At 38.5% G+C, this 44559-nt stretch carries 31 protein-coding genes and 1 tRNA gene (1 of these 32 only partly in view); 26 read left to right on the top strand and 6 right to left on the bottom strand.

Annotation, left to right across the window (positions count from 1 at the left end; all coding sequences use genetic code 11):
• The first annotated feature begins 544 nt into the window (after nt 1-544).
• The 18 genes from IM793_RS13090 to IM793_RS13005 all read left to right on the top strand — a co-directional run bounded on the left by IM793_RS13090 (nt 545) and on the right by IM793_RS13005 (nt 32531).
• The gene (locus tag IM793_RS13090) at nt 545-1951 is read left to right on the top strand and encodes an aminopeptidase P family protein (protein ID WP_227256246.1); all 1407 of its coding nucleotides are present in this window, start codon (nt 545-547) and stop codon (nt 1949-1951) included.
• Between the two features lie 301 nt (nt 1952-2252).
• Nucleotides 2253-3923: a M1 family metallopeptidase gene (locus tag IM793_RS13085; protein WP_193422019.1), complete on the top strand. Its 1671-nt coding sequence runs from the start codon at nt 2253-2255 to the stop codon at nt 3921-3923.
• Nucleotides 3924-4177: 254 nt separating this feature from the next.
• On the top strand, nt 4178-5176 hold the full coding sequence (locus IM793_RS13080; protein WP_227256245.1) for a dihydrodipicolinate synthase family protein: 999 nt from the start codon (nt 4178-4180) through the stop codon (nt 5174-5176).
• A 14-nt stretch (nt 5177-5190) separates the two neighbouring features.
• The gene (locus IM793_RS13075) at nt 5191-6777 is read left to right on the top strand and encodes an aldehyde dehydrogenase (NADP(+)) (RefSeq protein ID WP_193422017.1); all 1587 of its coding nucleotides are present in this window, start codon (nt 5191-5193) and stop codon (nt 6775-6777) included.
• Nucleotides 6770-7771: a 4-hydroxyproline epimerase gene (locus IM793_RS13070; protein ID WP_193422015.1), complete on the top strand. Its 1002-nt coding sequence runs from the start codon at nt 6770-6772 to the stop codon at nt 7769-7771. The genes IM793_RS13075 and IM793_RS13070 overlap by 8 nt, the downstream gene beginning before the upstream one ends.
• A gap of 40 nt (nt 7772-7811) precedes the next feature.
• Complete coding sequence (locus IM793_RS13065) at nt 7812-9053, top strand: FAD-binding oxidoreductase (RefSeq protein ID WP_193422013.1); 1242 nt, start codon at nt 7812-7814, stop codon at nt 9051-9053.
• 576 nt (nt 9054-9629) lie between these two features.
• Nucleotides 9630-10532: an AraC family transcriptional regulator gene (locus IM793_RS13060; protein WP_193422010.1), complete on the top strand. Its 903-nt coding sequence runs from the start codon at nt 9630-9632 to the stop codon at nt 10530-10532.
• 86 nt (nt 10533-10618) lie between these two features.
• Complete coding sequence (locus IM793_RS13055; protein ID WP_193422008.1) at nt 10619-12397, top strand: DUF885 family protein; 1779 nt, start codon at nt 10619-10621, stop codon at nt 12395-12397.
• Between the two features lie 40 nt (nt 12398-12437).
• Nucleotides 12438-13886: an APC family permease gene (locus tag IM793_RS13050; RefSeq protein ID WP_193422006.1), complete on the top strand. Its 1449-nt coding sequence runs from the start codon at nt 12438-12440 to the stop codon at nt 13884-13886.
• A 69-nt stretch (nt 13887-13955) separates the two neighbouring features.
• Nucleotides 13956-16250, top strand: coding sequence for a S9 family peptidase (locus IM793_RS13045; RefSeq protein ID WP_193422004.1), 2295 nt, complete (start codon nt 13956-13958; stop codon nt 16248-16250).
• A gap of 407 nt (nt 16251-16657) precedes the next feature.
• Complete coding sequence (locus IM793_RS13040) at nt 16658-17053, top strand: DUF6265 family protein (RefSeq protein WP_193422002.1); 396 nt, start codon at nt 16658-16660, stop codon at nt 17051-17053.
• Nucleotides 17054-17085: 32 nt separating this feature from the next.
• On the top strand, nt 17086-17871 hold the full coding sequence (locus tag IM793_RS13035) for an NIPSNAP family protein (RefSeq protein WP_193422000.1): 786 nt from the start codon (nt 17086-17088) through the stop codon (nt 17869-17871).
• An 825-nt stretch (nt 17872-18696) separates the two neighbouring features.
• Complete coding sequence (locus IM793_RS13030; RefSeq protein WP_193421998.1) at nt 18697-22821, top strand: two-component regulator propeller domain-containing protein; 4125 nt, start codon at nt 18697-18699, stop codon at nt 22819-22821.
• 230 nt (nt 22822-23051) lie between these two features.
• Nucleotides 23052-26231, top strand: coding sequence for a TonB-dependent receptor (locus IM793_RS13025; protein ID WP_193421996.1), 3180 nt, complete (start codon nt 23052-23054; stop codon nt 26229-26231).
• A gap of 5 nt (nt 26232-26236) precedes the next feature.
• Nucleotides 26237-27940, top strand: coding sequence for a RagB/SusD family nutrient uptake outer membrane protein (locus IM793_RS13020; protein WP_193421994.1), 1704 nt, complete (start codon nt 26237-26239; stop codon nt 27938-27940).
• Between the two features lie 21 nt (nt 27941-27961).
• Nucleotides 27962-29485, top strand: coding sequence for a glycoside hydrolase (locus IM793_RS13015; protein WP_193421992.1), 1524 nt, complete (start codon nt 27962-27964; stop codon nt 29483-29485).
• Between the two features lie 118 nt (nt 29486-29603).
• The gene (locus tag IM793_RS13010; protein WP_227256244.1) at nt 29604-31439 is read left to right on the top strand and encodes a beta-galactosidase family protein; all 1836 of its coding nucleotides are present in this window, start codon (nt 29604-29606) and stop codon (nt 31437-31439) included.
• Nucleotides 31440-31499: 60 nt separating this feature from the next.
• The gene (locus IM793_RS13005; protein WP_227256243.1) at nt 31500-32531 is read left to right on the top strand and encodes a cellulase family glycosylhydrolase; all 1032 of its coding nucleotides are present in this window, start codon (nt 31500-31502) and stop codon (nt 32529-32531) included.
• 122 nt (nt 32532-32653) lie between these two features.
• Here the strand turns inward: IM793_RS13005 and IM793_RS13000 are convergent, their stop codons facing one another.
• Nucleotides 32654-33280 carry a Crp/Fnr family transcriptional regulator gene (locus tag IM793_RS13000; RefSeq protein WP_193421990.1) on the bottom strand — a complete coding sequence of 209 codons (627 nt, stop codon included), beginning with the start codon at nt 33278-33280 and terminating at the stop codon, nt 32654-32656.
• Between the two features lie 414 nt (nt 33281-33694).
• Between IM793_RS13000 and IM793_RS12995 the strand changes: the two genes are divergently transcribed.
• Nucleotides 33695-33767, top strand: a tRNA-Lys gene (locus tag IM793_RS12995).
• A gap of 443 nt (nt 33768-34210) precedes the next feature.
• On the opposite strand, the gene IM793_RS12990 is transcribed toward IM793_RS12995, so the two are convergent.
• Both IM793_RS12990 and IM793_RS12985 read right to left on the bottom strand, forming a co-directional pair.
• On the bottom strand, nt 34211-34510 hold the full coding sequence (locus IM793_RS12990) for a PIN domain-containing protein (protein ID WP_227256242.1): 300 nt from the start codon (nt 34508-34510) through the stop codon (nt 34211-34213).
• On the bottom strand, nt 34497-34727 hold the full coding sequence (locus IM793_RS12985) for a hypothetical protein (protein ID WP_193421988.1): 231 nt from the start codon (nt 34725-34727) through the stop codon (nt 34497-34499). Before IM793_RS12985 ends, IM793_RS12990 begins: the two co-directional genes overlap by 14 nt.
• A 478-nt stretch (nt 34728-35205) precedes the next feature.
• On the opposite strand from IM793_RS12985, the gene IM793_RS12980 reads away from it, so the two are divergent.
• The gene (locus IM793_RS12980) at nt 35206-35382 is read left to right on the top strand and encodes a hypothetical protein (RefSeq protein ID WP_193421987.1); all 177 of its coding nucleotides are present in this window, start codon (nt 35206-35208) and stop codon (nt 35380-35382) included.
• 98 nt (nt 35383-35480) lie between these two features.
• On the opposite strand, the gene IM793_RS12975 is transcribed toward IM793_RS12980, so the two are convergent.
• The 3 genes from IM793_RS12975 to IM793_RS12965 form a co-directional block, all read right to left on the bottom strand.
• Nucleotides 35481-35891, bottom strand: a complete 411-nt coding sequence (locus IM793_RS12975) for an ester cyclase (protein WP_193421985.1) — start codon at nt 35889-35891, stop codon at nt 35481-35483.
• Nucleotides 35892-36009: 118 nt separating this feature from the next.
• Entirely contained in the window at nt 36010-36525 is a 516-nt protein-coding gene (locus IM793_RS12970; RefSeq protein WP_227256241.1) for a Crp/Fnr family transcriptional regulator, read from the bottom strand.
• 603 nt (nt 36526-37128) lie between these two features.
• Nucleotides 37129-37515: a helix-turn-helix domain-containing protein gene (locus IM793_RS12965; protein WP_193421980.1), complete on the bottom strand. Its 387-nt coding sequence runs from the start codon at nt 37513-37515 to the stop codon at nt 37129-37131.
• 101 nt (nt 37516-37616) lie between these two features.
• On the opposite strand from IM793_RS12965, the gene IM793_RS12960 reads away from it, so the two are divergent.
• The 6 genes from IM793_RS12960 to IM793_RS12935 all read left to right on the top strand — a co-directional run.
• Complete coding sequence (locus IM793_RS12960) at nt 37617-38330, top strand: SDR family oxidoreductase (RefSeq protein ID WP_193421978.1); 714 nt, start codon at nt 37617-37619, stop codon at nt 38328-38330.
• A 1412-nt stretch (nt 38331-39742) separates the two neighbouring features.
• Nucleotides 39743-39850: a hypothetical protein gene (locus IM793_RS24980; RefSeq protein ID WP_370629785.1), complete on the top strand. Its 108-nt coding sequence runs from the start codon at nt 39743-39745 to the stop codon at nt 39848-39850.
• Between the two features lie 348 nt (nt 39851-40198).
• Nucleotides 40199-41365, top strand: coding sequence for a retropepsin-like aspartic protease (locus IM793_RS12950; RefSeq protein WP_193421976.1), 1167 nt, complete (start codon nt 40199-40201; stop codon nt 41363-41365).
• A 1278-nt stretch (nt 41366-42643) separates the two neighbouring features.
• Nucleotides 42644-42940 (top strand): hypothetical protein, encoded by a 297-nt coding sequence (locus IM793_RS12945; RefSeq protein WP_193421974.1) that lies wholly within the window; start codon nt 42644-42646, stop codon nt 42938-42940.
• Nucleotides 42941-43271: 331 nt separating this feature from the next.
• Nucleotides 43272-44540: a TlpA disulfide reductase family protein gene (locus IM793_RS12940; protein ID WP_193421972.1), complete on the top strand. Its 1269-nt coding sequence runs from the start codon at nt 43272-43274 to the stop codon at nt 44538-44540.
• A protein-coding gene (locus IM793_RS12935; protein ID WP_193421970.1) for a SusC/RagA family TonB-linked outer membrane protein crosses the window boundary here: on the top strand, nt 44537-44559 show its 5' end (the start). 3160 nt of this gene lie beyond the right edge of the window; the window shows 23 of its 3183 coding nt (coding positions 1-23); the start codon lies at nt 44537-44539; the stop codon falls past the right edge of the window. The genes IM793_RS12940 and IM793_RS12935 overlap by 4 nt, the downstream gene beginning before the upstream one ends.

Genomic DNA, 44559 nt, shown 5'->3' with positions numbered 1-44559 from the left:
AACAGCGGCACTTCGTTTTGTGTTCAATATTTCTTAAAGCTTTAAATTAGCGTCTATGAACACAAAACCACTGCGTTTTAGGTTTGACAGTGCTATTTGTTCTTTCCTACAACTGTTTTTTTGATTTCGCTGGCCCTTGGGATTGACGACGTTCTTCGGTTAAAACAAGGTATTATTTGAGGAAGCTAGCAAAACGCCTAAAAAATTAACCTCAAAAAGATGTGTCACACAAAAGGCGCAGGCCCGGGATCTTAAAGCTTAAGCATTAAGATTCCCATAGAATCTGGGTTGTGAATAACGGAACGCTTTATAAATACTCCATGCCCTCTATATCTCCATAGCTAAAAATTGTAAATGATATCTATAAACTTTCTTTAATCATCCATAAATCTGTAGATTTTACCCTTATTTTTCGCTAACCTGAAATTTATTGTGATTTTTGTGCCATAACCATAGCTTATAATTTGCAGATATAAACCATATTTTATCCATTCATTTTAATTCTGATGTAATGAATATGGCTTTTTGGATATTTGCTTAACACATGAAAAATATGTTTGAAAAGAAAGTTTACCTCCAAAGAAGAGCAGCACTAAAATCAAAGATAAATTCGGGAATATTACTCTTTTTGGGTAATGAAGAAAGCCCGATGAATTACAAAGACAATACCTATCATTTTAGGCAGGATAGTACCTTTTTATATTATTTTGGGATCAGTGAGCCGTGTTTAGGCGCTATTATCGACCTGGATGAAGATCAGGTAATTCTTTTTGGCGATGAAATGGGCATTGATGATATTGTGTGGATGGGCAGGCAAAAAACACTCGAAGAAAAGAGTCTGGACGCTGGCCTAAACAAAGTTCTACCTTTTGCGCAACTAAATACTTATCTTAAACAATACCAGGATAAAAATCGTGAGGTTCATTTTTTACCTCCTTACCGTGCTGAGAATAAGATTAAATTGGCCAACTGGCTTAACCTGCCAATCGATCAGCTTAAAGAAAAAGCTTCGCTAAACTTTGTTAAAGCTGTTGTTGCACAACGGTCAGTTAAATCTGTCGAAGAGATTGAAGAGTTGGATCGTGCTGCAGCAATATCTGCCGATATTCATTTAATGGTGATGCAGCAGGCAAAACCTGGTATGTACGAACGCGAACTTGCAGCTAAAATTCAAGGTGCTGCATTGGCTTCCGGTGGTAACCTGGCCTATCCGGTTATTTTAACGGTTCGCGGCGAAATTCTACATAACCATTACCATGGGAATCAGCTCCAGGAAGGACAATTGGTTTTAAACGATTCTGGGGTAGAAACTGCTTTAGGCTACGCCGGCGATCTTACACGTACTTTTCCTGTAGGTAAAAAGTTTAGTGCAGAGCAAAAAGATGTTTATGATATCGTATTAAATGCTTATACGCATGGCAAAAATATGCTGGCGCCGGGAGTAAGATACTTAGATGTACATTTGGCTTCGTGTAAAATGCTGGCACAGGGTTTAAAAGATATTGGCCTGATGAAAGGTAATGTAGACGATGCCGTACAGGCTGGTGCGCATGCCATGTTCTTTCAATGTGGAACAGGGCATATGATGGGCTTAGATGTACACGATATGGAAGATTTAGGCGAGCAATATGTAGGTTATACAGATGAGCTGACTAAAAACACCACCCAGTTCGGATTGAAATCGTTAAGGTTGGGCAAAGCGCTTGAAGCGGGTTATGTATTAACGGTAGAACCAGGTGTTTACATCATCCCGGAACTAATAGACCGTTGGAAAGCCACTAATCAGTTTGCCGAATTTATTAACTACGATAAATTGGAGCAGTTCAGAAATTTTAGCGGAATCAGGGTAGAAGACGATTTTCTGGTTACCGAAAACGGCAGCCGGATGTTAGGGAAGCATTTAGCTTTAACTACAGATGAAATTGAATCCATTAGGAGCGAAGCTTATTAGTAACGTTGGTTATTTGGAATAACTGCTGTTTTTTGTTTTGGAGCGCAGGTTCATTCGATCTTTTTAAAGAATGTTCCTGCCATCCGCTTTATTCCGATGAAGGATTGGAATGCCCGCTGCTGTCAGGGCTAGAGACCTCGGCAGAAGCACAGAACCAGGGTTAAATAAACCTGATAGAACGGATGCTCCCGATTCTTCATCGGAGCAGGAGGGATAGCAGGACTACCATAACCGATGAAAAACTGAAACTGCTTTTCAAATTAATAATACGCTATTGCAACATGATAACCAGCAAAAAGATATGAAAAAAATAACCTCCTTAACCCTAATCTTCTTAACATTTAGTACCCTGCTTTTTGCACAAAACCCCAAAAAGGTTTACACTTTAGCCGATACCTTAAGGGGAAGCTTAAATGCCGAACGGACCTGGTGGGATGTACAGCGTTACGAACTTTCGGTTAAGCCCGATTACAATGATAAGAGCATAACGGGCTCAAATAAAATTGTTTACAAAGTGGTGCAGCATAATAATGGTAATACCCGTATGCAGATCGATTTGCAGGAGCCATTAATCATTGATAGTGTTTTATATAATGGCGGTTCAAAGGTAAAATTCGAACATGTCGGCAGTGTCTGGTATGTACATGTGCCTGCGCAAAAGTTATCGGCGCTGAATAATGTCCATATATTTTACCATGGAAAAGTACACCAGGCCAAAAGAGCACCCTGGGATGGTGGTTTTATTTTTACTACCGATTCGCTTTCGCGTCCGTGGATGACAGTGGCCTGCCAGGGCTTGGGTGCTTCGGTTTGGTATCCAAATAAGGATCATCAAAGCGACGAGCCTAATCTGGGTGCATCTTTAACCATGACTGTTCCGGATACATTGGTAGCAGTAGGTAACGGGCGCCTGGTATTTAAAAAGGATAACCGTGATGGTACCACGACCTATCAGTACAATGTTAAAAATCCGATCAGTAATTATTGCATTATCCCTTACATAGGTAAGTATGTTAATTTTAAGGAGAAATACGCAGGCGAAAAAGGTGCCCTTGATGTGAATTATTGGGTGCTTGATTACAATTACCCAAAGGCTAAAACCTACATGCCCGATCAGGTGCATAAAATGATGAAAAGTATGGAGCATTGGTTTGGCCCATATCCTTTTTATGAAGATGGTTATCAGTTAATCGATGCTTCGCATACGGGTATGGAGCATCAATCGGCAGTTTCTTATGGCAATGGGTACAAGTTTGGCTACAGAGGCAGAGATATGTCTGGCAATGGCTGGGGTTTGAAGTGGGATTTTATCATTATTCACGAAAGCGGACACGAATGGTTCGGCAACAATATTACCACCAACGATCTGGCCGATATGTGGGTGCACGAAGGCTTTACTAACTACAGCGAAACCCTTTTTGTCGATTATATTTTTGGTAATCAGGCTGGAAATGAATACAATTTTGGCATTAGAAAAGGCATCAAAAATGATAGCCCGATTATCCCCCCTTATGGTGTAAATGCACAAGGCAGTGGCGATATGTATCCAAAAGGAGGTAACATGCTGCATTCCATCAGGCATAGTTTAAATAACGACGAACTTTTTAGAGCCATATTGCGTGGGCTTAACCAAACCTTTTACCACCAAACGGTAACCTCTGCGCAAATCGAAAATTATGTTTCTAAAAAAGCAGGTTATAATTTTTCAAAGGTTTTTGATCAATATTTACGTACGGTACAGGTTCCAGCTTTTGAATACTATCTTAAAGATGGTAAAGCCTTTTACCGGTATAGCGATTGTGTTAAGGGCTTCAATTTGCCTTTAAGTCTTAAAAAAGAAGGAATTAAAGCGCTTAAAATTATTCCTTCACAAAACTGGCAGCAGGTTACGTTAGCCAAAGGGCAGGATGCACTTTTTACAAAACCGGCTATTGAATTTATGTACTACCTTCAGGTCAAAAATACAAAATAAATCATTTTGAAATAAAAAGAAAAGGAGGACGTTCTCTATCTGACTGATTTTAAAGGTATTCTTGTTTGGGATGTTGGGTTTTTTATGGTATCTAATTTCTTTTACAAATGCTAAAGGGTTTTTCTAATCAAATCTGTCTGATTGAAGTGGCGTATTTATGACCAATATCGGTTAAAATCCAACAATATTGCAGTTTGGTAATTCCCTAACTTTGAATATCGTTTATATGATTCTATCTTCGATAATCTGATTAAATGATGCTTGCCAATTACATCCGGTTTTGGATTAATGGCCGGATTAATTTTTTAAAATATTTATTAAAACATAACATTACAATGGGTATCAAATGGACTGGGGTTTTCCCTGCTGTAACTACTAAATTTACAGCAAATGATGAGTTAGATTTTCCGGCTTTCGATTTAAATATCGAAGCGCAATTAGAAGCAGGTGCTGAAGGGATAATTTTAGGTGGATCGCTTGGTGAAGCCAGTGTATTAACCGATGAGGAAAAGTTTGGTCTTTTATCGCATACTTTAACCGTGGTAAACGGTCGTGTACCGGTTTTATTGAACATTGCTGAGTCAACTACAAAGAAAGCAATCGAAGTGGCTAAAAAAGCCGAATCACTTGGTGCGCAAGGTTTAATGTTGTTGCCGCCAATGCGCTACAATGCTGCTCCAGACGAAACTTTGGCCTTTTTCGGTGCCATTGCTGAAAGCACCAGCTTACCGATCATGATTTATAACAATCCTGTTGATTATAAAATCGAGGTAACTTTAGATATGTTCGAGGTTTTGACCAAATATGATAACATACAGGCGATCAAAGAATCGACAAGAGATGTATCAAATGTAACGCGGTTAATCAACCGTTTTGGCGACCGCTTCAAAATCTTTACCGGAGTAGATCCATTAGCGATGGAAAGCATTGTGATGGGTGCACACGGATGGGTTGCGGGTTTGGTTGATGCTTTCCCAAGAGAAACCGTTGCTATTTTCAGATTGATTAAAGAAAATCGCATTGCTGAAGCACTAACGATCTATCGTTGGTTTTTACCAGTGCTTGAGTTGGATATTCATGCGAAATTGGTGCAATATATTAAACTTGCAGAGGTTGCAACAGGATTAGGAACCGAAGCCGTTCGTGCACCTCGCTTACCATTAAGTGGCGCAGAAAGAGAAAAAGTATTGAAAATTATTAATGATTCATTAGCTGTTCGTCCGGAATTACCTGTAGGTAGCTGGGGGAAATAGTTTAAAAACCAAATATGAACGGGAAAAATATTGTAGCCAGCACTTATAGTGAAATTAATGAAAAAAGCCTTAAAGCTGTTAATCCCGCAACGGGATTAACGCTTGATGGCGAATTTTTTAAAGCGAACGAAAACCTGGTTGATGATGCCTTAACATCAGCAACATCAGCTTTCCAAAGCTATAGAAATCTAAACAAAGATCTCAAAGCCGCTTTTTTAAATGCCATTGCAGATGAAATCGCCAACCTTGGCGAGGAACTGGTAAACAGGGCTTCGGCAGAAAGTGGTTTACCTTTAGGTCGTTTACAGGGCGAATTGGGCAGAACTACGGGCCAATTAAGGCTATTTGCCAATTTGGTTGCAGAAGGCTCTTGGGTTGACGCCATTATTGACACCGCATTACCTGAAAGACAACCTTTACCGCGACCTGATATCAGGAGAATGCTGATCCCAATCGGGCCGGTAGTAGTTTTCGGTGCAAGTAATTTTCCACTTGCTTTTTCAGTTGCAGGTGGCGATACCGCATCAGCATTAGCTTCTGGTTGCCCGGTAGTTGTTAAAGCACATCCCGCACATTACGGAACCAGTGCTTTGGTAGGTGGTGCCATTATTAAAGCTGCAGAAAAAACAGGAATGCCTAAAGGTGTTTTCTCTTTGTTGTATGATGATGGTTATACCATTGGCGCTGGCCTGGTTCAGCATCCGTTAACTAAAGCAGTAACTTTTACCGGTTCGTTTAAAGGCGGGATGGCCTTAATTAATCTTGCTCAACAGCGTGAACAACCTATTCCGGTTTTTGCCGAAATGGGAAGTATTAACCCGGTAATCTTTCTTCCGCTAGCCATAGAAAATCAGGCAGAAGAACTGGCTAAAAAATATGCCGCGTCTATTACCTTGGGCGCCGGTCAGTTTTGTACTAACCCAGGTTTATTGTTAGCGGTACAATCACCTGGACTCGAAAATTTTAAAGCCGTTTTAAAAGAAGCTATTTCAACTATTCCTTCGGCAACAATGCTTACTGAAGGTATTGCCAATAATTATGGTAAACTTTCTGTCGAGGTAGTTAACGAAAGCGGTGTTGCTCTTTTATCGGCTTCAACCGTAAAAAATACTGAGCTTCAAAATCAATCAGAGGCAAAAATTGCTCAGGTAAGTGCTGCCGATTTTATTAAAAATCCAAAACTCCGTGAAGAAATTTTCGGTCCGTACTCGCTATTGGTTGTCGCTCAGGATCGTGCAGAACTGGAGCATGCTATTGAAGTTTTGGAAGGACAGCTTACTGTAACCTTAATGGCCGAAAAACAGGAACTTCAGCATTACCAGACTTTGGTAAACAAGTTGACTGATAAAACCGGAAGGATTATACTTAATGGTGTGCCTACAGGCGTAGAAGTTTGTGCAGCCATGCAACATGGTGGACCATTTCCGGCTACTAACGATAGCCGTTTTACTTCTGTTGGTTCTACTGCAATCAATCGTTTTGTAAGGCCATTGGCTTACCAAGATTGGGAACAGGAATTATTGCCAGATGAATTGAAAGATGGTAATCCATTGGATATTTTCAGAACGGTAAATCAAAAATTAACGAAATCTCATGAGTAAAACTTTTTTTTGTGTAGATGCACATACTTGCGGAAATCCGGTTAGATTAGTTGCAGGTGGAGGACCTCAGCTTATTGGCTCAAACATGAGCGAAAAGCGTCAGCATTTTCTGAGAGAATTTGATTGGATCAGAAAAGGTTTAATGTTCGAACCTCGTGGACATGATATGATGTCGGGTAGTATTCTTTATCCGCCTCACGACCCTGCTAATGATGTAGCTGTACTTTTTATAGAGACCAGTGGCTGCCTCCCAATGTGTGGCCACGGTACCATTGGCACCATTACCATTGCTATTGAAGAAGGACTCATCCAACCGAAAATACCAGGGGTGATCAGAATGGAAGCGCCAGCCGGTTTGGTATTGATTGAATACAAACAGGAAGGAAAAAAAGTGAAGTCTGTTAAACTGAAAAATGTGGCATCTTACCTCGCTGCTGAAAATCTTCAGGTAGAGTGCCCTGATTTAGGCACACTTACTTTTGATGTAGCTTATGGTGGAAATTTTTACGCAATCGTTGATCCACAGGAGAATTTCCCTGGATTGGAAAACTATACCGCTTCGCAATTGATTAACTGGAGCCAGACCATAAGAACACGCATTAATGAACTTTACAGCTTTGTTCATCCACAAGACCCTACGATAAATGGCTGTAGCCATATCTTGTGGACAGGAAAAACAATAGATCCTACCTCAACTGCCAGGAATGCAGTTTTTTATGGTGATAAAGCCATCGATCGTTCCCCATGCGGTACGGGTACTTCAGCCCGTTTGGCACAGTGGTTTGCTAAAGGAAAACTGAAACAGGGAGAGGATTTTATCCATGAAAGTTTTATAGGCAGCAAGTTTATTGGAAGAGTAGAAGAAGTTGTAGACCTGAATGGAATCAAAGCCATTATACCAAGTGTAGAAGGCTGGGCAAAGGTTTACGGTTACAATACAATAAAAATCGATGCCGAAGATGATCCGTATGCATACGGATTTCAGGTGATTTAATGAGTTTTTAAAAAGAATATCAGCAGAATAAATTAAAAGCATGTCGAAAGTATTAATTATAGGTGGTGGAATAGTAGGTTTAACTTCAGCATATTACTTGCAGAAAAGAGGCTACGAAGTAATAATTTTGGATAAAGGAGATATTACCGACAATTGCTCATTTGGTAATGCGGGGATGATTGTTCCAAGCCATTTTGTTCCTTTGGCTGCACCGGGAATGATCAAGCAGGGAATCCGTTGGATGTTCGATAGCAAAAGCCCCTTTTATGTTCGCCCATCTTTAAATATGAACCTCGTTAATTGGGGCTTGAAATTTATGAAACATGCTACGGCAAAACATGTAAGCCAGGCGGCAGTGCCATTACGCGATTTATCGTTACTGAGCAAAAAACTATATGAAGGCCTGGCAAAAGAGTCTGATTTCGATTTCGAATTAACCAACAATGGGATTCTGGCATTTTATAAAACAGAAAAAGCAGGAGAAGAAGAAGCACATTTAGCTGCAAAGGCAATTGAACTGGGCCTGGACATGGCGGTACTGACTGCCGACGAATGCCGTGCGTTACAGCCAGATTTAAAGTTAGATGTTTTAGGAGCGGTACATTATCGTTGCGATGCACACCTTTATCCAACAAAGTTGATGAATGCTTTGCTTAAGTATTTATTAAACAATGGGGTTAATATAGTGCGTAATAAAGAAGTTGATAAAATTGAGACGGCAGGTAATCGCATTACAAAGGTTTTTACAGGTGGTACCGCCTGGGAAGCCGATCAGTATGTTCTGGCAACTGGTTCGTGGTCGCCTGCTGTGGCTAAAATGGCCGATATTAAAATCTCTTTAATGCCAGGTAAAGGTTATTCTTTTATGGAGCCTGAACCTCAGCAGCGTTTAACTATTCCGGCATTGTTATGTGAAGCAAGGGTAGCCATAACACCAATGAACGGCCAGATCAGATATGGTGGTACGATGGAGCTGGATAAGATCAATACCCGGATCAATATGCAAAGAGTTAAAGGGATAGTAGAATCGGTTCCGGCATATTTCCCCGATTTAAAACCTGCGGTTCCTGCAGAAAAAGATATCTGGTATGGTTTCCGTCCGTCATCGCCTGATGGTTTGCCATACATTGGCAGAAGCGAAAAAAGAGAAAATCTGATTATCGCTACCGGCCATGGTATGATGGGTTTAAGTTTAGGACCGGCAACAGGTTTGTTGGTTAGCCAGATTGCTTCAGGCATGGCCACTGATCTGAAAATGGAACCATACAGAGTAGTGCGATAGTATAACAAGGATTCAGGTTTTTCCAGGGATGTGTCGTCATCGCGAAGCCGATTCTCTTTGGCTGGGGCAATCTTATCTAAAAGAGGAAAGATTGCTTCTTCGTAAAACGTGCCATTTGACAGGCTCCAATAGAAAAATCGTCATCTCGACCGGAGCAACGCGGAGTGGAGAGATCTTTGAACGATGTTATTGAAAAGATTTTGCTTCGCAGAGCCTTCGGGTTCTCCACTGCGGTCGAAATGACGATACTTCGAGGGCCGTTCACCTTCTTTATTCATCTATCTGTTAGTCGGGATTTGTAATATCCAATATTCAAAATAAAGAACAGTTTTCTCAAAAAAATGCCGAAATAGATTGCTAAACTAAAAACAGCAAACTTTAATCGTTTTAAATATTGCATTACAGTAGGTTAACTAAATATGTAGTGATTTTTGAACTACCGAATTCACCATCAAATCCGTCATATATTATCAAATTATAGCAGGATTTTAACCTTATTTGAGTTTTATTGGTTTATTTGAGTTAATATTTATACATTCAGTTCATAATCAACAACCAAACCTAACTAACTGAATCATGAAAGTATTACCATTTACCATGCTTGTTCCTGATGACAAGAGTGTGATATCGGAACATATTGAATTGCCTTTTTTTTACCAATATTTACACCGCCACGATGAATGGCAGATCACGTATATCGAAAAAGGAGAGGGAACGTTAATTGCGGGCAATGATATGCATGCCTTCCGATCGGGCGATATTTTTGTAATTGGGGCAAAACTTCCACACTTATTTAAAAGTAACCCCGAATATTTCGCTGGTGATTGCAATAAAACAATCAAAGCATGTTCCATTTACTTTAATCCGAACGGTATCCTGGCGGCTTTGTTTAATCTTCCCGAAATGAAGATGGCAAGCGGTTTTTTAGCTAAAAATAAACATGGTTTCAAAGTTCCTGCTAATGCTACCAAAAACATGATCACCAAAATGTTGAATGTTCATGAGGCATCAGGGGTTGATGTATTGTTTAACTTTCTGAAATTGGTTAACAGTTTTCAGGATTTAAATGAAGATGTGGAATCCTTATGCTCAGATATGTATTCTTCTAACGTAACTGAAAATGAAGGTATGCGTTTGAGTAAGATCATTAACTTCATTACTGAAAATTACAATAATCAAATTTCATTAGAAGATGTTGCCAATGCTGCGTTTATGACACCACAGGCATTTTGCAGGTATTTTAAGAAACATACCGGGCATACTTTCGTTTCATTTTTAAATGAGGTGAGAATTAACGATGCCTGTAAAAGTCTTATATCAGGAGAAAAAGCCGATTGTATCTCAGGTGTGGCTTATAAGGCTGGCTTTAATAGTATTACCAATTTTAACAGGGTATTTAAAAGTATTATTGGTCAATCGCCGAGAGCATATATCGATACCTATAACAATGTAAGCAGGGTGAGCTATATAGGCGCTTAAGCAAAAAAAACATTCTTTATTATTAAATAAGCTAACCGTTTTTTCAAATGGAGGCAAATGCTATTTGCCTGTTTTAACCAAACCAAATGCAAAACAAATTAAACTTTTTTGCCATTTTTTTAATGGTTAGTCTGTTATCAGGCACTTTTGTACTGGCTCAAACATCAAATGAAAGCTTGTACGAACAAACCAGCGAAATGGGTACGCTGATTGTATGTTACCAAAGAGACGTTGATGCCATTAATGATTTCTACTATCCTTATTCCGCAGGTGGCACTTATTCTTATCCGATGACGACTTTTAAAAGTCCGGAGCAAAGAAAGCGTCTGCAGGATATCAATAACGATTACTTAAGCAAGTTAAAATCTGCCAAATTTGAAGCCTTTAGTACTTACGGTAAAGTAGATTATATCCTTCTTAAAAAACAGATCGAATCTTCTGTCTGGCTCTTAGCTAAAGAGGAAACAGACTATAAAGCCCTGTCGAAGTATTTTACTTTTGCCGATGCGATTTATGCACTCGAAAAATTAAGAAGAAGGGGCACTTATAAAGAAGGCGCTTTGCTGGCTGCAGAGATAGATGAAATTTCGAAGCAGGTTGATGCCCTGAGTCTAAATTTTAAGAAAGGAATATCAACACCTGATCAGCTTAAAATGGCGACGGCGATAACCTCTAGTTTAAAACACCGCTTAAAGGGCTTTTACCAATTCTACATGGATTATGAGCCGGGTTTTACCTGGTGGGTACCTAAACCTTACGAAAAGTTAGACCTGGCCTTAACCAATTACGCTAAACTTTTTAACGATAGTGGTGATGCTACTCTTTCTGTAAAATCGAATAAAGCAGAAATTAAAGGAAATCCTATTGGAAGGGAAGAACTCATCAGGCAGCTAAATGCAGAGCTTATTCCTTATACACCAGAAGAACTGATCAAGCTTGCTGAAAAAGAATTTAAGTTTTGCGATGAAGAGCTTTTGAAAGCATCAGCGGCTATGGGTTTCGGGAATGACTGGAAAAAAGCGCAGGAGAAAATCAAAAACAGCTATGTGCCTTTAGGTAAACAGCCAGAATTGATTGTAAAACTACAGGATGATGCCTTAAGTTTTATAAAGGCTAACGATCTGATCACTATTCCGGCATTGGCAGAAGAAACCTGGGGTATGGTCATGATGTCGGCCGAACGCCAGTTAGTGAATCCATTTTTTACCGGTGGGCGCGAAATCAGTATTTCTTATCCAACAAATTCGATGGAGGAAGACGATAAGTTAATGAGTATGCGTGGGAATAACACTTATTTTTCGAGAGGAACGGTTCAGCACGAACTCTTACCAGGCCATCATTACCAGTATTTTATGAATAACCGCTATAAAAGCTATCGCGATCCTTTTAAAACACCTTTCAGCGTAGAAGGCTGGCCCTTATATTGGGAGCTTTTGCTTTACGATAAAGGTTTTGCCAAAACTCCTGAAGAAAAAATGGGAATGCTTTTCTGGCGGATGCACCGTTGCGCCAGGATTCTTTTTTCACTGAACTTTCACCTCGGTAAATGGACACCTCAGCAGTGTGTCGATTTCTTAGTAGACCGTGTAGGGCACGAACGTGCCAATGCAGAAGGCGAAGTACGCAGATCTTTCAAAGGCGATTATAGTCCTTTATACCAGGTAGCTTACCTTACCGGTGGTCTCCAGCTTTTTGCACTGAAAAAAGAATTGGTCGATAGTGGCAAAATGAGCTTTAAGGATTTTCATGATGCGGTGATTAAAGAAAACTTAATTCCTGTAGAATTGATCAGGGCTACTTTAACCAATCAGCCCTTAACACGCGATTTCAAAACCTCGTGGCATTTTTACGATCAGCTTAAATAAATAAACTCAACCAACCTTAGAACCACCAAGCAAAGAACACATGATTGAAAAAGAAACCACACAATTTAAACCCTCACTTAAACTGATGGACGCAACCATGCTTGTAGCCGGCAGTATGATTGGCTCGGGTATTTTTATTGTAAGTGCAGATATCACCCGAAATGTAGGCAGCTCTGGCTGGCTGTTAGTGGTTTGGCTAATTACAGGCTTCATGACGCTTACTGCTGCATTAAGTTATGGCGAATTAAGTGCCATGTTTCCAAAAGCAGGCGGACAGTATATTTATTTAAAGGAAGCATACAATCCACTCATCAGTTTTTTATATGGCTGGAGTTTTTTTACGGTCATCCAAACCGCTACTATTGCCGCAGTAGGCGTGGCATTTGCCAAGTTTACCGCTTATCTCGTACCTGCATTAAGTGAAGATTTAGTTGCTATCGATTTAGGCTTCTTTACCATCTCACCGGCACAACTGCTGGCTATTGGCGTAATTATGTTACTCACTTATATCAACAGTAGGGGGGTAAATGGCGGTAAAGTAATCCAGACAACCTTTACAGTGGCCAAATTATTAAGCTTGTTTGGCCTGATTGCTTTTGGACTTTTCTTTTTAGATAAGGGAATCTGGAAAACCAATTGGGAAAATATGTGGGTTTTGGGCCCCTTATCTGCCGATGGAAATATTGGTTCTTATACCACTTTGGCTGCTTTCGGAGCCATTGCTGCTGCGATGGTAGGTTCGATATTCAGTAGCGATTCCTGGCACAATGTCACCTTTATTGCCGGCGAAATTAAAAATCCTGCACGCAATATTGGTTTGAGTTTAGCCCTTGGAACGATTATGGTAACGGTGCTCTACATCCTTACCAATGTGATGTATACCGGTGTACTTTCACTACACGATATTGCCTACGCTGATAAAGACCGGGTGGCGGTTTCTGCTGCCAACCATATTTTCGGTACAGCAGGTACCATCATTATTGCACTAATGATTATGGTTTCAACCTTCGGTTGCAATAACGGTTTAATTATGGCGGGCGCCAGGGTATACTACTCAATGGCCGAAGACGGGCTTTTCTTTAAAAAAGTGGGTACACTCAACAAAAATGCAGTTCCCGGATTTGGACTCTGGATTCAGTGTATTTTTGCTTGTTTATGGTGCATTAGCGGAAAATATGGCGATCTGTTGGATATGATTTCATTCGTGGTGGTGATGTTTTACATGCTCACCATTTTCGGAATTTTTATTCTTCGTAAAAAACGACCTGATGCCGAAAGACCTTACAAAGCCTTTGGTTACCCTGTTCTGCCAATTATCTATATGGTTATGGGACTGGCCTTTTGCATATTGCTGATTATTTTTAAGCCCAAATTTACCTGGCCCGGATTAATCATCACATTAATCGGTATCCCGGTTTATTACCTCATTAAAGGAAATATAGTTCGCCAGGATTTGAAATCAAAAGATCCGGTTGATGTGAATGGTTAAAATATTAATGTTATTCATCAAAATCTAAAGAAAACCTGCAATACTATATTTACCCACAAAAAATCTGTAATGAGCATTTACGCAACCGCTAAAAAATCAATAGTTTTCATCTTATTAAGTTTTGTTTCCGCTCAATTGCTGGCACAGCAAGCCAGGTTGCAGCCATATGCCCCAAATGCTGCTGAAGTGGTGGATGCTTATCAATTATCCTTGAAAATGGATACCACTTTACGTAATATTCCAACCAACAATGATATTATTCCTTATTGGAAAAAGGATGGAACCGCATTTTGGTATAAAAAGAATCTTCCTGATAGAACATGGGAGTATTATTATATAGATGCTGCAACAGGTAAACGCCAGGCCGCATTTGATCATCATAAACTTGCGCAGAATTTAGAAAAGGTTACCGGTAAAAAACAGAACCCACTAAAAATTCAACTTGCTGAGTTATATTTCGCCGATCAGGGTAATACGGCAAAACTAAAAATACAGGATAAATGGTATGAATTAAACTTAGGCGATTACAGTTTAGCTGACATTAAAGACACCACAATTTATCGTTACAATGCCAAAAGACCTCTGCAACAAAGGAGATCGCGCTGGCAGGGAAACCGCCAATCCAAAAAATCGCCGGATGGCAAAAGTGAAATCCTGATCCGCGGCGGCAACCTTTTTGTAATTGATTTAGCAACAAAGGCAGAAACCCAGCTGAGTACCGATGGTAATGCTGATAAACCTTACGGCGAATTTGCATGGTCGCCCGATGGAAAAAACATTGTTGCTTACAAAATCGATCCCAAAGAAATTAAAAAAGTATATTATGTATTAAGTTCTGTTCCAGGTACCACACGCGGCGAATTAAAATCGAGAGAATATGCACAACCCGGTGATGACTTTACGGCTTATCAGCCCTATGTTTTTAATGTAGCGAAAAAAACTGCCATTAAAGTAGATGCTGATCCGATCGATTTCTTTGGCGCACCGGAACTGCATTGGCGCGGCAATAACAGCAGGTATTATACTTATGAGAAAGTAGACAGGGGGCATCAGCGTTTCAGGGTAATTGAAGTGGATGTTTTAACAGGGAAAACCAAAAATATCATCGACGAGAAAACCAAAACCTTCATTTATGAAAATCGCATTTATACCAGATACTTACCTAAAACAAACGAAATATTGTGGACGAGTGAGCAGGATGGCTGGCAACACCTTTATCTGGTAAATACCTTAACCGGAAAGCAGCAGTTAATTACAAAAGGAAATTATGTAGTTCGGGATATTGATAGTGTAGATATCGTAAAACGCCAGGTGTGGTTCCGGGCAAATGGAATGCATGCTGACGAAGATCCTTATTTTATCCATTACTATCGGATCGGGTTTGACGGAAAAGGCCTGGTAAACCTCACACCAGAAAAAGGTAATCATAACCTCAGCTTTTCTCCTGATCGTAAATATTATATCGATACCTACTCGCAAGTAAATGTACCATCGGTTAGCGAATTAAGGTTAACGGCAAGCACTAAAAAATTAAACGAAATAGAACATGGAAAAACAGATGCCTATTTGGCTACAGGGGTTAAATTGCCTGAAGTATTTGTAGCCAAAGGAAGAGATGGCAAAACTGATATTTGGGGCATTGTTTGCCTCCCTTCAAAAATGGATCCGAATAAAACTTATCCTGTAATCGAAAATATTTATGCAGGTCCTCATGATAGCTTCGTGCCTAAAAGTTTCTTGCCAGCCAGTGAAATGCAGAGCATCTCCGAATTGGGTTTTATTGTGGTACAGATTGATGGAATGGGTACGGCCAACCGTTCTAAAGCTTTTCATGATGTATGTTGGAAAAACATAGCCGATTCCGGATTTCCTGACAGGATATTGTGGATGAAAGCCATGGCGGTTAAATATCCAAATGCTGATATTTCACGGGTAGGGATTTATGGCACTTCTGCGGGTGGACAAAGCTCAACAGGCGCACTGTTATCTCACCCTGAGTTTTATAAGGCTGCAGTTTCTGCCTGTGGTTGTCATGACAACCGCATCGACAAACAATGGTGGAACGAACAATGGATGGGCTATCCGGTAGGACCACATTATGGAGAACAATCTAACATTACAAATGCAGGTAAATTACAGGGTAATCTATTTTTAATTGTTGGCGAAGCAGATGAAAATGTACCGCCAGAATCGACCTATCGACTTGCCGATGCATTGATCAAAGCAAATAAAAATTTCGATATTTTAAGCATTCCGGGCATGGGGCACAGTGATGGAGGCGTTTACGGACGCAGACGTAAACGCGATTTTTTTGTGAAACATTTACTAAATGCCGAACCTCCAAACCCGAATATTTCAAAGTAAGATACTTCATTGGTCATTGGTAGAGTTTAGAATTTTTCAAATACCTCGGAGGGTTGATGAAAAATACACAAGGAGCGTCATTTCGACCGCAGTAGAGAAATCTTTGAACTATGGAAAAGATTTCTCCATTTCGTTGCGATAAATCCGATAGCTCGGGTCGAAATGACGGCGATTTTTTAATTCTATCTGGTAACTGCAAACTGTTTATCGCAAACGGAACTGGTAATTGCCAACTGTCAACTGAAAATTGGTAGCTGATTCATTCATTCTATAAGTGGATATAATTAGTTATTTTAGCTGTAATAAATTACGCTATGAAAAATAACTTTTTGATTTTGGCTTTCTTATTCTTTTCTATTTCAGCTTTTGCACAAATAAAAAAGGCTTAGGTAAAAGATTTGGCATTTATGTCTGGAACCTGGGTTCAGAAAAGTGAATGGGGCGATTTGGAAGAATTTTGGAGCCAGCCAAACGGCGAAAGCATGATGAGCAGCTTTAGGTGTGTTAAAGATGGGAAAGCTTTATTTTACGAATTCGTTGTGATTGAACTTGAAGAGGGGTTGCCTGTGATGAAGATGCGGCATTTTAACCGCGGAAGCATTGCCTGGGAAGAAAAAGAAAAACCACTGCTTTTTCCGCTGGTAACCTTAAAGGGAAAACTTGCTGTTTTTGAAATGAAAGATAAATCGGTGAGGTTAAGCTATCAATTGATTACTGAAGATAAATTAAGCGTTGTGCTGGAGGAAAAGGATAAAAATGGTCAGCCTAAAAAAGATATTTTCAGTTTTACACGAAAACTTTAAGTATTTTTCCATCAAAATAATCACCTCCTAATATGTTGCCAAAAATTAAAATATTCTGTCTGTTTTTACTTTTGTTATTATCCAGCACATTTGCCGCTAATGCGTCGATAGATTTCTATCAGATCAAAATTTACCACTTAAAAACCGATGCTCAGGAAAAAACGGTAGACGATTATTTGCAAAAAGCATATTTGCCTGCCTTACACCGCTGTGGAATAGCAAAAGTTGGTGTGTTTAAACCAATTGTAAGTGACCAGGCTGTAGGTACGGAAAAACTGGTTTATGTATTTATTCCTTTAAAATCATTTAATGGAATTTTAGAACTGGATAAAAAGCTGGCAAAAGACAAACAGTATGCCGCTGATGGTAAAGCTTATCTGGATGCATTCTACACGGAGGCGCCTTTAGAGCGCTTAGAATCAATTGTATTAAAAGCCTTTGAAGACGCACCTCATTTTATGCTGCCAAATCTAAAATCGCCGATGAAAGAACGGGTGTACGAATTAAGAAGCTATGAGGCACCTACTGAGAAGTATTTTCAGAATAAAGTTCAAATGTTTAATAAAGGTGACGAAATCGGTTTATTCAAAAGATTAAATTTTAATGCTGTATTTTATGGAGAAGTAATCGCCGGGAGTCGTATGCCTAACCTGATGTATTTAACCACTTTCGAAAATAAGGCAGATAGAGATGCGCACTGGAAAGCATTTTCAGCGGATGAATATTGGAAGAAACTATCAGCAATACCAGAGTATCAACACAATGTTTCTAAAAACGATACTAAATTTGTTTACCCAACAGACTATTCAGATTTTTAGGATAAAAAGACTAAAGCGGAAAGCAAAAAGGGAAACTAAATTCCGTGAAAATCTGTGCTTCCGTGGCAAAAAAACTAACCAGATAGATCCTGAAACAAGTTCAGGAGGACGATCGCAGGATCTGAGTGATGAAAATCTTAATGTCCTTAACTGCTTAATGGTAGTGAAGGTGAAAGCTTAAAGACTAAAGCTGAAAGCAAAAAGATAAACTAAATTCCGTGTAATTCTGTGCTTCCGTGGCAAAAGAACTAAACAGAAAGATTCTGAAACAAGTTACCATTGACAGACTCCACTAGAATGGTCGTCATCTCGACCGGAGCAACGCGAAGTGGAGAGATCTTTGTAATAAGTTATTGAAAATTTAAAAGATTTTGCTTCGCAGAGCCTTCGGGTTCTCCACTGCGGTCGAAATGACGATATTTTCGAGAGCACTCAACTTCTTTATCCATCTGTCCATTCATATTGATTTTTATAAAATAAATTACCCTTCAGGATGACGATCGCAAGATCTGAGCGATGAAATCTTAATGTTCTTAATTGCTTAATGGTAGTAAAGCTGAAAGCAAAAAGATAAACTGAATTCCGTGGCGAAAAAACTAACCAGAAAGATCCCGGAACAAATTTAAGATAACGATCGCAGGATCTGAGTGATGAAAATCTTAATTTCCTTAACTGTTTAAATGGTAAAAAATGCAAAAGCTGAAAGACTTTTCAGATAAATAGAACTACAGATTGACAGGTTTTTGTGTAACAATAATTTAGCAAATTGTATCTTTACATCCGCTAAAAGATTTTTTTCAGCTATTCTGTCGGTTTGCCCTTCTAATGATGAGATTTATTAAAGCATTTGGTTTTATTATACAATCCTGGCTGTTTTTCAACAGTGTTCATGCTCAGGTAGTAGATCAAACTGCTATTCCGGAACATTATGTGCTTAAAACATATGGCATTAACGATGGTCTACCTTCTAAAAATACCACCGTTGCTTTAAAAGATAAAAGAGGTTTTGTATGGATAGGTACAGAAAATGGTCTGTGTAAGTTTGATGGTTATTCTTTTAAAGTTTATGTAAATATTGCTGGTGATAGCACCTCTTTAACCAACAATTATATCAATGCTATAGTAGAAGACAGCAATGGTTTTTTTTGGGTGGGTACCATGAATGGTTTAAACAGGTTTGACCCGGTTACCGAAAAATTTGAACGTTTTTATTATAAAGAAAACGATAGAACTTCGCTAAGCAATAATAAAGTCTGGTCTTTACTGATCGATAAAAAGAATAAATTGTGGATTGGTACCGATGATGGATTTAACCTTTATAACAAGAAATCAAAAACTTTTAAGGTTTATCAACCCGATGCAAAAAATCAGTATGCTATAAAAGGAAAATCGGTTAATGCTATTGCAGAAGATGCAGCTGGCAATTTATGGTTGGGCAACTGGAGCGCCGGACTGAATAAATTCGATCAAAAAACAAAGCGGTTTACCAATTACATGCAAAAGGAAATCGCGAACCAAAAAAATCCAAACGACATCTGGACCCTCTGCCTTGATCATGATGGCATGATATGGATTGGATGCTATTGGAAAGGCGACCTGTTCCGCTTTGATCCGAAAAATGAAAAGTTTACCACTTATCTAGGTATGGGAAAAGGTAATTCTTCCATATTTAATGTTTTAAATTTAGGTGCCGAAAAATTACTGGTAGGCGGCAGCGCCGGAATATTCTGGGTAAATACAAAACTAAATAAATGGGAAAAAATAGATAAGCTCGAATTTTTTGCCAACGGTGGTTTATATCGTGATAAAAGCGGAATGATATGGCTCTGTGGTAAAAACGGACTCACTAAAATTGATTTTAACCAATATAAATTTAATTTTATTTCACTTCCTTTAAACCAGGCAGAAATTAAATCAATAGTTAGTGAAGGCGGTAATTTTTGGCTGGGTACCAACAAGGGCCTTTATAAATACAATCCAAATAACCGCGTTATTACCAGGCTTTCGCACAGCGATGACTTAAACAGTTTATCCAGTAATGATATTATTAACCTATCTGTTGATTTAAAAGGTCAGTTATGGGTAATGAGTGAGAATGGATTTGACCGGTATAGCGAAAAGGAGAGTAAGTTTATACATCATCACCATCGTTCTGCACTTGGAAGTTTTTTTAACGAAGATGTTTTTAGAGATCTGATAGAGGTAAATGATGGCGAATATTATTTAGCTACAGATGCAGGTTTAAAAATCTATAACGATAAAATTAGAGCTTATACGCATTACTATAACGATCCTAAAAATTTGGGCTCTCTGAGTAATAACCATTTATACTGCCTTCTAAAAGATGCGCAGGGAAATATCTGGATAGGGACATACGGGAGTGGCCTCAGCCGTTTTAACCCTAAAACAAAAAAGTTCAGCAATTACATGATCAATAATTCAAAAACGGGCGGCATTAGCAATAACATTGTAAATAGCCTGTATCTGGATTCGCACAAAAATGTTTGGATCTGCACCCGCGATGGATTGAATAAATATGTTGCTAAAACAAATACTTTCGAGATCTATTCAAAACAAAACGGTTTTGCAAGCAATGTTTTTACCGATCTGGTAGAAGATAATAATGGCAAGCTTTGGGTTACTACCGAGCAGGGCATCTCACTTTTCGATCCCGTAAATAAAACGGTTAAAAATTACGATGAGAAGGATGGCGTGTATGCCAATGCGGCCATCTGTAAAAATGCAAAAGGGGAAATTTACCTGGCAGGCAGTAAAGGCATCGTTTATTTTAATCCACAACTACTTAAATACAATAAAGAAGCTCCTGCAGTTTACTTTTCTGATTTTTCGGTTTTTAATAAACTGATTCTCCCGGGCGAAGATTCTCCTTTAAAATTGCCTGTTTATATGACGAAAAGTATCACATTGCCTTATGATCAAAGTGTACTCTCTTTTGGTTTTGTGGCTTTGAACTATACGCTTTCAGAAAAAAACCAGTATGCTTACTTTCTCGAAGGTTTTGATAAAAAGTGGAATTATAGCGGTAGCGAACATAAAGTTACCTATACCAATTTAAACCCAGGCAAATACACCTTAAGGGTAAGGGCATCAAACAATGATGGCATTTGGAATATGAAAGGAAATTCGCTCCAGATTATTATTACGCCACCCTGGTACCGTACCTGGTGGGCCTTTGGCTTTTATGGTTTGGCTTTCTTTGGCCTTGTGTATGCCTATCTTAAATATCGTGAGCACCAATCTAACTTAAAATTTCAGATTAAACTGGCCCATGTAGAAAGTGAAAAAGAAAAGGAGTTGAGTGAAAAGAAACTATCCTTTTTTACCAATGTATCGCACGAGTTCCGCACGCCGCTTACGTTAATTATCAACCCGGTTAAAGAGCTTTTGTATAAGAATGACAATAATGTTGATACCACTGATTTAAATATTGTGTACAGGAATGCCAAGCGGCTTTTAAGTTTGGTAGATCAGCTGTTATTGTTTAGAAAAGCAGATACCTATGGCGGAAAATTAAAAGTAGCTCCGGTAAACCTGGTGAGTTTGTGTAAAGAAGTATTTCTGTGTTTTGTGCATCAGGCACGGTCTAAAAATATTGTATTTGAGTTTATATGCGCCGATGAATTGATCCCTTTTTATGCTGAAAGGGAGAAAATAGAGATTGTGTTTTTTAATCTCCTTGCAAATGCCATAAAATTTACGCCCGAAGGCGGTACGGTTAAAATGATTGTAAAAAGTAATCAGGACAATATACAGGTGGCTGTAGAAGATACAGGCTGTGGTATTACCAGCTTTGCAGGAGAAAAACTCTACGAAAAATTTTATCAGGATCCGGGAAATAAATCATCTAAAGGTGGTTTTGGCATTGGTTTATACCTTGCAAAAAATTTTATTGAAATGCATGGTGGAAGGATAAGTTATACCAGCGTTGAAAATAAAGGCACAGCATTTGATATTGCTTTATTAAGAGGGACAAGCCACTTTAAAGATGCGGTAATTTTGCATGAGGAACTGGTAGATACCGATTCATCATTATTTAAAGAGTTAATAGAGGATGAAATAAGCGCTAACAAAGTTGTAGAAGCTGCTGAAGAACCAATAGCAGACAAACAGCTGGCCATCGAGTTAAAAAGCATGCTTATTATTGATGATAATATTGAAATAAGAGAATACCTTAAACAGGTTTTTAGAATGGATTATCACCTTTACGAAGCCAGTAACGGAGAAAAAGGTTATGAGATGACGAAAGAGCTATTACCCGATATTGTAATCTGTGATGTAATGATGGATGGCATAACGGGTATAGAACTATGCAGTAAAATAAAAGAAGATGTTTCCATCTCTCATATTCCGATTATTTTACTTACTGCCATTTCTGCTCCGGAGGTTAAGCTTAAAGGAATAGAAGGTGGCGCCGACGATTATATCAGTAAACCTTTTGATAAGGACTTTTTAAAAGCAAGGGTAGCCAGTATATTAAAAAGTAAAAATGCCCTGCAAAAGTATTTTTATAATGAAATTACACTCAACTCGAACAATACCAAGATCTCTGCAGAATACAAAGAATTTTTAGATAACTGTATCCGTATTGTAGAAGAACAGCTTACCGATCCTGATTTTAATATCGATACCCTGTCCACCTTTCTGGGCATGTCGAGATCTAATTTATACCGTAAAATAAAATCCATTTCGGGTCAGTCGGCAAATGGATTTATCCGTTTCATCAGGTTAAGAAAAGCGGCCGAAATTTTTATCAATACAGATAAAACCATTCAGGAAACTTCTTACATGGTAGGTATAAACGACCCAAAATATTTTAGAGAGCAGTTTTACAAACTCTTTAATATGAATCCATCACAGTATATTAAAAAATTCAGGAAGCCGTTTTCCAATCATATCCAATTAAATTCAACAGGCAAAAAAGGTAAATGATAATCATGTTTATCAGCCTGTTTTTTTTCAATATGCCTTAAAACCTCATTTAGGTCATTTTTCGGTCTGTTTACCCCTCTAATTTGGATTGTTTGCACCCTGTAGGAGTTGTTTGTTGGCGCTAATTTAGCCCTCGATAAAGCAGTGTTATAATCGCGATTCCGATAGAGGGTTCTGTTGGGTAGGTTATAAAATTGATCTGCTAACCAAATATTAATTTGCAAACAAATATGAGAAGAAAAGTTCTGAAAGGATTTTTGCCAAAATTCTTTACAATTAAAACACTGGCATTTCTATTGATCGTATCCATCAGTTTACCTGCAATGGCATCTCTAGTTTCTGTTAAAACAGGAATAAAGAACAAGCTTAGAGAAATTGTGGTAACGGGTACAGTAACAAACGAAACCGGAGCTACATTCCCCGGAGTAGCGGTTAAGATTAAAGGAACCGAAAAAGCGGTTCAGACCGATGCAAAAGGTAAATTTAGTATCAGTGTTGCAGCCTCTACAGACGTACTTGTTTTTTCTTATGTAGGCTACACCAGCCAGGAGCAAACAGTTGGCGATAGAACAACCATTAATGTTCAGCTTGGTTCCGACACCAAAACACTAAACGAGTTGGTAGTGGTTGGTTACGGAACACAGAAAAAAGCAACGCTTACGGGGTCAATATCGCAGGTAAAAGGAAGTGAATTAATGAAAAGCCCACAACCAAACCTGTCAAACTCTTTGGCGGGCCGGTTTTCGGGGGTAATTGTAAATAATCGTAGTGGCGAACCTGGGGTTGATGGTTCTAATATTACGGTAAGGGGACTTGCTACTACCGGGAGCAATAATGTATTAATTGTTGTAGACGGAATTCCAGGGCAAATTGGTGGACTTGAGCGTTTAGATCCCAACGATATTGAAAGTGTATCGGTATTAAAAGATGCTTCTGCCGCTATTTATGGTAACAGAGCAGCCAATGGTGTAATTTTAGTAACTACGAAAAAAGGGAAAACCGGTAAACCAACCGTAAATTATAGTTTTAACCAGGGATTTAGCTCGCCAACAAGGTTACCTAAAATGGCAGATGCCGCAACCTATGCACAGATTATGAACGAAATTAATTTCGATTCGAACCCTGCCGGTGGCCTTAACCAATCTTATACTGCAGATCAGATTGAAAAGTTCCGCAATGGTTCCGATCCGCTTTTGTATCCAAATACCGATTGGATTAATGAAACATTGAAAAATACTGCACTCCAAAGTCAGCATAGCCTTTCGGTTAATGGTGGTAGTGAAGATGTAAAATACTATGTTTCATTGGGTACAATTTCTCAGGATGGTTTATACAAAAATGGCGCAACGAAATACAATCAGTATAATTTCCGTACCAATATAGATGCCAATGTTTCTAAATACCTTAAAGTTGGCTTATCGGTATCTGGCAGACAAGAAAATCGTTTGTTCCCTCAGGTAGGAGCTGGTGATATTTTTAGGTCTATTTACAGGGCAAAACCAATCGTATCTGCCTATTATCCAAATGGCTTGCCAACAACGGGTATAGAAAATTCAAATCCTGCTGTGCAGGTTACCGATATCGGTGGAACAAATAAAAACCCTACACAGGTTTTAAATGGTATTTTAAGAGCTACTTTTATTATTCCTGGCGTAGAAGGTCTTTCTGTTGATGGTTTCTTTTCTGCTGATAAATCTAATGTATTTACCAAAAGTTTCAATAAGCCATATTTACTGTATCAATATGATCCTACCTCTCAAACCTATAACAGCGTAATTACTGGCGGTAATAATCAAAAAGCTACATTACTTGAAAAGCAACAAAACGAATCGTTGCTTACTTCGAATATTAAACTAAACTACGCACGTCGTTTTAACCTGCATGATATCAATGCTTTTGTAGGTTACGAACAGAGCGAAAACCATTTGGAATATTTCGATGCACAACGCTTTAACTTCCTTTCTACTTCGTTACCTGAACTTTCTCAAGGTGGTACAGCAGCTACCGATTTTCTGAACTCGGGTTATAGCTCTAACTACAACCGCCGGAGTATAATAAGCCGTTTAGCTTATACTTATGATGATAAGTATCTTTTTGAAGGCCAGTTGCGTGTTGATGGATCATCTATTTTTCCTCAAGGCAAACAGTATGGTGTTTTTCCGTCCGCTTCTGCAGGTTGGGTAGTTTCAAAAGAAAAGTGGTTTAACGATAACGTTAAATTTGTTGATAACTTAAAAATTCGTGCATCATATGGTGCGTTGGGTAATGATAATGTAAATGGTTTCCAGTATTTCGATAACTATGTGCTGGTAGGTAACGGGTTTGTGGCCAGAGATCCAAGCAATACCTTAACCATACAACCTGGTGTAAACCTGGTTAAATTGGCAAATCCGAACATTACCTGGGAGGTGGCGAAAAAACTGGATGTGGGAATTAACGCTACAGTATTTAAAAACTTTAGCATTGAGGCCATTTATTTCCAGCAAAAAAGATCTGATATCTTAACCACCCGTAATGCTTCAGTGCCTGGTTCTTCAGGTATTGTAAATCCATTTGATGATAAGAGTGTGAACTATACACCGTTAGTGCCTTCAGAAAATATTGGAAAGGTGAACAGTAATGGTTTCGAAGCAACGGTTGGGTATAACCATAATGGCGAGAATCTGAAATGGAATATTTCTGGAAATATAACCTATGCAAAAAGCAAAGTAATTTTTATTGATGAAGCCAGTGGTACGCCAGATTATCAACGCAAAACGGGCAGACCATTAAATGTTGACTTGCTTTACAATAGTATTGGCATATTTAGAACGCAACAAGAGTTAGATGCTTACCCTCATGTAAGTGGTGCTAAAATTGGCGATCTTAAGTATCTCGATTATAACAATGATGGTCAGATTACTGCCGATGATCAAACAAGATCTCAATATAGCAATACCCCTCAAATTACTTATGGTTTAAATTTCGGAGCTTCGTACAAGAATTTCGATTTATCATTTGTCTTATCAGGTCAAGGGCAAGTTACTCAATACGTTTTACCGGAAGCAGGAAGCGTAGGTAACTTTTACAGTAGCTGGGCCGATAACAGGTTTAGCGCCTCAAACCCTAATGGAACTTATCCAAGAGTTACTGACCGTTCTTCGAATGCGATCAGTGGCGGACAGTTTAATAATACTTTTTGGTTAAATGATGCTTCTTTTATAAGACTTAAAAACGTAGAACTTGCCTATAATTTAAAAGCTTCATTTTTACAGAAAATAAATGTCTCGGGCTTAAGGTTTTATGCCAGTGCATTTAACCTGTTAACCATTTCAAAAGTTAAAGATTACGATCCAGAAGGAAACAGTGGTAGTGGCCAGTTTTATCCACAGCAACGCATTATTAATCTGGGTGCTAATATTAAATTCTAAACATCATGAATACTAAGTCAATACATAAAATATTATTAGGCCTATCATTAATCTCCTTAAGTGTGGTGGGTTGTAAAAAAGATTTTTTAAACGTAGAACCAACAGATCGGATTTCTACCACTACTATAGAAAGCGATACGTCTGTTCTGGAGGCTTATGTAACCAACAGGTACATCGGTACCCGATTACAGGATAAAGAAGCAGATGGTTCTGCACCAGGTTTTGGGAGGGGGTTTGAATATAGTATGTGGAGCTCGTACACAGACGAATCTGTTTACAATAACGATGATTTTACCTGGTTAATTCAAAGAGGTCAGCTGGCACCAGAAAATTTAGGCAGTGCAGGTGTATATTGGGGCAGGAGTTATAAAAGTATCAGAGAATGTAATTATGCACTTGGTGTGCTTGCTAAAATTGCAATGAGCACAACACATAAAAAACAATTGATCGCAGAGCTTAAATTTGTAAAGGCTTTCCGTTATCAGGATTTAATTCGAAATTATGGTGGTGTAGTTTTAATGGGTGATAAAGTAACCAACCTGACCGATAATTTGCAAGATCCGGCTTTGTTTCAGCGCGCAACAATAAAAGAGAGCATTGATTATACGGTGAATCAACTCGATGAAGCGGCTGCAGATCTGCCACAGGATAATAGCGGTAGCTGGTTGCCGGGTAGAGCTACTAAAGGTGCTGCATTAGCCCTTAAATCACGTTTGCTTTTATATGCAGCAAGTCCATTGTACAACGCGGGTACATGGGAGGCAGCAGCGGCAGCAGCGCAGGCTGTTATTGCTTTGAATAAATACAAAATTTATGATGGAGGTTATGAAAACCTGTTCCTGAATGATTTGAATAATGACGAAATCATCTTTGCGAGATTATTTACCAAAAATGCCAACCATACACACCTGGAGATTGCCAACGGACCAAATGGCTATGGCGGCTGGGGAGGAAATCTGCCGATGCAGAACCTGGTAGATGATTATGAAATGACCAACGGTAAAGCCATTAGCGATCCTACATCTGGTTACGATAGCAACCAGCCATACAAAGACCGTGATCCGCGTTTTGCAGCCACTATTTTATACAATGGTGCAGCATATCGTGAGCGTAATATAGAAACCTTTATTCCGGGAGGAAAAGACAGTAAAGATGGAATTGATAACTGGAATACCACTAAGACGGGTTATTATCTTAAAAAATTCATGAACAAGGCATATCCTTTACAAAACCCCTGGGGAAACGCAGGTTTTCAGCCATGGATCTATTTTAGATATGCAGAAATTTTGCTTAACTATGCTGAAGCAGCTAACGAAGCTTACGGACCTGACGCTGTTCCTGCCGGATCAACAATGTCGGCAAGACAAGCGATAAATATGGTACGTGCAAGATCTGGTGTAAATATGCCAGCATTAGCCGTTGGACTTACACAATCACAAATGCGAGATGCGGTACGTTACGAACGTAGGGTAGAACTCGCCTTTGAAGAACACCGTTATTATGATGTAAGAAGATGGAAAATTGCCGATGTAACCGAAAACAAACCTGCTGGTGGAATGATTATTACCAAAACCGGTAATACATTTACTTATACACCTAAAGTTGCTTTAGATGGGCGTAAGTTTGAAACCAAACACTACTGGTTACCTATACCTAGAGCCGAGATTTTAGCTTCAGGCGGTAAATTGCAGCAAAACCCTGGTTATTAATAAATAGAAATTAAGTTTTGCATGATTAAGCCGTATCAACATCTTAACCGTTTTTTTATCTGTCTGGCCTTATTTTTCTGTGGCAGAACAACGCTTGCACAAGAAACCGTTCTAAAAATAGAAATTGATCCTGCCAACACCTTTCAGACTATAGAAGGCTTTGGTGCTTCTGATGCCTGGAGTTGTCAGTTTGCCGGATTATGGCCTACAGAGAAAAGGGATAAAATGGCTGATTTGCTTTTTAGCACTCAAACCACAAAAGAGAGGCAACCACTTGGTATTGGGCTTAACATGTGGCGTTTCAGTATTGGTGGTGGTAGTGCCGCCCAAGGTAAAGAAAGCGATATTGGCGACGAATGGCGTCGTCAATATGCTTTTTTGCAGCCAGATGGCACTTATAATTGGAACGCGATGCCAGGACAAGTCTGGTTCTTAAAGGCAGCCAAAACACGGGGAGTGAAACAGTTTATCGGATTTGTAAACAGTCCGCATGTATTGTTTACCAAAAATGGGAAAGCCTATTCTACAGATGGCCATTGCAATCTGAATTTTGACAAACTTCCGGAATTTGCCGCTGATCTTGTTGCTACCATCAAAGGAATAAAAAAAACAATTGGAATAGAACTAAATTACCTGAGTCCTGCAAATGAGCCGCAATGGAAATGGAATGAACACAACCAAGAGGGCTGTCCTTATAACAATAACGAACTTGCTCAACTTTACAGGGGTGTTAACGAAGCCTTTGTTAAAAATCAGGTCAAAACCAAAATACAGATAGGAGAGGCTGGCCAGCTCGATTATTTATACAATAACGGAAACAGTGTAAAAGGAAACCAGGTATATCAGTTCTTTAATCCTTCATCACCCAATTATGTCGGCAACCTATCGGGCATAGATCGTTCTATTTCTGGACACAGCTATTTTACAACAAGTCCGGAGCAGAAATTTATTGAAGTACGCAAAAAGACGGGTGATGCCGTAGCCAGCATTAAAGGTTTAAGGTATTGGATGTCTGAATATTGTATTTTAGGCGATAGTTTAATGAAAGGGGAAAAACGCGACCTTGGTATGGCGCCTGCATTATTTATCGCCCGTTTGATCCATCACGACCTGGTTTTGTCTAACGCTACCTCATGGCAGTGGTGGCTGGGCATATCAGCCAGCGATTATAAGGATGGTTTGGTTTATATCGACAAAAATAAAACAGACGGGCAGGTTTATGATAGTAAAATGTTGTGGGCCCTGGGTAATTATAGTCGTTTCGTTGGCCAGGGTAGTAAGCGCCTTCAAGTTAAAACACTCGGGGCAAACTTACCTCAGGTTGATGTATCATCTTATCTGCAAAATAAAAAACTCGTAACAGTAGTGGTTAACCCTACAGAAAACGATCTTGATCTGGATATTGAGGTAAAGGGTAATAAACAAAATTCTGTACAGACCTATGTTACCTCAGCCGAATATAACTTGTCACCTTATAAACAATATCAGAATACCAAACATGTTCGCATTCCGGCTAAATCTATTACTACTGTAATCAGTAATTAAGCCTGATTGAAATGATAACGCACCTCAATTTTAATCCTATTTGGTTGAGCTGAAAAGCAATTATAAATCGATATAGGAAAACTATGTTTTTGATTTTTTAAATAATAATACATCTTAAATGAAACCTACCCTAAAACACGTAATGATTAAAGTAATTTTAATTACTTGTTTTGCCAGCTTTAGTGCATTTGCACAGGTTAAGCATACCTTTAAACTTGCAGACTCTGTTTTTCTGCTCGATAATAAACCTTTTCAGATCATTTCTGGAGAAATGCATTATCCCCGTATACCTAGAGAAGCCTGGCGCGACAGAATGAAAATGGCTAAAGCCATGGGCTTAAATACGATTGGTACCTATGTATTTTGGAATGTACACGAGCCTCAGAAAGATCAGTTTGATTTTTCTGGTAATAATGATATTGCCGAATTTGTGCGCATTGCAAAAGAAGAAGGCTTATGGGTATTGCTTCGCCCTAGTCCGTATGTATGTGCCGAATGGGAATTTGGCGGTTATCCATTTTGGTTACAGAACATTAAGGGTTTACAGGTAAGGAGTAAAGAAGCACAATATTTAAAAGAATATAAAGAATATCTTACAGAGATTGGTAAACGTTTGGCGCCGTTGCAAATTAACCATGGTGGCAACATCTTAATGGTACAGGTTGAAAACGAATATGGTTCTTATGGGAATGACAAAGAATACCTGAAAATTAATGCCCAACTGTTTAAGGATGCCGGTTTTGATGGCGTACTTTCAACCTGCGATCCCGTTCCGGCACTAGAAGGAGGGCATTTGGCGGGCTTGCTTCCAGGCGTAAATGGTATTGATAATCCAGCTCAGATCAAAACGTTAATCAAGAAATATAACAATGGTTCCGGACCATACTTTGTGCCAGAATGGTATCCGGCCTGGTTCGATTGGTGGGGTACAAAACACCATGAGGTAAATCCAAAAACTTACGCCAATAAGCTAGATACTGTACTTAAAGGTGGAATTTCTATTAATATGTACATGTTTCATGGCGGTACAACCAGAGGGTTTATGAATGGGGCAAACTTTAATGATTCTACAGCTTTCGAACCACAGATTAGTAGTTATGATTATGATGCACCTTTAGATGAAGCGGGTAATGCAACAGCAAAATTCATGCTTTTTCGCGAAGCAATTAAAAAGAATCTGCCTGCAAACCAAACACTTCCAGATGTACCCGGTACTAAGCCAGCAGCGGCATTGCCTGTAATTACATTTACCAAATCAACGGATGTTTTTAGCCTGATTGGAAAACCAAAGTTAAGTGAACAACCACTAACCTTCGAAGCCCTTAACCAGCCCTATGGTTTTGTATTGTACAGCAGCACAATAAAAGGCGGACGTAAAGGTGTAATCAAAATCAACGAGCTGCGCGATTATGGATTGGTATATATCAATAAAAAACTTGTAGGTGTTTTAGACAGAAGGCTTTATCAGGATAGTTTAGTGATTAATCTTCCTGCCGGCAATGTACAATTGGATATTTTGGTAGAAAACATGGGGAGGATTAATTTTGGCCCTTACTTACTTAAAAATAATAAAGGGATTACCAAAAACGTAACTTTTAATGGTAAAGAAATTAAATTGTGGAAAATGTATCCATTGCCATTTGATAAAATAGATACCAAAAAAATACAGCCCAAAGTAAGTAGCAAATCTGCAGCAGTACTTAAATCAGCTACCTTTAACTTAACAAAGGTTGCCGATACTTATTTAGATATGCGCAAATGGGGAAAAGGACTGGTTTGGGTTAACGGACATAACTTAGGTAAATATTGGGGTATTGGACCACAACAAACCATTTATTTGCCAGCAGAATGGCTTAAAAAAGGAAAGAATGAAATTGTAGTTTTTGAACTGCTTAAACCCGGGCAGAAGACATTAACCAGTTTAGATAAAGCCATTTTAAATGAGTTAAAATAATAGCATTTCGATTTTCATCTGAATTAACGCCTCACTAACCAAATATTAATTACAAAACCTATGAAAATTAAAACGCCAATTGTAACGATGGCCGTTGTGTTAAGCGCATGCTTAATGGGCTGTAAAAAACAAGAGTTAGTTACAGAGACTCCAAAGGCTGAAAAAGCGAGTGTAGAATCGGTAGGTGCTGCAGGTATTGCAGGGGTAAACTGGGCTGATGGCCGTGATAATTTTGTTGATGGCTGGGTTATCCCGTCAGGATTAACCGCCGGTGATAATTATACCACCGTATCGGCAAAGGCAAATGCCATTTTAACGGGTTTTCAAACAAACATGCCTGGCGTAAATACAGTTAGATTACCCATTAATCCTCCTAGTGTAGCAGAAGCATGGTGGGGTGCTTATACTGGTGCAATAGATCGCGCATTGAGCAAAAATATGAAAGTAATTCTTGCTTGTTGGGAAAGCGCGTCTTCCCACAATGGTACCATTGATAATACCACTCAGTTTTGGGCCATGTGGCAAACCGTGGTAGACAAATATGGTAGCAATGCCAATGTATATTTCGAACCTATGAATGAGCCATATAGTTATTCGCTTGCTCAGTTAACAGCTATTTATGCCGAATGGTTATCCCGTTATCCTAACGTAAGCAAGGGGAGGATTCTATTAGGCGGTACAGGCTATTCGGAAAATATAACAGGTGTTGGTGCCGATAGCCGTTTTTCGGGTTGTTTGCTGTCCTTGCATAACTATGCTTTTTGGGCTACCCGATCTCAATCTGCATGGGAAAGCGATTGGAGAAACCGTTTTGGCAATTACGCAAGTCGTACCGTTGTTACGGAGTACGGCGCGGCTATGACCACAGGCAAAAATTACACAGGTTCTGTCGGAAGTGACAATGAGATTGCCTACATAGTCGGTTCTACCAATGTATTTAGAAATGATAAAGTTGCCAGCGTATACTGGCCGGGGCTTAGAGACAACGACAGTTACAGTATCCAGAACCGCGGCGGAAGTGGCACTAATATTACTTTAACCACAACAAATGCATCAGGATTGAGCCGTATCAGGTATGGATGGGGTTTATAATATGATTTTAATTGGGAAAAAAGCCCTCTGCTAATTATATGCACTATCATTTTGGTCAGAAATATTGCACAAACGTTTGATTCATGTCTGGAATGTGCTTTATAAGCAACCTGGCGTAACTATTATTTTTCAGTAGGTGCTTTTTTCCTGATTCTGCTTAATGTTTCGAGTCTCATGCCTGTAAATGATGCTACATACTTTAATGGTACCCGGTTAATCAGGTTTGGATAAGAAATCAAGAACCTTTGGTAGCGTTTTAACGCGGTAGGAAGCCTGCAGATATAGGCTCTTTCAGATGCTCCCTGAAAATAAATTTCGGTCATCTTTCTACCTACATAGTTTGCTATAGGAAAATTTTCGTAAAGCAGTTTCGTCATTTCATGCGGAATGGCAATCGCAAATACCGGATCTATTGTTTCAATATACTCGTCAGAGCTTTCATTTTCCCATAAATTCCTGATGGTTCCTGCCAATTCATTTTCTGCAGCAATCCAGGTGGTAATCTTTTTATTCCCCATTTTAAGGTAGCCATGTACTGCTCCTTCTAAAATAAGGAAAATGTAGCGGTTGTATTTTAATGGCGAGGCAATATGTTTGTTTTTAGCAAAACGTACAGGGAATGTATCGCGGTTAATGATGTCTTCCATTTCTGGAGTAAGTGCATGGAAAGACCTGAAGACTGTAATAATTGGAGAGAAACCACCAAGCGCAGCCCATTTATCTTCACCATAAATATTTTCAATATTCATTGAGAAAAACGAGTGTGTATTAAAAAAAGTGAAAATAATTATAAAGATAAAAAAATCATTATTCTTCTTACAACCGAAGGGAATATTAATGCTGGAAGGTACAGAATTCATAAAATAATGGTGAATTAAAGTGTTGATTATTAATTTTATGGTTGTTTTAAGGTAAAAGGATGCAACCGATCTAAAATATTTTAGGTTCAGGTAGACGTATTCCTTTTATTGGTTTATAAATTGTAATTAGTAAGCTAGAAAAAATAGAAAAATGATTTTTTTTATTCGTATTTAACCTGATGATTCTTAAATATTTAACTTCATTTTATTCAGTTAATGTTAACTTTCTATTAAATATTTTGGGTTTACCTTTTGCAAGAATGGATTTAATTCCTAACTTCGCATCCTCGAAAGGGAGAAAATGATTCCGTAGCTCAGCTGGTAGAGCATTACACTTTTAATGTAGTGGTCCTGGGTTCGAATCCCAGCGGGATCACACCAAAGACTATCAAAATGTATAAAACCCTGCAATCGCACGATTAGCAGGGTTTTTGCTTTTAGGGAATTGTTAAAATACGCATGAAATCGCAAAAATTGGTGAGTGATTCGGTGAGTAAGGCAACGGTTAAAATTGACGCACCGAATTGTCTATAATCAATTAATGTACAAATTGTTATGAACCGAATATCTTGTGTGTTTTTAAGAAGCAAAGCTATGTTTGTTTTAACTAAAACCGAGAGATGATGAAGACCAATTTTAGCCTGCTTTTCTACCCTAAAAAGAAAAAGAGCTATGCAAGTAGAAATGTGGATCAAGTAAATAAGTTGAGGGGAGTTAAATAATATTTTACCAGTTCTTTAAATTCAGGTTGTCTATTTCCTTAAAGTGCTTGTCTTTGGTGTGTAACTTTAGGTCAAATTGCTTTGATACTGCGGCTATTCATATGTCATTCTCCGGTATTGGCTTACCTTTTTGCAACAAGACAGTTTTGATTAAGGCATAGTGATTTGCTGTTTCATCATCAGCAATAAGAACATTACACCTTTCTAGAAAAGAGTTGATTTGTTTAATGTGCTTTTTTGGGTTAGCTGATCTGTAAGCACCCAGATATAGTTCTCCTAGTACAGCAAAAGGAATGTTTATTTCCTCCTCTAAGGTTTCAAGAAACTCTGTAATTGTTGGATTGCCTTTAAATAACTCAATAACGATATTGGTGTCTAATAGGTTACTTCCAGTCATCTGGGTGGATTGTTTCACAAGATTCTGCAATTATACGTTCCATTTCTTCCGCCTCGTCTTTCGACCAGATTCCAGAAAAATCTTTTAAGCTTGGCGTTTTCTTAACTGTTCTATTATTGGTATTCTTTAATAGCTTCTCCAAAGCAGATAAAGTAGCATCACTCTTTACTTTGAGCATTTCTTCTATCAAATGTAATTTACGTGTTTCTATGTGCATGGATATGATATTGAGTGTTAACACAAAAATAAAGAATTATTTCTACAATAACCATAATCTTAAATCCTATGAATATGAGCAAATGACTTCGAGTTTTATTTTTTTCGTGATCTTTATTTCTCAATAAACTTATATCCCATCCTTAATCGATCAACAAAATCTTTAAAATCACCGTCATAGTGTTTCTTCAGTACCAATAGTTGAAAATGGCTCTTTTGAAAGAAACTAAGAAGTTCGCTATCGATAACCGAATTTAACAGCGCATATCTTCTCGGATTGTAAAACAGCATCGCAAAAAAAGCCGTGTTATAATGATATTGTAGCTTATGGATTTTTCCGCTAAGCCGCAACCGAAGTTCTAGCTTGTAGTAATCGCCCCTATCTTTCCATAGAAAACAAATTTCCGGCGTTTCACGGCTAAAGCTACATGGACTTGCGAATGTTTTAGGTGTAACTGCTGAGGCAATAAAAAACTTTAATGAAGAATCTATTGAGTATAATCTCAAATACTTTTACAAGTAACGACAATTCGACAATCAATGCCATTAATATCCAATGCTCGTTTAATCCATTAGATAAAGTGGTAGAACTTTATGAGTGCTTACTTGCCAGTGAGCGTGAAAAGGTGGAATTATTGAAAAAAGGAAATCAGTAGGCTTTCTATCAAGTTTTTAAAATACAAAGGGAGACGGTTCTTAGTGAACCGTCTCCCTTTATTTAAAATCATCTCGCTAGACTTTTGCAACGAAAGTTTTATTGTGGTATAGCTCCGATTTGAGTCATTAAAGCTAGCAAATCAGGTTGTCCTATTTCTTCTATGATCTGATTGTCAGACAAACGATAAATATTCATTGCGCTAACTGCGATAGGTTTTCCGGTTGCGGGTACGCCAAAGAAAGTTCCTTTATGAGTTCCCTTCATTGTAAATCTAACGGCTACTTTGTCATTCTCAGTGATCATATCTTCAATATTCCATTGAATATCAGGAAAGCCGCTGCGCATCATTCTTATAATCGTTAGATAACCTTTAGGCCCTTGCAACGGATCAGCCTGAAAAGGCACATAGAATTTCGCAGCAGGACTTATTAGTTGTTGAGCCAAATTTTCATCAGCAGTATTAATGAATTGTAAAAATTGATTGAAGAATTCTTTTGTTGCTCCCATTTTATATTTTTTGACTTGTAAAACTGAGTTATTATACAATGCAAAGATGGTTTACAAATCTCTTTCCAGCCAATAAACAAGCTTAAGAAAAAGTCTTAATGTAGTTTAAGGGTAACTTTTATTTTAATGATATATCTTTTCTGATTTTGCTCAGAAATTCAGGTGTGATGCCTAAATAGGAAGCTATCTGAGTATTGGGTAATCTTGAAGATAGCTCGGTATATTGTTCAAGAAAATCCAAATATCGTTGCTCTGCATTTGAACTGAAATTTTGTAACAAGCGGGTCTGAAGTTCAATAAATTTTTCCTCCACGATCACCCGAAAGTTTCTGTTAAACTTTGGTGAATTCACAAAAAGATAAAGCAAGTCCTGCTTCTCAATTTGCAAAATGGTAGAAGGTTCAATTGCCTCGATGAATAGTTTGCTTGGTTTTTCAGAATAGAAACTCCCCAGATCAGCAACCCAATCATTTTCTGCTGCAAACCTTAGATTATGTTCCGTCCCTTTTTCATCAATGCCATACATTTTAAAACAGCCTTTCTCAACAAATGTATAATGTTTGCAAACAAAGCCTTCCTGTAAGATCATCTGCCTCCGTTTTATTTTCCTTGGTGTTACTCTTTCGGAAAGCAAAATTATTTCATCGGAATTTAGACGAAGGTACTTTTTAAAATATTCAATTATAGGTTGTATCGTCAAGTTTTTGATATTAAGCCTGTTTAGTTTTTACAGAAAAGAGTTCCTAAATAAATCAGCAATTTAGAGCTGCAAAAATAGAACTAAATTCTTTAAATCATTAACAATGATAAATTGGATAAATGGATTTTAATTAATTTAAGCAAAGTTAAAAGGACTAAAATTAATTAGATATATGGAGGCTGCTCTGTCGCTTTTCAGATATAACGTCATCTGCTTATCCCGTAATCCTGTGATTTTCCCTTTGCCTTTTTTTTCTTACGTTTGGATGGTTCAACTGGATTCTCTTCGGGTGCGATGTAAACAGGCTCCATAAGAAGACTTAACAGGTCAGTACCTATTTTTCCAGTTGTAGAAATCATTTCCCCGACACTTTCAAATACTCCTTCAGCCCCGAAGAGCCCCATCGTGTTCTGATTTTACTTTACAGTTTGTCCCGTACTAGAATTTCTTTACAGTATTGAAAGTGAGTAAGTTTGAAGTTGCCCGGTCGTCAATTTGTGACGCATATCGGTTTAAATATTGGCGGCGGTTGTTTTTTCAATTCCATTCCGTCTTAACTTTTTCACGGTGTAATAGTCCCCACTCTCTCAATGCCACAATTACAGCACCAAGCGAATTTGTGTATTCTGTTAGTTCGTATTCAATGCCTACAGGTTTCGTGTCATAAACACGTCGGGTTATAAAACCGTTTAATTCTAATTCTTTTAGTTCGTGTGAAAGCACTTTTGCAGAAATTTTACTTATTGTCCTTTGAATTTCACCAAAATGCTTGTTGCCTTCAAGCATTGCAACCAAAATTGGAATCCTCCATTTTCCACCTAATACATATAATGCGTCTTGTATTGGTCCTAATGAGGATTTACATTCCGTTAGATTAGCAAATAGTTCGACAGATTTATTTAGTTGTTTGGTTATCTCAGTCATAAAGTTAATTACTTAAAGGTAAGTGGTTACATTTAGGTAACTACTTACATTTTGTAAGCAATTTAGGTATTTTTGGGACACTAAAATTAATAAGTAAGTAAATGAGGAAAACTATTGTAATAATTGGTGCCGGTCCAGGTGTTGGATTTGCTGTGGCACAACGTTTTGGGAAAGAAGGCTATAATGTAGCGCTTTTGGCAAGAAGTGAAGAAAAATTAGATAATTTGGTTAAACAGCTTGAAGAACAAGAAATTTCGGTTGCTTCTTTTTATGCTGATGTTTTGGATAGAAATTCTTTAAAAGATGCTTTGTCTGCTGTAAAAAAACAATTTGGTTCTATTGATGTTATTGAGTTTAGCCCAACTCCTTCAATGGAAACCATGCGTACGCCAAGAAATATTGACGTTGAAAATGCAGCATTCCATTTAGATTTCCAATTGTTAAGCGCAATTACCGTAGTACAAGCGGTGCTGCCTGATATGCTGTCTAAAAAAGAGGGAAGTTTATTATTTACAACTGCTTCGTCTGCACAAAAACCAACTTCTCTGACAGCAAGTTTCGGAATTGCTGCTGGTGCTTTGTTAAATTATATCCGTGTGCTGAACAACGATTTGTTATCCGAAAATATTTTTGCAGGGATTGTGTCAATTGGTGGGTTGGTGTATAATACCAGCGAACCCGACCAGGAATTATTAAAACATTTCCCTCAGGGAATGCCTGTTATTTCATCAAAAGAGGTTGCGGAAACACATTGGAAAATGCACTCTGAAAAGAAAGAAAACGAAATCATACTCGGAAAAACTTTTGCATTTTAAGTAGAAATAAATACAGCGTGACTAAATGTTAGTTGTGTTTTTTATGGTAGTCGTAATTTATAATTGCTACCACTGGTCTTAAAATTGGCGATGTGGCGGATTTTTGGCTCTGGTGATCACCAAGCCTATTTTGTAGTTTCGTAAGAATTCCTGCTTAACTTCATACTATACCTGAACGAGTTCGACTTTGAGCTGAGGGTAGACTAAAGTAATATGGTTGAGCATGTCCGGCATTTCACATTACATAAAAGATTTTTCAACAGCCTGTTTTTCTACCTGGATTTATTACAAATTATCTTTACGAATCATTTTTATTGGAACAAAAAGAGGCGAAATCTGGTCGCCTCTTTTACAATCATCATTTCACCAAACAAACTTAATCTTTCTTTTTCAGCGAGTGCAGCCGCTTTCTGGCTTGCTTCGCCTCTTCAGCCGTTTCTCTGGCAACTTCTTCCGTATAGGCTTTTTCCGACGCCTCGGCTTCGAGCTTGATGGTGTTCTCTTACATCGCCTTGGGATTACGCTGTAGGTCGTATCTGCCCAATGTCCCCATCTTGGAGCTGTCTGTCTGATCGCACGAAATTTGATGTCATTGGCAGCAAGAAGGTTGCTTTCGTAGTTCTGGTACAGAGCTGTTCCGAAAGATGATGCTGTGATTAGGAAACAGGCGGTTACACCAATGATGAGGTTTTTTGACCAGGCTACGAAATGGTGGTGATGTTCGTTTTTCACGGTGACGACCTTTGGCATGGTACACACGTGGTCTTTAACCTGATCTTCTGATCGTCATAACGCTTGTTGGATTTTTCTATCTGGCCAGAGATGCTAGCTAAAGTCTCCTTGTATTGTTCTAAAAGTGTCTTGAGAAATTCCGGCAGTTCGTTTTCGATGACTTCCATCCGCTTAACTAAGCCCAGAATGAGTTCTTCGGCCATCGTTATTTTTTCTTCTAATTCGTCCTGTTTGATAACATTGAATTTTGTTGGTGGATAGTTTGTTTATTTATCTGGTTACTCCTTGGGATTGCTCTGCCTGGTATTTCTTTCGTTTCCTGCGGGCTATTTCTGCATCTCCGACCGGGATCACACCAAAGACTATCAAAATGTATAAAACCCTGCAAACGCACGATTAGCAGGGTTTTTGCTTTTAGGGAATTGTCAAAAATCACATGAATTCACAAAAATTGGTGAGTGATTCGGTGAGTAAGGCAAAATGGTTAAAATTGACTCACCGAATCGTACATAATCAACTATTGTATAGGTTGTTAAAAACTGAACATCTTGTGTATTTTTAGAAGCAAAGCTATGTTTGTTTAACTAAAATCGAGAGATTATGAAAACCAATTTTAGCCTGCTTTTCTATTTGAAAAACCAAAAAACTATTTTAAAGGTGCTGTTCCTGTTTATTTAAGGATTACCGTTGACGGAAAACCTGTAGAAATATCCGCCAGCAGAAAATTTGAACCGGAATTGTGGAACACCAAAGCGGGTCACATGATCTGTACAAAAGAAGATTTTTAGCTAGCTGTTTTCGCCCTTTAAATTATCAAAAACTCATCATCAGAAAGTAGAATTTTGATTAGATTTATGGATTTATTTTATGAGAATCGAACATTAGAGAAACGTTTTTAAGAGTTCATATTACAAACATTAGAATAGATTTTCGGCACTGGATGATTGTCAAATAACCAGGGATTAATGGTAGAAATAACACTGTATATGTGGATATTGTCATCAATGACGAGAGTAGATCTGCCTCTCCATGTACATGGAGACCAAATCAATTTGGGATGTTAATTATAGTTAAAATTCCCGCGCACGCTTATCCGCTTCCCTAATTTTAGTTAGTTTCGGATTTAAAACAGGAACATGTATAGAATTTTATTTATCACTTTTTTTTTGCTTATAACTGAGTATAGTTTCTCGCAGAGTTTTTCGTACAATAAAGGAGGAACAAAAGCAACAAATTATTTTGAGGAAATACCCTATCAGGATATAAATGGCAAAATGATAGTTAAAGTAAAAATCAATGGGATCGATTATAACTTCTTGTTTGATACAGGGGCTCCGATGTGCCTGAGTTCAAAAATTTTAACTGCAGTAAATGCAGACAAACTTGAGAATGATCAGGTAAAAGATGTAAATGGAAACAAGACTTCTAGCTCGACAGTCATCATTAAGGATATTGCCTTAGGTAACCTTAACTTCAGTGGTATACCAGCGGTTGTCGGAGTTCCCGACTTTTTTAAATGCTGGAATGTTGAAGGCATTATAGGAAGCAACTTACTTAGGAATTCGATCATCCAAATAAACAGCCAGAAAAAAACTATAATCATAACCGATCTTACTGAGAAGCTTCAACTAGGCGACAACAAGGGAATTAGCCTCTTTTTAGACACCATTCAGAGCTATCCTGTATTTAAAGTGCAGCTCTCAGGGAATTCAACAATGAAGGTAAATTTTGATACAGGTGACAATGGCCTGCTCTCACTTTCTGAAACTTCGATGGAACAGCTTAAAAAAGCGAAAGTTTACGAAATAGTCACAAAGGGTTATGGAGCCAATCAGATAGGAGCATTTGGCATGGAAAAGGATAATGAGAAGTTGTTATTGAAATTCCTAACTTTTAACATTGCTGACGTACATTTAAAAAATGTTATGACTGTAACGAGTAAAGGGTCAGGAGCAAGATTGGGCTCTAAAATGCTTAACTATGCTATCGTTACCATTGACTTCATAAACAAGAAGTTTTATTTTGAAGGCAATGCTAAAGAGATAGATTTGGCTGAAAAGCAGTGGCCGTTTCAACCAACTTTTAACAACAATAAATTGATTGTTGGCCTCGTTTGGGATGAAGCAAGTGATAGCGTTGCTTTAGGCGAACAGATTGTCGAAGTTGACGGTATTCGTTTTGAAACCGTAGATTTTTGTGATCTGCTCAATAAAAAGTCAATTCTTGAAGGGAAAGAAAGGTCTATTATAACCTTAAGGTCTCAAGACGGCAAATTAAGAAAATTAGAAGTTGAAAAGAAATGAGATGTGTCCTGATAATTCTCATAACACTATTGTATAATATCAGTTTATCCACAATCGGCAGAAAAACAGCAAAGAAATTTGGAAGCATTTGCGAGGCTTTACGGTTGTGTCCAATTTTCACCCTTCTAGTAAAGCGCCCAGATACCCTGATGAAAGTTAAGCAGGGGCTGGCTTGAACTTTGATGACTATGCCTCGAAATTGAAATAAAACTCTTTGATAATTAGATAAACTTATAACCTGTAGCTGAAGCATATGTAAAGGCTAAATGTTCTTAAATTAAATATCATTATTTGCTGCTTCTTCCTTCAGTTACTGCTGGTTTCCAGATTTGCCAATATATCATGAAATTTATACTATTCCAGTCTGGCGTTAAACTTTTAAAGATTTTAAATGCTGACCGAATCTTTTCAGAATTATTTTTTCTTTCTCACTAATCATTTCATTACCAATTAAAATATAATCAGCAAAGGCTTTTATATTTTATTTAAAATTGTCATGTAATTACTTGACATTAAGTTTTTTTTAATTACATTTACATAATAAAAAATAAAACCAGTAAAGGTAAAATTAAGAGTCTTGCAACCTCAAATCTCACGCCGTTGGAGCAGGACAGCAGATTTTATCCCATTTCTTATAGCGGAATAGCTATCTTTAGCTTCCAAAATAAGAGTGGGCTTCTGCTGTAATTCCATTTCAACGTAAGGCGTGAGAAACATTATGAGGTTATGGTTTGGGAAGCCCACTTTTCCTCTCTCCGCCAGGACTCATAACATACGATTATGAGCAAACAAAAAATATATTGGATTAACTGGTTGGTACTTCCCGCGGTGAGTATACCCCAATATGTTATTTTAATTGTTCATCATTTTCAAGTATTTCTATGCCAGTTCCTGTTAAGTTGCCCATTTGATCGGCTTTATGCCTTGAAACCCAGGAATCCGGAGTGATTTTCTGAGATGGGGCAGGTTGGCTATTTATGATTAATATTAAATAAGGTTCTTAATGATGATAGCCTGCCTCATTTTTTATTTGCTTTCAAACGTGACGCCCGGTTTCTTAGTTTATTTTCCCTTCCATTGTCTGTTTTTTGCGTTTGAAAAAATAATCGGTTTTGCTGTGATTGGTATGCCCGGATTTTAGGCCGAGGTCGACTTTTTCCTGCTGCTTAACCTGTTATGCAATTGGGTGCAGTGGAGGCTTTAGCTGTTCAGGAATGTTATTTCCAGATGCGGTCTTTGCTTTTGTTAATTAATGTTTTACCAAAATTTTTGCTTTTGATGAAGAACAACAATAGTTATCTGCCACTTTTTTTTCTCTGTTGGGCTTTTCTTTATACGCCATTGGCTTTACTGGGTGTTTTTACTGTGCCCGGTAGTGGGCAGGAGGTAGTTATAGCCCCGAAATCTGACTCGGGGCAGGTGTTGGGAAGTTCAGGTAAGAAACAGGTGGAGAGCAATAATTTTGGTTGTTTCTTGTCTGTTTATGATCCAGTTCCTGGTATTTGGGATTGCGGGGATAATCATATTGTTCCATTTTGTTTAACTGATAATCCCCCTGGGTATGGCACTAAGTAAGTATTATGGTTTCGACAGGCTTTATGCCTTGAAACCTAAAAACCCGGTGTGACTTGCTTTAGCCCTGCTTTTCTTGTTCTTAGTGGAAATAGGTTCTTTAATAATGGGCCGGGCTGGCAGGGTTTATCTCTATTTATATTTCAACTTAACCAATACTAACCATCAGCTATTTTTTTTGGTGTAGCCTGTTTATGCCAAAAATTTTAAAGGGCTTAAGGTAATCAATGCCGTTTCCGCCTGGTCCGCAAAGCAGGTACGGCAGGCTTTAGTCCGGTTTTTATGCCGGCTAAAGCTTTTGAGATGCTAACTGCTGCTGATTAAACCAAAATTTATGAAACAAATTATGTTAACAGGCTTTATTCTGTTGTTCAATTATACACTTTTCGCACAGGCTAATACCTGGGCATTAAAGGTGGGCGATGTGCTGCCTGCCAGTTTTTGGTCTGCAGAGCACCTGGCTTTTGAGCGGGGGCAGGTATTAAAAAAAACGCTCAACGAATTGAAGGGGGAAATTATCGTCCTTGATTTTTGGGCCACCTGGTGCGGCCCGTGCATTGCAGATATGCCAGGGCAGCAAGCGGTGCTCCAAAATTATCACGGAGCGGTTGAAGTGGTGCGGGTAAGCAAGGAAAAGGCAGAGCTGGTGCAAAACTTTTTCAGTTCTAAAAGGAACGTTTTGGGCAATGGCTTAACCTCTATTATTGCAGATACTGTGCTGAATAAGTCTTTTCCCCATAAATTTATTCCGCACCTGGTTTGGATCGGTCGCGATGGAAAAATATTGGGTTTTACCACGGCAGCGTCCTTCACAAAAACCAACATCGATAACATTATTTCAGGTAGAAACGAACTGGTTTCTTATTATGATTTAAATGGGAATGCCCCATTGTTTATGGAGCAGCTGCCTGGCCAGGCGGTGGCCATTAATATCATGGTTAAAGGTAAAATTGAGGGACTCGGCGCCGGATTTGAAAAGCGGGATGGGGGCAAGAGTGCCGGGCTATTGGTTAAAAACGCTACCCTCAGGAATATTTACATTCAGGTTGCCCGGCGGGCTTTTAACTGGTTCTCTCCGGCCAGGATGGTACTCGCTTTCGAAGATAAGGACGATTTTGAAAATTTAAAATATGCCCCCGCTGAACTCTGGAATATCGATTTTTGGCAGCCTAGGGCCGATAGCAGCCACCTCTACCAAAATCTCTTACATTTTATCAACACTAACTGCGGATACAGCGCCGTGGTGGAGCTAAGGGAGCAGCAATGCCTGGTGTTAAAATACAACAAAAGCGATCCGTCAAAGCTCATAGCTAAAGGGGGTGTGGCGGCCAATACCGTATTCAGGGAAAATGGACAAATTACCAATGGGAAGATAGAATGGTTGCGCATGCGGCTGGAAGAGCAGCCCTGGGTGGCTATGCCTGTTATGGATGAAACGGGCATAGATTTCCAGATTGACCTGAAGGTGCCAATGTGTGCGAGTGTTAAAATGCTCAACAGTTACCTCAATGGCTACGGCATAAATGCGGTCTTAGAGCATCGTTCCATACCCATGGTAGTGCTTAGCAAAAACCAGGTTTTAAATCTAAATAGTAAACCATGAAACATTTTTTATTAATGAT

Source organism: Pedobacter sp. MR2016-19 (assembly GCF_014947265.1).
GTDB lineage: Bacteria > Bacteroidota > Bacteroidia > Sphingobacteriales > Sphingobacteriaceae > Pedobacter.
Note: the sequence above shows the minus strand (reverse complement) of the source record. Positions and strands in the feature narration are given on the sequence as shown.

What these genes read in the sequence shown, in the direction of transcription:
- IM793_RS13090 (WP_227256246.1), top strand. Translation starts at nt 545, where the DNA reads ATGAAAAATATGTTTGAAAAGAAAGTTTACCTCCAAAGAAGAGCAGCA.
- IM793_RS13085 (WP_193422019.1), top strand. Translation starts at nt 2,253, where the DNA reads ATGAAAAAAATAACCTCCTTAACCCTAATCTTCTTAACATTTAGTACC.
- IM793_RS13080 (WP_227256245.1), top strand. Translation starts at nt 4,178, where the DNA reads ATGATGCTTGCCAATTACATCCGGTTTTGGATTAATGGCCGGATTAAT.
- IM793_RS13075 (WP_193422017.1), top strand. Translation starts at nt 5,191, where the DNA reads ATGAACGGGAAAAATATTGTAGCCAGCACTTATAGTGAAATTAATGAA.
- IM793_RS13070 (WP_193422015.1), top strand. Translation starts at nt 6,770, where the DNA reads ATGAGTAAAACTTTTTTTTGTGTAGATGCACATACTTGCGGAAATCCG.
- IM793_RS13065 (WP_193422013.1), top strand. Translation starts at nt 7,812, where the DNA reads ATGTCGAAAGTATTAATTATAGGTGGTGGAATAGTAGGTTTAACTTCA.
- IM793_RS13060 (WP_193422010.1), top strand. Translation starts at nt 9,630, where the DNA reads ATGAAAGTATTACCATTTACCATGCTTGTTCCTGATGACAAGAGTGTG.
- IM793_RS13055 (WP_193422008.1), top strand. Translation starts at nt 10,619, where the DNA reads ATGCAAAACAAATTAAACTTTTTTGCCATTTTTTTAATGGTTAGTCTG.
- IM793_RS13050 (WP_193422006.1), top strand. Translation starts at nt 12,438, where the DNA reads ATGATTGAAAAAGAAACCACACAATTTAAACCCTCACTTAAACTGATG.
- IM793_RS13045 (WP_193422004.1), top strand. Translation starts at nt 13,956, where the DNA reads ATGAGCATTTACGCAACCGCTAAAAAATCAATAGTTTTCATCTTATTA.
- IM793_RS13040 (WP_193422002.1), top strand. Translation starts at nt 16,658, where the DNA reads ATGTCTGGAACCTGGGTTCAGAAAAGTGAATGGGGCGATTTGGAAGAA.
- IM793_RS13035 (WP_193422000.1), top strand. Translation starts at nt 17,086, where the DNA reads ATGTTGCCAAAAATTAAAATATTCTGTCTGTTTTTACTTTTGTTATTA.
- IM793_RS13030 (WP_193421998.1), top strand. Translation starts at nt 18,697, where the DNA reads ATGATGAGATTTATTAAAGCATTTGGTTTTATTATACAATCCTGGCTG.
- IM793_RS13025 (WP_193421996.1), top strand. Translation starts at nt 23,052, where the DNA reads ATGAGAAGAAAAGTTCTGAAAGGATTTTTGCCAAAATTCTTTACAATT.
- IM793_RS13020 (WP_193421994.1), top strand. Translation starts at nt 26,237, where the DNA reads ATGAATACTAAGTCAATACATAAAATATTATTAGGCCTATCATTAATC.
- IM793_RS13015 (WP_193421992.1), top strand. Translation starts at nt 27,962, where the DNA reads ATGATTAAGCCGTATCAACATCTTAACCGTTTTTTTATCTGTCTGGCC.
- IM793_RS13010 (WP_227256244.1), top strand. Translation starts at nt 29,604, where the DNA reads ATGAAACCTACCCTAAAACACGTAATGATTAAAGTAATTTTAATTACT.
- IM793_RS13005 (WP_227256243.1), top strand. Translation starts at nt 31,500, where the DNA reads ATGAAAATTAAAACGCCAATTGTAACGATGGCCGTTGTGTTAAGCGCA.
- IM793_RS13000 (WP_193421990.1), bottom strand. Translation starts at nt 33,280, where the DNA reads ATGAATATTGAAAATATTTATGGTGAAGATAAATGGGCTGCGCTTGGT.
- IM793_RS12990 (WP_227256242.1), bottom strand. Translation starts at nt 34,510, where the DNA reads ATGACTGGAAGTAACCTATTAGACACCAATATCGTTATTGAGTTATTT.
- IM793_RS12985 (WP_193421988.1), bottom strand. Translation starts at nt 34,727, where the DNA reads ATGCACATAGAAACACGTAAATTACATTTGATAGAAGAAATGCTCAAA.
- IM793_RS12980 (WP_193421987.1), top strand. Translation starts at nt 35,206, where the DNA reads ATGAAGAATCTATTGAGTATAATCTCAAATACTTTTACAAGTAACGAC.
- IM793_RS12975 (WP_193421985.1), bottom strand. Translation starts at nt 35,891, where the DNA reads ATGGGAGCAACAAAAGAATTCTTCAATCAATTTTTACAATTCATTAAT.
- IM793_RS12965 (WP_193421980.1), bottom strand. Translation starts at nt 37,515, where the DNA reads ATGACTGAGATAACCAAACAACTAAATAAATCTGTCGAACTATTTGCT.
- IM793_RS12960 (WP_193421978.1), top strand. Translation starts at nt 37,617, where the DNA reads ATGAGGAAAACTATTGTAATAATTGGTGCCGGTCCAGGTGTTGGATTT.
- IM793_RS12950 (WP_193421976.1), top strand. Translation starts at nt 40,199, where the DNA reads ATGTATAGAATTTTATTTATCACTTTTTTTTTGCTTATAACTGAGTAT.
- IM793_RS12945 (WP_193421974.1), top strand. Translation starts at nt 42,644, where the DNA reads ATGAAGAACAACAATAGTTATCTGCCACTTTTTTTTCTCTGTTGGGCT.
- IM793_RS12940 (WP_193421972.1), top strand. Translation starts at nt 43,272, where the DNA reads ATGAAACAAATTATGTTAACAGGCTTTATTCTGTTGTTCAATTATACA.